Here is a 57671-nt window from a genome sequence, read left to right on the forward strand (position 1 = left end):
ATCGCTTCAATCCGGCGAACCGCCAGATTTATCGCACGAGCTTGAATCCAATGAATATTAATTTTGAGTCGGACTCTAAGGTCATAATCCTAGAACCAGCCTTCCCTGACACGAATTGTATCCCCTGGTTGAATCGGGGTGTTTTCGGTTGCCCGTCCGGTGATACCACGGCCATCCACTTGACGGGTCACGATCATATTCGATTGATCTGCGCGAAAAGTATAGCCCCCTGCTGTTGAAATTGCCGTCAGCACCGACATTCCGGGCCGATAGGGATATTCACCGGGACTCTTGACCTCTCCCAAAATGTAGAAGGGCCGGTATTTGGTGACCTGCACATTGATGCTGGGCGACCGCAATATTTCTTTTTCATACAAGATCCTGGCGATTTCGCTCTGCAACTCTCCCACGGTCTTTCCCTTGGCGGGCACGTTGTCGATAAGCGGCAATGAGACGTAACCCGTGTCGCTGACCAGATAATCATTGGTCAGCGCATCCATGCCATATGCGGTGATTCGGACCTCGTCACCGGCATCCAGACGATATTGTCCAGTCTCCACGCTGGGCAGCGACGGCAGGTTGGCCCCGCCCATGCAGCCGGAAAGAAGCCATGCCGATGCGAGCATCAGTATCCCGCCAGTTCGTATCAACTTCTTCATGTCGATCCTCCCGATGATTGCCTGAACAACCTGCGATACTAGTCAGAAGTCGTAATCAGGACGTGAATAATTACAGTCAGGGGTCCAGTCAATTTCTGGACGCCTCAAGCGGTCGATACCCCCATTTTCAAACGCTGGAGGTAATCAAGAAACGTGTCGAAATTGCTGAGGCCATCGCCATTGGCATCCAGCCAGCTGTCTATTTTGTCCGGATCGGCTCCGTTTCTGATCTCCCATTCATCGTCCATTCCATCGCCATCGGCATCGGGATAGGGTGAGTCATATTCGTCGTCTTCTCCAACCTCGATCGTTCCCGGTGTCTTCTTGAGGCGTCCGGTGCGGGACTTCACCTCCGATACAATCCGAGTGTCGAATGCATCTCTCGGGAATACGCCTGCCGCGTCAAGGACCCTATCATAAGCTTCGGTCGCGGGTGCAGGTTTCACGGTCAGCGGACAGGGCGGTTGGGCGACCCGGACCTTATCCAGGTCTGCAGCGAAATGCTGAAACATTCCATCAAACTTGTTGTCATGGACATAAATTTGCGCCGGACCCGTCGATCCTATGGTTACATGGTCGATGCCAATGGCCTGCTCCCTCGTGTTTGGTCCGGCACGCAAGACATTGCCAACCACCGCCACTGGCGAACCGCCATAGCTTTCCCATATCTCGGTAAATTGTGACTGGGCGTTATAGAGTACATTGTTAATGACCTCCACACAGGATCCTGGCGGGAAATTGACGTCTGGATTACGGTCGCCATTGTGGGCGCATAGGTTGCCGATGAAACTGATATGCTGCGGTCCTTTAGGATCACTGCCCAACAGGGCGCATTTGTCGTGTTTGGGCATGCCTTCAGCGAACAACGACCAACTGATGGTGATATTGTCGTTATCGCCATAAGGATTGACCAGTTCATCCGCGGCCCAACTACCGCTCACATGATCCAGAATGACGTCATGACTGTCTTCTATGGTAAAGGCATCGCTGGCACGCTGGTCAAATCCCGGTCGATCGATCCGGACGCGAATATTCCGGATGATGACATCATGCGTTTTTTTGACAACGACTGGAGTAAACCCGTCTACGCCGCCCGAATGCGCCAATGTGATGCCCTCCCCCGGCGCCGTCTGTCCGGCGATGGTGAGATAAGGGTTGCGGATAACCGGCGGCTTTCCGGTGAAGCGGATAAGCCCGCCAACTCGGAAAATGCAGGTTCTGGGACCATGCGCTTCGACACAGGCGCGATAGGAGCCGGGTCCGCTATCATCCAGCGTGGTGACGAATAACATGCGGCCGCCGCGGCCGCCTTTGCTTGCCGCACCATAACCGATAGCGCCGGGAAACGCAGTCGAAGGCGGACCTGCAGCCCGTTCGAGCACATCCTTTCGGACCGGCTGCGCCGAACAACTCACAGTTTGCACCAGCAACACCATGGCCAGCATCTTCCAGCCGCGTATCGACCAGCCCATCATGGAACGATTGGTCTTGTCGCAGAATCGTCAGCATCCTCGACCGGTTGTGTCGCCGATACGGATGGACGCGTCAGGATCAAGCCGAGAGGCAACATCAATGGCACCATCCAGAACCGCCCAAACATGTGCGGACTGGCCATGGTATATGCCAGAAAGACAAAAATCACGCCGCAGCACACTGCGGCCTCTGCGGGATGTCTGCGCAGGACGGGCAAGGGCAAGACGATCAATATCAAAACCATCATGATCCAGCCTATCAGGGCGGGCAACCCACCCTCGTTCCATACCAGCAGATACATGTTGTGAACCGGCTGGCCGGATGGATGAATCTCGCGAAATCGGCTGACCCCAACACCTGTAAACGTCGTGTCGTCAGCCATCTTCCATGCGTCAGCCATCAATCTGGCGCGATCAGTGAACGTTCCAGCTTCATCAAGCTGCCCCGTTTCATATGCGCCCGCCACACGCTTTTGAAACACTTCAGGCATTTGGTATCCGCCCAGATACAGCGCAGTCACGACCATCACGACCACCGCCACGATCCGGGGAGACGGACGCGTGCGCGAAACGACAAGAAAAATCGTCATGGCACATAGTGCCGATGTAAAGCCGGTGAACGATGCGCTCAGCGTTAGCGCCCATAGCAGGATGATCATTGAGGGAACCGACACGATAAGCGGAAACAAATGAGTTCGTATGGCATAGGCAAGAATCGGCAACGTCGATGCGATCAGCAGGCCGTTCCAGTTGGATTCACCCGCGAAGCTCCCCAACCGTCCATTTCCAGCCATGAACTCCGGACCCCACAGAGCATTGGCGTCGGTAAAACTCAGCGAGTAGACTGTGATCACGCCGACCACTTCGATCAGTGTGACCGACACAATGAAGACCTTGATCAGGGAAATGATGCGCTGACGGTCCTGCCCCATGATGACTATCGGCAACAACATATAGCTGAACAGATATTGGGACGCGACAATCACCCAGCGATCAAGGGCATTATGCATCAGGCTGCTGAAAAACAGGCCTGATATGAATAATGCCAATCCGCCAAACCAGAACGGACTCAGTTCTCGGAATGGCGACAGGTTGATGCGGCCGATAGCGATAAACATGATCGCCGCCAGCGCGAATAATATATCGCTGTATGAAAGATTCTGGCTGGCCACCCGCAAGACATGAAAGCTCGACAGGCATACCGCCAATGTCAGCACCATGACCGCCACCCGATTGATCGCGGACCGGTATGGCGCATCCCGATAACCGGGCGTCATAGACATGGTTGGAGAATTTCTTGCCATCATGAAGCCTGCTTTGAAACGCCAATCACCAGAAAGCCAAGACGGGTTACCGTCCAGTTTCCGTAGCGACCGGGATGTAGCTTAGTGGATCTGCGCCAGGATGAAGCCCTCCCAAACAGGGATAGACTTTAAATCCTGCCGCTATACTTTTGATGGATACCCCTATCCGGAATGGGTAGCGGCCTGACTGTTTGGAACGACCCTGCACAAGCAGGCTTAGGGCCAATATCGGCATAGAGTTTCAAATGCGCTCTGGCGCAGTTTTCCAGCGTGAAAGCGCCCGACTTCTCGCTCGAAGCCAAGGACATGGACACATAACGGGCTTCGTCCTCCAACACTGACAGCACCGCCTGTGATAATGCTTCAGGGTCTCCCGCCGGTGTCAGCAAGCCGTTGACGTTCGGTTCGACCAGTTCGGAGTTGCCTCCAACGTCGGTCGCTACAATTGGAAGAGCAGACATCACCGCTTCGATGAGCGCGATGGGCAGGCCTTCGAATTCAGAACTGTTCACCATAAGATCGGACTGGCGCATCAATTCCGGCACGTCGCTTCGGGTTCCGAGTAATTCGACACTCTCGGCAAGCTGCAATTCGTCCACCAAGGCTTGCAGTCTATCCATCAGGGAACCACCGCCTGCTATGCGCAATAGCGGCCTTCGCCCCGTGGCATTCAATTTTCGAACGACAGGTGAAAACGCCCGGATCAAAGTACCATAATCCTTTTGCGGCGTTAGGGCGCCGGCAGCAAAAATAACTGGATCGCGGGCCAGCTTGACGCGTGGCGCGGCGACCGAAAAATCGGCGGGAACACCGTTACGAATAAGGATAATGGGCTTGCGCACTGCCCCCTCAAGCAAGTCATGGCACGCCCCTCCGATCGCAATGTAGCGGTCTACCACCCGGTCGAAGGCCCTGAACAGCCATAACGGAAAATTGCACCGGATATTATGGTGGGTATAAACAGTGGGCCGCCGCACACCCGCCAGCAGCAACATCAGCAGCGCCTGCGCCGTATGAACATGGATTATGTCGGGGTCGATATCGCTGATGGATTTGCGCATGGCTATCGCGCCTGCCAACAGGTTACGCCGGTTAACCAGTTCAAGGGAGCGCGCTTCGCCACCACTTGATCTGATTCTCTGCTTGAGTGCCTCCTCATATGCTTCGGAATTGCCCACCGCCGCAGCATCGCACAGGGCAAGCATGGTCGAACCATGTCCGGCCTTCACAAACGCGCTGGTCAGATTGGCGGCGAGAACCTCTGCCCCGCCCGCCGCAAAAGACGTTATGATCGAACAGATACGCACAATTTTTGCCTCGATCCGCCCGCCATCATGCCGCCCGCCGCGCCGCCGGAAGCCAGTGCCGCAGGTCCCTGCCGATCAACGAAGCAAGCCGTTCGACATCGCCTGCGTAAAATTCTTCCATATAGGCCCGCGTCGATGCTGAAAGCGGCGGATAGCGGACAGGTTGTGCAATTGTGCGGCGCGCCGCTTCAAACAACGCATGGCCGCGCAAAGGCCTGACCGCGCCCTTTAATGGGCCAAGCAGTTTACGCATGGGCAGCGGCAACAGATGCGCAGACCCGTCGTTTATCCGCTCATGCTCCAGTTCCTGCGCAAAGTGGAATGGCGCACCGATATGGTCGCAGACCTCTTGCATGACCCATGCGGGCCTTTCGCGCACATCCTCGTAAAGCAGGACCTTGATCTGTTCGCGTGGGAAATGATCGAACCAGCGCCGAAGATGCTGATAATAAAGGCCATCGTCCAGAAAGCGCGGCAGAGTGGTCGTGGAGCGAATGAGATAGTCCTCCGGGCCGCCTGTGATGGTGCCGCGACGATACAACATTCGATAGTCGGAATAGGCCCGGTCGACGGGATTACGCAGTTGCACGACAAGGGCGATGTCGGGAACTGCCTCCGCGATGCGCCGGGCCGCATCGGGATGCGCAAGGTAATCCGCCGATTTTTCTCCTGGCAGTTGCCCAGGTGCAGCATCGCGGAAGAACTGGCCATACCAGTCGAAACCGCGATCATATTCGCTACTGAAGAAATGGGGCTCTGGGTCCGGCAGAAACACTGCCGGATTGTGTTGCAATTGATAACTGAGCCAGGTCGTCGCCCCCTTGACCGCGCCAAAGATGATGAACTTCGGAAGGGTTGTATCGTCACTCATGCTGCCCGTGCCTGCTGGCTCCAGTTTGAAAAGATCGACCGCAGTGCTTCGCCCAACCGACGCATATCCGCATCGCCGAGCGTGTGGTCGACTGGAAGCATCAGGCTGGTCTCGCCCAATGCCTTTGCAATTGGCAGTTGTCGGGCCGGACGGGCGGACGTGTTGCTGAATGCCTCCTCCCGATAGATTTCAGGGCAGGAACCGCTGGCACAAGGTAAACCCAACGTCGCCATTTCAGCGATCATATCATCCCGGTTGCGACCCGAGGGCAGGTGGTGTGGTTCGATGAAGGCATAATATTTGTAGCGGGCATGGCCAATATGATCCGGCGGCACGGCCAGTCGCACCATCGCTTCTCCTGAAAGCAGGGTGTCGAGTACATTGGCATTGCGCTGCCGTCGCACAAGCCAACCCGGCAATTTCCGAAGCTGCACGAGACCGATCGCCGCCTGCATTTCCGTCATGCGGTAATTGCTGCCAAAGCCGTCATGAATCCAGCGGAAGCTATTGCCCGGTGATGGATTGAGCACCTTGTGCGGATTCTTGCCATGGTCTTTCCATGACCATGCCCGTTCCCAGACGGTCCGGTCGCGCAACAGCAGCATGCCGCCCTCGCCACCAGTCGACATGATTTTGTCCGTACAAAAGGAAAAAGCGGCAGCATCGCCGAACGATCCCACCATACGTCCCCGGTACAGCGCTCCATGGGCCTGTGCGCAATCTTCGATCAGAAAGAGGTTGTGCTGCTCACAAACCTTCAGGAGCGCATCCATGTCGCAGGGCCATCCTGCCAGATGGACGCATAGTATAGCCCGCGTGCGCGACGTAATTCTGGCCCGGACGGAGTCGACCGCAATAGCCTGACTAACGGGATCTACGTCAGCAAAGACGGGCGTCGCGCCTACCGCGGCAACACAGCTTGCCGATGCGAAAAAGCTGCGCGCCGGCACAATCACTTCATCGCCCGGCCCAACGCCCAGCGCCCGCAACGCCAGTTCCAGCGCCAGCGTGCCATTGGCCAGCGCTATGGCATGGGGCACACCGCAAAAATCAGCAAAGGCCGCCTCGAACGCACGGCAACGATCGCCATGGACCAGCGCATTGACCCGTCCACTGCGCAGCACATCGGTGACGGCTGCGATTTCATCGTCTTCATATCGCGGCCAGCGCGACCGGGCCTCCCCGGCCTCACCTTCGGTCATGATTTGGCCGCCAGTCACTGTACCGCACCTTGAAAATGGCCCGACGAGCCCGATCTGGAATTGAATGCCTGCTTGATCGCCGAAATCGTCGCCGTGTGGGTGGACTCGTCCAGTTGCCCAAAAACCTGATCGTTCACCTGATCCAGGATGGCGCGTGACAGAGAACATATCGCTTCGTCGTTACCTGTCCGTGCAAGGGCGTCGAGCTGGTTGAACATCTCGTTCAATGTGGCAAGCGGCACCGGATTGGACCGCGCCTCGAAAATGCCGGGTAGCGCGGAAGGTAGCTGTTCCTCGCTCTGGTCGAACAGCTCCTCATAAAGCTTTTCGCCCGGACGCAGGCCAACAACCCTGATTTCGACGTCGATATCGGGTTCCAGCCCAGCCAGCCGGATCATCCGTTTGGCGATATCCATGATTTTGATCGGTTTGCCCATGTCCAGCACGAAAATGCGTCCGTGATCGACGCCCCCCCGCAAGGCGCGCGTGCTGCTTTGCAGGATAAGCTGCACGGCTTCCTGCACGGTCATGAAGTAGCGTTCAATATCGGGGTGGGTAACGGTGAGCGGTCCATGACGGCTTAACTGCCGCTGGAACAGGGGGATCAACGATCCGCTGGAGCCGAGTACATTGCCGAAACGCACCGTCATGAAACGTGCGCTTCCCGCCTCGCCCGCACCTTCAAGGTCAAGCGCCTGGGCATACAGCTCCCCCAGCCGCTTGGTCGTACCCATCATGCCAACGGGGTTAACCGCCTTGTCAGTTGATACCTGAACCATGGCGCGCGCACCATATTTCCGCACCGCATCGGCGACATTGCGCGTGCCAAGCACATTGGTCTGAACGCCGGCGCAGGGGTTGCCCTCCACCAATGGCACATGCTTGAGCGCAGCAGCATGGAACACCAGTTCAGGCCGGTGCTGTGCGAACAATTGCATGATTCGATCGCGCTGGCGAATACAGCAAAGCTCGGCAATGATCGAAATGTCGGGAAATTTCTCCCGAATTTCCATGTCGATGGCGTAAAGATTATATTCGGCATGATCGATCAAAACAATTTCATCAGGCCCAAAGGCGGCAAGCTGTCGAACCAGTTCGCTGCCGATCGTGCCGCCTGCGCCTGTCACCATGATTCGGCAACCATAGACAGTTTCCCGAACGATGGTCTTGTCGAGCTTTAATTCCTGCCGGTCCAGCAGGTCGGTCAAATTCAGGAACTGAAGATCGATCTTGCCCTTTCGCTGATGCTGAAGCCCCGCTGGATCAGGCGCGCGCGCCACGTCCAGTCCAAGTTGCTCCGCCTTGTTGACCAGCTTCACCATTTGCGGCCCGATGAGCATTGGGTCATTCTGATTGACGATCAGGCAATTGGGGCGGCGCCCTTGCTGATCGAGCATATCGACGATGTCTTCGAGCAATTCCGGCGAACCGAGCATCGGTACGCCACGCAGCCGCAGATTGGCATCGCGCCCGTCATGGGTCATGATGCCAATTATACTCATGTCGGCACTCGCATCCCGCTGCAGCGCGCCAATCAGCATATTGGCCCAGTCGGGATCACCGAGCAACAACGCCCGGCGAAGTCCTGCGGGGGCTGCTTTGCCAACAGGTAATATTTTGCCGCGCTTGCTGAACCGTGTTCTTGCCTCCCGGCTCACACGGCGGACGACGCGCATGCCGCCCAGAAGCACGATCAGCACGAACCACTGAATGACTGGTATAGAGGCCGGAAGCCAGGGCGCCCCGTCTATCAGCAACAACGTACCGAACGACATGGCAACCGCCAATGTTGCCGCCTCGGTCAGGAAAAACAGATCGCCGATGGACACATAGCGCCAGGCACGATGGTATAGTCCGGTCACATAAAAGGCGATCACTGACAATATAATGACCGTCGGCACTACGACCGGAAGCGCCTCGTTCAGCGCTGGAGGCAACGCACCCTGCAGGCGAAGATCAAAAGCCAGGAAAAAGGAAAGAGCAACCGCGCCCGCATCGAGCGAAATGATTCCGGCAAACCGTACAAGGCGCATAAGAGCGACTTTCCGGGCTGTCATCTCTGTCCGTTGGAGCATATTTTCCTCCTTGGGGGGCCTACCCGCGAAATTGAACAGGCGCCTTGCACCGACACACCGCAGCAGTTGGATTCACAGGATGTTTACGACAATGAAAGGAAGGCGTGACTTGCCCAAACAGCCACTATACCGAAGCCCCGTTTCGGCTCGCATGGCTATTCCAAATGATCCTTTGAGCATCGCTTGAAGCGATTCTTGGTCAACCCGCAGTGGAAATGATGCCCAGATGAGGAAATCCTGGACCGTGGCACTGCCCCTGCGCCCGCCACATGGCGGACAGACAAGCCGGATCACCACAAAGTATAGTGCCCTTATGCGCCAATGCCGCCACCGACTGGTCACACTAGACTTCATAAACAGGGACGGCCTGTCACGGCCATAGGGAGCCTGGCCGCAATGAAGATACTGATCCTTTCAAGTCTTGCCTATTCGCTCACTAATTTCCGTGGTCGCCTGCTATTTGCGATGTCCAGCGCCGGACATGAGGTGATCGCGTGCGCACCGGATGAAGATAGGGAGGTCAAGACCGCACTCGCCACAATGGGCATTGGCTTTCGTTGCACGCCCATGGGCCGCACCAGTTCCAACCCTTTCGGTGATCTGCGTACATTATGGGCCTATGTCCGGCTTATCCGGCAGGAACGGCCTGATGTCGTGCTCGCCTATACGCAAAAGCCGATCATCTATGGCGGGCTTGCCGCACGCCTGTGTGGCGTGAAGGGATTTCATGTCCTGATGAGTGGTCTTGGCTATGTGTTCGGCCCGGAGGCGGAACATCGTCGCCTGCTGCGCGCCATCGTCCGCAGGCTCTATCGCGCGGGTGTGCGTCGAGCAAAGACGATTTTCGTCTTTAACGGTGACGATCGCAACGAAATGATCCGGCAAGGCATAATCCATCATGACCAGCATGTCGTCCAGGTGCCGGGATCGGGCGTCGACATAGACTATTATGCGCACCAGCCGATGCCAGCCGGGCCGCCATGCTTCCTGATGATCGCCCGCTTGATGCGGGACAAGGGCGTGATGGAATATGTCGATGCCGCCCGGAAACTTAAGCAACGCTATCCCGAAACGCGTTTTCACCTGCTCGGGCGGATCGATACGGACAATCCGACAGGCTTTACGCCGGCACAGATCAATGGGTGGGCACGCGAGGGCATTGTCGAATATCACGAGGAGACCCGCGACGTCCGTCCTTTCCTGGCCATGTCTCACATATTCGTCCTGCCGTCCTATTATCGCGAGGGTTTACCCCGCACACTACTGGAAGCGCTGGCGACTGGCCGCCCGATCATTACAACAGACATGCCCGGCTGCCGTGAGCCAGTCATCGAAGGATATAACGGTTTTCTGGTTCCGCCGCGCAATTCCGGCGCACTGGCCAGCATGATGGAGCGGTTCCTCAGTGACCCGTCCCTGGCACCGGCTATGAGCGCGCGAGCGCGTCAGACAGCGGTAACGCATTATGACGTGGAAAAGGTCAATGCCTTGTTGCTCGACAGCATGCAGCTTGGCCCGGCACATCACCAGCGAGCACCCGTGCAGCCGCTTGGTACGCCACGCACCATCACTTCGACCGGACGGTTTTGAACGATGCGGCGCGGGATAGATATGCTTCTGGCCACCATTGCACTTGTGCTGCTTGCACCAGTGTTGCTGTTCTTCACCGTCGCGGTCGTCACTGCGATGGGAAGGCCTGTATTCTTTCGCCAAACCCGTGCGGGTCGGGGGGGCGTTTCATTCACGCTCGTCAAATTTCGCTCGATGCGCGAAACATGCGACGCCGCGGGAAAACTTCTTCCCGACGACAAGCGCATCACGGTCCTTGGCCGCCTGCTACGTCGCTCGCGGCTCGATGAGTTACCCGAGCTATGGAATATCATAAGAGGCGATATGGCCTTTATCGGTCCTCGTCCGCTGTTACCCGAAACAGTCGCGGCCATGGCTGAGGATGGCATCAAACGCGGCAAACTGCGACCCGGCCTGACCGGTTGGGCACAGGTCAACGGCAACAGTCTGCTTACCCCGGCCGATAAGCTGGCGCTCGACCTGTGGTATGTGGACCAGCGCAGCCTCGCAATCGACCTGAACATTTTGTTTCGCACGCTGGGCGTCATGATCGCGGGCGAACGGATTAACCCCATCAGTCTGGAGAAGGCCTATGCGTGCCATCGTCATAGGTGCGGTTGAAAGCAGCCTGGTCGCGCTGGAGGCGATTGCACGGACACCGGGTTGGTCCCTGCCGCTGGTGATCAGCCTTCCCCGCGATCTTGAAACGCGACACAGCGATTTTGTGGATTTGTCTGGTCCCGCCCGCGATGCCGGGGCGGAGTTTTTTATGACAAGCAACATCAATCGGCCCGAAACGCTGGATATCATCCGGGCGACGGATGCGGATTATGTGTTCGTTATTGGCTGGTCCCAGATTTGCGGGGCCGATTTTCTGGTGGCCACGGGCGACCGGCTTATCGGCTATCATCCCGCCCCCCTGCCCCGCATGCGCGGGCGCGGTGTCATTCCCTGGACGATCCTCGCCAACGAACCCATTACTGCCGGCACATTGTTCTGGATCGACGAAGGCGTGGATAGCGGTCCCATATTGGAACAGGTATTTTTTCACGTCAGTGCCGATGAAACCGCCGCCAGCCTTTATGCGCGCCATGTCGCCGTGCTGTCAGGCATGATGGATCGCGCCCTTGCTTCATTGGCGTCCGGTTCTCCGCCGCGCCTGCCTCAAGATGCGCGCTACGCAACATGGGCGGCGAGGCGCCGGCCAGAGGATGGCATTATCGACTGGACACAATCGGCCGCCGACATATGCCTATTGATTCGCGCAGTAGGGAAGCCTTATCCCGGCGCACGCAGCCATATTGCGGAGAAGCAGATGATCCTCTGGCATGCAGAGCCATGGGCTGGGGCTGAACAGCATTTGGCACTGCCCGGACAGGTGATTGAGCGTGACGACAGCAGCTTTGTGATTGCCTGCGGCGGTAAGACTGCGCTGCGCGTCATTGAATGGGATTATGACGGGGGCCGAATTCCGGCCATGCATGCCCGACTGGGTATCGGAAAGGAGCCGACATGCTCAGCACGATAAAGCGGGCGCTGGTCATTGCGCCACATCCTGATGATGAAGTCCTGGGCTGTGGCGGCACGATTAGCCGCCTGACCGACGGCGGAGCTCAAGTGGACGTGTGTATCGTGACACGTGCAGGAACCGACCGCTTCGCTCCAGGCGCCGCAGAAAAAAGCGTTGAAGAAGCCCATTCCGCTCATGCCGAACTGGGCGTCACTGGCTCCCATTTCCTGAAACTCCCTGCCGCTGAACTTGACCGGATAGCCCACGCCGACATGAATGCAGCATTCTGCAATCTTGTTTCAACCCTGAAACCTGACACGCTGTTCGTACCCTTTATCGGCGATGTCCACCTCGATCATCAATTGAGCTTCCTCTCGGCGATGGTCGCGGCACGGCCACGCGGACCAGATGCGCCTCAACGCATCTTTGCCTATGAAACCCTTTCCGAAACCAATTGGTATGCGCCTGGTGTGACGGCGGCATTCATCCCCAATGTCTTTGTCGATATCAGCGCTCATATCACACGCAAGATTCAAGCCTTCCGCTGTTACGCTTCACAAGTCAGGCCATTTCCGGATGAACGATCAATAAAGGCCATTGAGGCCCTGGCAACAATGCGCGGCGCCACCGTGTACCGCCAGGCCGCTGAGGCATTCATCGCTATCCGCCAAATTGAATGAATCTCGTGAGTATTAGAGAATCGACTCCAAGGCAAAAACCCGATTCCCCCGCCGGGCCGTACTACAAAAAAGTCGGGGACTTACACCATTAGTTGTATTTCTAACGTTATTGGCCAAAATTACCTGCCGCCTAAGATATTGATAGAAAAGAATATAGCATCAACAAATCCGTGCTCTGTACCAGAATGAGGCACGCCTTTATGGTTAAGCCGTTTGAATGTGCAAAAAGGGTAAAAAATGTTATAACCATAGCTTCCGGGTAACAACATCAACCCGGTCCATAATGGTTTCGGTAGTTGAATCCAGCAAAGTCGCTCAGCGGCTGGCAGGTAAATATTAGTCAAATCGGGTCGTCGCAACGCAACTCATCCACATGAAGGGGGAAGCTGTGAATCACGACATCCAAATCTCATTGCTTGGCAGAAACGAAATTGTACGCGAGGGTTTGAGACGCATCCTGATTGAAGAGCGTTTTCGCATATTATCCTCCGTCGATGACTCATGTCACCTGTCCGACCTGCCAACAGACCCGATGGGCAATGGTAGCCACATCATCATCATCGATACTGGCCCGGATAATTTCGGACTGGAGCAATGCCGCGAATTGCGACAACGTTTTCCTGATTCCTACATCGTTTTGCTCGCCGACAGCTTCAAATATGAAGAAGTGGCGGAAGCTTTTCGTTCAGGCGTCGATGGTTATATCGTCAAGGAAATTTCCTGTGATCCGCTGATCAGTTCGCTGCATCTGGTGTCGCTGGGAGAAAAGGTAATGCCATCACAGCTCGCCGGGGCTTTCGCCAATGGCGGCGCCACTTTCAAACGGAGCGACTGGCGGGCCAGCATCACGGACATCAATCTGTCGGAGCGCGAGGTCGAAATCCTGCGGTCATTGATTCTTGGTTATGCAAACAAGGTCATTTCGCGACGGCTTGAAATCAGTGAAGCCACAGTCAAGGTGCATGTGAAGGCGATACTCCGTAAATTGCGGGTATCCAACAGAACACAAGCCGCCATCTGGGCGGTGAAACATGGTCTTGAAGCGCATCTGGCAGCACAACCCAAAGACAAAACCATTCTCAATGATGATGATGGCGTTCGTCCGATCCTTACGGAGTGCGCCGCCTGATAATCAAAGCATGCGCAGACGAAGCAGTTGTGCGACCAGCCGCCATAAAGGTTGGTCGCCGCGCAGCGAGCGCGCTCCTCCGCGTGGACCGGACGACTGACGGATCTGCCTGCTATGGCAGGTCACAGCAACCAATTGGTGCGCCATGATGAATTTATTTGGCATGGAGCGGACAAGGGTTGGCCGTCACCTGATGTCAGCATCGCGCGATTCTGCCTTACATCTCCGTTTAATCAACATCGGCCACTTGCTCTCGGGTAATTTCCTGTCGGCATTTATTGCGTTGCTCAGCGTTGGCGTTGCGGCGCGGGCGCTGGGACCAGCCTCATATGGCATATTGACTCTGGTGATCAGCTATACCCGGCTGATCGAGCGGATCGTACGCTTCGAATCCTGGCAGCCGCTCATCAAATATGCCGCAGATCTGACAGGAGATAATGACAAGGAAGATCTGCGCAACCTTTATGCCTTCGGTTTGGCGCTGGACGTTTCGGCCGCGCTGGCAGCCGCTGTTTCGGCCGCGCTGCTGGCGGTGGTGGCGGGAGCCCTGTTCGGATTGAAGGCCGATTATATAGGGCTTGTTTTCATCTACTGTATCGCACTGGCCCTCAACATCACCGGCATGCCAGCCGCCGTACTGCGTCTTGCCGGGCGATTCCGCACCATCGCCTATACCCAGATCCTCGCCAATCTGATCCGCATCCCGCTATGCCTGGCTGGATTATGGTGGGGCGGTGACCTGCTTTACTTCGTCATTGTGTGGAGCGGCGCCCAAATTTTCGGCGTTGCCTTGTTCTTCATACTGGCCATGTTGGAACTGCGGCAACAGGGCATCCATAACCTGTTTCGTGCGCGCCTCCGCGGCATCGGCAAGAGATTTCCCGGAATCATGGGCTTCGCCTGGTCATCAAATCTTTCGATGACGCTGCGTGCCAGTGCTCAGGAATTCGATGTGTTGCTGGTAGGCGCCTTGGCCAGTCCTGCAGCGGCTGGCCTTTATTACATTGCCAAACGGATCGCCAAAGCAGCACAGCAATTAGGTGCGCAAGTGCAAACGGTGCTTTATCCCGACGTGGCCCGTCTGTGGGCCAAAAATGCATACAGGGCATTTCGCAAGGCAGTCTTGCAGGTACAACTCTTTTTGGCGTTGTTCGGCATATGTACGCTTATCGCGCTGGCACTGTTCGGCCACTGGCTGATCCGCATAGGCCTTGGCGAAGCCTACATGGCTGTGTGGCCGTTGCTCATGGTGCAACTCATTGCCGTCATTTTCACATTACACAGTGCGCCTTCACGTTCAGCGCTACTCGCCATGGGACGCCAGCATCAGGTGCTCCAGATCGTATTGGCCGGCACATTCGTCTTTCATGCTTCGGCTTTGCTGCTTATCCCCTCGATCGGCGCCATGGGAGCCAACATCGCCCATGTGCTTTTGGCGAGCATTTGCGCTGTTGCCATGGATTATGTCTGGCTGCTTGAAATTTCACGGCGCCAGCGTGCGCGTTCAAACCAACCTGCGAAGGTTGGCTAGCCTGACCCTATTACCTGTCCCGAAAGAAATGCGCCACGATCTGGGTGCGGTTCAACATTCCGGTTCTCTCCATGATCGCACGGATGTGTACCTTGACCGTGCTTTCGCTGATGGTAAGATTACCCGCAATTGCCTTGTTGGACAGGCCTTGGGCCAGCAGCAGCAGGACGTCCCGCTGCCGCGGTGTCAAGATGCCCTCGTGGACCCCTGCCTCATGCTCGTGGATTTGGGGCGACGTGGCTGGCTTGATATGTTTCCGCAGGTCGGTCAGAATCTCCCGGGGATAGACTATCATGCCTTCGCGCATGAGTTGCATGGCTCTTATAGTCGGAATGAGGCCAAGGTTCCCGGTTATATAGGCACCAACGCCTTGCTCGAATGCGGCGAGCATCTGATCGACATGTTCCGATCCGGAAAGAAGCATTATGCCCGTAGCCGGAAAGGCACGGATCACCGTTTGTAATTGAGCGCTGAATTCGGCTGATCCGAGATCCTGACCCGCGGCCTGCAGGATAATGACATCGGGCGGCCCGTCATCGAACCGTGCATACGCCAATTCCTTGCTATGCTGGCAGGCCATTATGGAAATATCTTTATTTTCGCTGAAACCGGCAACCAGACAGCTTCGACTGAGCGGCGAAGGATCGATGAGAAGAACCCGTAAAGCTTTCTCTCCCCCTCTCGCGGAATCATTTCCCGTGACGACTTCAGATACCTCCGTTCCAAAGATTGTCACTGTGGTCGCCTCTTCCGGATCATGGACCAGAGCCATGCCTTTCCAGCCTCTTTCCACCTGGTTATCCATTGATATTTGGCCGGGATCTCACCACGATAATAGACAGCAGCCTGCGTATAATATTCGATAGCGTCTCCATAGCCCCGGCGGGCATGTTCAACATAATCGACTTTGTTGAAGACAACGCCAGCCACATCATATTCTAGAATTTCCAACGCTGCCCGCGCTTGATCTATGGTGGTCCGGCCCCAATCAACGACCATCAATGCCGTGTCCGATATTCCCGAAATGCTGCGGGCATCGCAAACAGCCAGCGTTGCGGGCGAATTGACCACGATAAGGTCAAAGTGCTGGCGCAATTCATCGAATAACTGCTGCAACCGCGACATCGAAATCAACGATGCGGGATCGTCCACTGGGCCATGGGCGCTCAGCACGAACGGTTTGATGTTACGCTTGCCTTTGCCAGATGTCTCACTGTCATCATAAGCATGGGGCAACAACCGCCCGAAAGGCATGTCACTTTGCAAATATTCGACCAGGTCCGGACCATCCATCTGTTTCTGGATTTCCTGCAGCAAGCCGTCCCGCCGCAAATCAAGATCAATGATTACGGCGCGCTGACCTTTGGCTGCGGCTGCGGCGGTCAGGCTGAGCGCGACAGTTGACTTGCCGTCACCGGGCAGTGGCGATGTCACGACCACGACTTGCGCGCCCTCCCCCTTCCATCGCCGGGCAGTTTCGAAATACAGCGTTCTCGCCACTTCCGCGAAAAGCGAACGGGGGTCGCTGATGACCGGGCTCGCGTCCGGCGTCATGGTGATATTGGCGATGCGTGGGATCATTGCCAGCGTCGGGAGGCCGAAATGCCGCCGGATCTGTTTCCCTGAACGCAGCTTGTTGTCAAACATCTCGATAGAGAAGGCGATCAGGAAAGACAGAAAGAGAGAGCCTGAAAAGGCGGTTGCAAGAGTCTTTGTCGGCGTCGGGCTGACCGGCTCCGTAGGCAGCGGCGCCCGCGAGAGCAACGAAGACATCACGCCCGTTCCGGCAAGCGCCGCCGTTTCCGTTTTCAATCGCGAAACAAGCGATAGATAAAGTTCACGTGTCGTTTCGGCCTCGCGTTCCAAAGACATCAAGGTCACATTATCTTTGTTGTTTTGATATGCCTTGCTAGTGAGGCTGCCCAGAAAGCCACGTAACTGCGCTTCCCTGGCAGCGGCACCGGAAGCCTCGCTGTTCGCACGGGTCGCTTCTGCCGCAGCCTCTGTCGCTGCAGCTTGACTGACTCTGATGCGCTCCTTGGACATATTTGCCTGCATCTCGGAAAGTTGTGCGTCGACATTCGCTACATCAGGATGCCCCGAGCCATAGAAGGACGTAAGTTTCGCCTTTTCGCGCAGCAAATCGTCATATTGCCGCTGCTGCTGCTGTAAAAGGGCTGACGTCGCAGTGGCGGCGCTTTGCATCGCAGCTGCCCGGCTCACACCTGCCGATCGGGCGGTCAGTTCGGCCCGAACGCTTCCTGCAGACGCGGCCTCTGCGGCAACACGATTAATCTGCGCAAGATCATCGACTCCGGCCGATCCGGCCAACATCTGATGGCTGCTGCGGAAATCGGAAACCGCTTTCTCGGCCGTTGCCAGCTCCGATTTTACCCGATCAACTTCAGTACCTATTGCAGCGACCAGGTTGCGTTGTTTTTTGCGCTTCTCCACCGAGCGCGTGTCCTGCAGTGTATCGACATATTGGTTGGCAATCCGCGCAGCCAATGCTGGCGAAGGCGACCGGACGGTGATGTCTATGAACTCGGCGCGTGGCGCACGCGTGACGATCACCATGTCACGCATTTTATCAACCGCATCGGCAAGGCTTCGATCGCTTGGTTTCTCCGTACGAGGCAACAACTGATCGGGCGGCATGAATTCGGGATCGCTCAGCAGAAACAGGTCCTTGATCACAGCCTCCGCCATGACACGGGAAGCGTAAAGTCTGGCTTCCGTTTCCATCCGGGCTTCATTCTGCGCGGCATTTTCCAACTGACTATCGCCCGAGCCGCTTATTAACTCGACCCGGACGGTCGCTGTCGCCTGATAGATCGGTGTCGCCGTAAACACTGCCAGGGCAGTGACGAACATGACGCAACCGACCATCGCCAGAATCAGTATCCGATGCCGACGAAGAATACAGAGCAATTGCCGAGCACTCATATAATGCAGTTCGGAATGGTCTGAATCAGGTGACGGACGCGTCTGTTGCGCGGGATATGCCTGCACGTTGCTTTGGACAGCATTCATTGACGAATTTCCACTTCCATCCGGGCGTGTGAACCTGAGGCACCCCGTAGACCGGAGCCTGTTGGCTTGACGGTCGCGCACCACCCCTAGTTTGGTGGTGATCTTCCCGTTTTCCGGGTGCAGGAGCAAAAGATATTGGGGTGCAACACACAGGGCATAGTGGCTAACCCATAGGGACTAGTATCGTAGGCGCCCGGTGTGAAAACCGGCAGTGGAAGCTGAAAAGCAGGAATTTTACCCGGCAAAGGTGCAGGCACGAACCGGCATTCTTGTCAGAAAGCACGGCACCGGACGCGATGCAGGGGGTTCCGATTTCATCCAAGTCGAAACCACCCCGCTATCGCTGTAGCGAATGGCTAAACCGGTATGACAGGATTAACTGGCGCGACCATAGCGGACAGATCCGGCCTTGGACACAGGGCCGAGCCAGGAAACAAGCATGTTCAGTGCACGGTTGCAGCGAACAAAGGACAAGGATGCATGATAGACTGGTTGTCTGCACTCCCTCTCAAACGAGACAGGCGCGGTACTCAGGACCGGTCCGCCTTCACAGTCCGCCCCCGAACCGTACATATATTCCGTTGCCATGTTCAAACAGGCTTGCTGAACCAACTCAGCAATCCCTACATCGTCACTAACAAAGTGATCGGCATCGCGTGTTTTATTTTTTTTATGCACGGTCATTATTTGCCGATCTGTCCCCCTCCTCTTTTGACGCATCTCTATTCTCCACTTGTTGCAACCCTAAAGTTAATCGCAATTTTATTGTCTATTTCACTATGTTACCGGCTATTTTATATCTACCGACAGGCGGTCTAGTGGATCAACTCATCTAATTCCCGCCCTTTAAACCCTATAAGCTGATCCTGTCAGCAAGCTCAATACGCCTTGGCCAATTCTTACGGGGTAAGCCAACAATAGGGTACTTCAGACCTTTGCAGTATTCGATCATATCTATCCGTAACCTGCTTTTATTACGACGTTATATAGTCACGCTCGTGGCCCCTGGGAGCATCGATCGATACAAATTTGAAGCTGTACGGAAAATAACGGAACCCCCCTGACCTTATCCATTCGAATATGCTATCGGCGCGCCATGCTGAATTTGAATGGTATCACAGTTCGCTTGGGCGGACGCACTATCCTTGATCGCGCGACTGCCGCCCTGCCCCCGCGCAGCCGTGTTGGCCTGATCGGTCGTAACGGGGCTGGCAAATCGACTCTGATGAAGGTGATGATCGGCCTTCTCGATCCTGACGAGGGCGATACGGAGATGCCGCGCGGCACGAAAATCGGCTATATCGCACAAGAAGCACCGAGCGGTAATGCAACTCCGTTTGAAACCGTATTGGCCGCCGATACCGAGCGCGCGGCGCTGCTCGATGAAAGCGAGCATTGCCATGATCCGGATCGATTGGGCGAGATTCACGAACGATTGAACGCCATCGACGCCTATAGCGCTCCGGCACGGGCTGCTCGCATTCTCGTCGGCCTGGGCTTTGACGATGAAATGCAAGGTCGTCCGCTCGACAGCTATTCGGGTGGGTGGAAAATGCGCGTTGCCCTTGCCGCGCTGTTGTTTTCGGGGCCTGATCTGCTGCTGCTCGACGAACCTTCAAATCACCTCGATCTGGAAGCGACGCTATGGCTGGAGAGTTTCCTCAAAAATTATCGCGCGACTATTGTCATCATCAGTCATGAGCGCGACCTTCTGAACAATGTCGTCAATCATATCCTGCATCTGGAACAGGGCAAGGTTACGCTTTATCCGGGCGGTTATGACGCCTTTGAGCGACAGCGTTCCGAACGGTTGGCGCAACTGGAGGCAGCCCGCGAACGGCAGTCGGCCGAACGGGCAAAGTTGCAGGATTTCGTCGCTCGCAACAGTGCGCGGGCCAGTACCGCCAAACAGGCCCAATCGCGAGCCAAGGCATTGGCAAAGATGCAGCCTATTGCTGCCGCGCTGGAGGACCCAAGCCTGTCCTTCGTGTTTCCCAGTCCACCGGAAATGCGCCCGCCGCTCATTACCATCGACATGGCTTCGGTCGGCTATGATGAGCGGCCGATCCTGCAAAGGCTGAATCTGCGTATTGATCCCGATGATCGGATCGCATTGCTTGGCCGCAACGGCAATGGCAAGACGACGCTTGCCCGTCTGATCGCGGCGCAACTTGCCCCGATGGACGGTGCGGTCAACGCTTCGGCCAAGATGAAGGTAGGCTATTTCACCCAATATCAGGTCGAGGAACTGGAAACCGACGCCACCCCGCTTGAACATATGACACGGCAGATGAAAGGCATGACGCCCGGTGCGGTGCGTGCCCAACTTGGCCGCTTCGGCTTTTCCGGCGACCGGGCTATCCAAAAAGTCGGCAGCCTGTCAGGCGGCGAGCGAGCGCGGCTTGCTCTCGCGCTGATCACCCGCGACGCGCCCAATCTGTTGATCCTGGACGAACCGACCAATCACCTTGATGTCGATTCCCGTGAAGCGCTGGTGCAGGCGCTCAATGCCTATTCGGGCGCTGTAGTCGTCGTCAGCCATGATCGGCATATGATCGAACTGGTCGCCGATCGACTGGTTCTGGTCGATGGTGGCACGGCTACCGAATATAACGGCAGCCTTGCCGACTATACCGATCTGGTGCTGGGCAAGGGCGGCAACCAGGGCAGCGGCGGCGATGCGCCCAGCAAGCAGGACCGCAAGGCCGAAAAGCGTGCAGCAGCCCAGGAACGTGAACGCAACAAGGCGTTGCGCGATGCAGTGACCATCGCGGAAAAGGAAATGGCGGCCTTGACCGCGCACCGTTCCCGGATCGAACGGGCCATGTTCGATCCGTCCCTGGCCGACCCCCAGGAAAAGAATTGCACCATGTCAGAACTCATGAAACGTCGCGCCGATGTCGAGCGCGAGCTTGAAACAGCCGAGGCGCGCTGGCTGCAGGCGTCCGAGGCACTGGAGACCACCATAGCGGCGTAGAGCATCTGACTGCCTCTTTATCTTTCACTTGCTCTCTTTGCTGCATCGCACTATCAACCGCGCCGCGACAGGTTCCCGGAGATGGGATGAAAAGGGAACCCGGAAGTGGACATCATGTTCACAAGCCGGGGCTGCCCCCGCAACTGTAATCGGTGAGTCCGCTCCCCAAATGCCACTGGATCTGATCCGGGAAGGCGGGGAAACAGATAATGACCCGAGAGCCAGGAGACCTGCCTGACGCAGTCGTTCTTTCGTGCGGACGGGGTGTGCCGGGCGATCGAGGATTTCCTCGCGTGACGACGTTCGTTGGGTCGTGCGCGGGGAATCGATTTTCGTGCATAGCAAGCCTTCGTGCGGCCCTTTTTGTTGAAAAAGGGGGAAATATGCGCCTTTCAAAATATCTGATACTTGCCGCCACGGTCCTGACACCTGTTGCCGCTCATGCGGACGATGGTGACCAGATCGTCGTTACCGCAACCCGCGATGCGCGGCCTCTGTCGCAAATCGGCCAGTCCATTACGGTCGTCACGGAAGACAATATCATCATGCAGCAATCGGTTGCGGTGGTTGACCTGCTCGCCAAAGTGCCCGGCGTCAGCTTTACCCGCAATGGCGGTATTGGCGGCTTCTCCTCCATCTTTATCCGGGGTGCCGATAGCGAACAGACGGCGGCCCTGATAGACGGTGTCAAAATCAACGACCCAGCTTCACCGGGCGGCGGCTTCGACTTTGGCAACCTGCTGACCGGCAACATAGCCCGGATCGAGGTCGTGCGCGGGTCGCAATCGGTTCTGTGGGGTAGCCAGGCAATTGGCGGCGTCGTCAACATGATTACAAAAGAACCGAGTGACGAACTGGCCGCCAATGCCCGCGCCGAATATGGCTATCGCGATACAGCCCAGCTTGTGGGAAATGTTTCGGGCAAGTTTGGCCCTGTGGCCGGAAGCATCGGTGCCGGCTATTTCCGCACCGACGGGATTTCCAGTTTCGCCGGTGGCACCGAACAGGACGGTTATCGCAATTTTGGCGCGAATGCCAAATTCACGGTCACCTTGTCCGATGCATTGTCGGTGGACCTGCGCGGCTGGTATTCGGACGGCAAAAATGACCTCGATGGCTTTCCCGCGCCGTTCTACAGCTTTGCCGACACGAATGAATATTCGAAAACCAAGCAGTTCGTCGGCTATTCAGGCGTTAACCTGTCGCTCTTTGGGGGAGCTTTCCGCAATCGCTTTGCCTTTGCCTATACCGATGTGAAGCGCGCCAACTATGATCCGGACAGCAGTTCGGACGCAAATTTTACCGCCAAGGGAGAAAATGAGCGCTTCGAATATCAAGGCATAGCCGACATCAGTGACCGCGTGCAGGCAGTCTTTGGCGCGGAAACGGAAACATCCCGTTTCCGCACGGCTTCTTTCGGATTTCCGAGCAATGCTCGTACTAACATCGACAGCTTTTATGGACAGCTGAGCATGACGCCAATCAACGGCTTTACAGCAACTGCCGGCGTCCGCCGCGACGATCATCAGCGGTTCGGGGGTGAAACCACTTTCGCCGCGAATGCCGTCTACAGCCCTAACAGCGGCACGACAACGATACGTGCCAGCTATGGCGAAGGTTTCAAGGCGCCTTCGCTTTATCAACTTTTTGGCGATTACGGCAATGAGACGCTTACGCCCGAGACATCAAAAAGCTGGGACGCTGGCGTCACGCAGAAACTGCTCAATGGCGCAATCGAGCTGGCCGCGACATGGTTCCATAGAAACAGCCGTAACCAGATCGATTTCGTCTCCTGTTTTGGTAGTACGGACCTTATTTGCGACAATCGCCCTTTTGGCACCTATGATAATATCCGCCGCACCCGTGCAAAGGGTATTGAGATCGACCTTGCGCTCAACCCGGTGGAAGCCCTGCATATCGATGCAAACTATACCTGGATGGAAACCAAAAACCGCGATACCGGGCTGGATCTGGCGCGACGGCCACGGCACAGCCTCAACGCTTCGGTCGATTATCGCTGGCCCTTTGGCTTGTCGACCGGCGCCACCGTGACCCATGCCGGATCGCGGTTCGACAATGCCAGCAACAGCCGCATCTTACAGGGCTATGTCTTGGTCGATCTACGCGCCAGTATCCCGGTCAGGCCCAATGTTGAATTCTATGGCCGCGTCGAAAATCTGTTCGATGAACGTTATGCGACAGTGTTCAACTATGGCACTTCGGGTCGTGCGGCCTATGCAGGCGTGCGGTTGCGCTATTAAGCTATGAGCGCCGCCGCTCTCGGTTCTTTTTCGCAACTGTGGCGATAGAACGGTAGCGGCGGCGCACATATTGGTGACGGGAGTGCGGCCATGGGCGCCGTGATGTTGCAGGGCACGGGATCGGATGTTGGCAAGTCCGTGCTGGTGGCAGGGCTTTGCCGCCTGCTCGCCAATCGCGGTCTCAAGGTGCTGCCTTTCAAACCGCAGAACATGTCGAATAACGCCGCCGTCACGCCCGAAGGCGGCGAAATTGGCCGGGCGCAGGCTTTGCAGGCGCTTGCCTGTCGCGTACCGCCGCATGTCGATATGAATCCGGTACTTTTAAAGCCGCAGTCTGACCGCGTGGCCCAACTCATTGTCCATGGCCACATGCAGGGCCAGTCGGACTCTGAATATTACCGCAGCCATAAAGGCGAATTGCTGGATACGGTGCTTGGCTCCTACCAGCGCCTGCGCGCCGACGCGGACATCGTGATTGTCGAGGGCGCAGGCAGCCCGGCGGAAATCAACCTGCGCGAAGGCGACATCGCCAATATGGGTTTTGCGAGGGCCGCTGGCGTGCCGGTTGTGCTGGTCGGCGATATCGATCGGGGCGGCGTGATCGCTTCGATCGTTGGCACCCATATAGTGATCGATCCAGAAGACGCTGCAATGATTCGCGCTTTCCTGATCAACAAATTCCGCGGCGACGTGCGGTTGTTCGACGCAGGATATGACGCCATAGCAGAGCGCACCGGCTGGGAAGGTCTGGGTGTCGTGCCATGGATCGCCGCCGCCCGGAAATTGCCCGCCGAAGACGCTGTGGCGCTCGATCATTTGACGCACGGCAGCAGCGCCAGTGTGGAAATTGCCGTCCCCATGCTGTCGCGCATCGCCAATTTCGATGACTTCGATCCACTGGCACAGGAACCATCGGTGCGCCTGACGATGGTGCCGCCAGGTCAACCGATCCCGGCCAGCGCCGGACTGATCATCCTGCCGGGCACCAAGGCGACCATTGCCGATCTTGCCTTCCTTCGTGCCCAGGGCTGGGATGTGGACATTGCCGCGCATGTTCGTCGCGGCGGACATATACTAGGCATTTGCGGGGGATATCAGATGCTTGGACGGACTATTTCAGACCCTGAGGGAATAGAAGGCGGTTCGGGCAGCGTAACCGGTCTCGGTTATTTGCCGGTGGATACCGTGCTGGGCGGACACAAGATGTTGGCCAGCGTGGAAGGAACGGATATTCCTGCGGGACAGGCCTTTCACGGCTATGAAATGCATGTCGGGGTAACCACATCTGCAACTGCGCCACTGCTGCGGTTCAGCGATGGGCGCACCGATGGCGCAACCAGCCCCGATGGACGGATCGCCGGATGCTATGTCCATGGTCTGTTCGCATCTTCGGAACAGCGCAAGATGTGGCTTGGCAAACTTGGCGCTGCCTCCAATGGCCTCGACCATGCGATCATTGTGGATGCGGCTCTGGACGAGCTCGCGGCTGAATTGGACAAGGTTGTCGATATCGCCAGACTGTTATCCATCGCGCGGGAGGCACGACCTTGCCGAATGTAAAGCGCCACGCGCTTTCATGACGCAGTTGAAACCACAACAAAAGCAGGCAATAGCAGCACTCGTGCTCATGCGTCATTCCAACATCGCCGCCCTTGCTCTGGGCCTTTTCTCCGCAGTCGGATTTGCGCCATTGGGGCTATGGCCGGTCACGATCCTTTGCCTTGCACTGCTGATCGCGTTGGTTGGCAATGCCTCCCGCCTTGGCAGCGCGCTTGCTCGCGGTTGGTGGTTTGGTGCCGGGCAGTTTACCGTTGGGCTGAACTGGATCGCACACGCCTTTACCTTTCAGGACGCAATGCCCCATTGGTTCGGCTATGGCGCGGTGGTTCTGCTCTCATTGTATCTGGCGATTTACCCGGCCATGGCGGCCGGGCTAGCATGGAAATATGGACGGCAGGAAAAACGACAACTCGTCCTTTTGTTTGCCGTCGCCTGGATCGTGACGGAATGGCTGCGCGCCAATATGTTCACCGGCTTTGCCTGGAACCCGCTGGGCGTGGTCTGGATCGCCTCGCTTCCATTGGACAGCGCCCGCTGGATCGGCACATACGGACTTTCCGGCCTAACCATGCTCGTGGCAGGCACCCTGTATCTGAGCATCGCACCGGACTACAGGCGATATGCAGCCGTGAGCGCGCTTACCCTCGCCATTGCCATGAGTGCCGCTCACTTTCTGCGTCCCGCCGCACCACCACCCCGCACGGATGTGCCTATCCGTATCGTGCAACCCAATATAGGGCAGCAGGATAAACATGTTGCGGGGCAGGAGGAGAATAATTTCCGCAAGCTCGCCCAGCTTTCAGGCTTGCCTTCGGTAAAGCCGCGCCTCCTGTTCTGGCCCGAAGCCGCCATCCCCGCCATATTGGACATGGAGCCGGAGTGGCGCGACCGGCTTGCAGGACTATTGGGTCCCCGCCATCTGTTGATGACCGGCGGACTGAAACTATATTATCAGCTTGAGAATAAAGGCGTTTACCAGGCCAATACCCTGACAGCCGCCAATAACAGCCTGTGGGTGCTTACGCCGGATTCGCGCCTTGTCGCTCGCTATGACAAGGCGCATCTGGTACCCTTCGGTGAATATCTTCCCATGCGGTCGATCCTCAAGCCGCTGGGTCTTTCACGCCTTGTGCCGGGGGATGTGGATTTCTGGCCCGGACCTGGGCCGCAGACTTTGCCGCTTCCGGCGGCAGGCGACCGCCCAGCCCTGAAAATGGGTGTGCAAATCTGCTATGAGATCATTTTTTCGGGGCACGTGATGGAGGAAAAGGATCGCCCGGATTTTGTTTTCAATCCATCGAATGATGCCTGGTTTGGAAGCTGGGGACCACCGCAACATCTGGCACAGGCCCGATTGCGCGCCCTGGAGGAAGGCGTACCGATTTTGCGTTCGACCCCCACCGGTATTTCCGCCGTCGTAGCGGCCGATGGGACTCTGCTCGACAGCCTGCCCCATCAGCAGGCGGGCTATATCGATGCTTTTCTACCGGGAAAACTGCCGCCGACACCATTTTCGCAAGTGGGCAATATCGCCGGATTTCTCTTTGCATTGCTTATATTCTGCGTCGCCATTGCCATGCGCCGATGGAGCCGCTAAACGATATAAGGAATTCTTTATATAAGGGATGTTCCCCTTTCCGGTGGAATATCTGAAACCGCGGGAAATTACGGGAGTACCATGCGCAGTTCCTATCTCTTCACATCCGAATCCGTCTCCGAAGGCCACCCGGACAAGGTATCGGACCAGATCAGCGACGCCATTGTCGATCTGTTCCTGTCCAAGGACCCCGAAGCGCGCGTTGCATGTGAAACACTGACCACCACCAACCGGATCGTGTTGGCGGGCGAAGTGCGTTGTTCGGACCGTAACTTCATTACAGGCGATGGTGAACTGACCAACCAGGGCAAGGCCGAAATTGAAAAGGCCGCCCGGGCAACCGTAAAGCGCATCGGTTACGAACAGGAAGGTTTCCACTGGGAAACTGCGGAATTCTCAAACTATCTTCACGGCCAGTCCGCCCATATCGCGCAGGGCGTCGATGCCAGCGGTAACAAGGATGAGGGCGCGGGCGATCAGGGCATCATGTTCGGATACGCCTGTGACGAAACCCCCGGCCTGATGCCGGCAACGCTCTATTATTCGCACAAGATCCTGGAAAAAATGGCATCCGACCGTCACAACAAGGTTGTCGATTTCCTTGAGCCCGATGCCAAGAGCCAGGTGACGCTCGCGTTCGAAAATGGCAAGCCTGTCCGTGCGACGGCTCTTGTCGTTTCGACCCAGCATAGCGCCATCCTCAGCAATGGCGAAGGTCAGGCGATGTTACGGGACTATGCACTGGGCGTCATGACTGACCTTCTCCCCAAAGGCTGGATGCCTGCGAATGACAATATATACATAAACCCCACCGGCCTGTTCGAAATTGGCGGGCCGGATGGTGACGCAGGCCTGACCGGTCGCAAGATCATCGTCGACACCTATGGCGGCGCTGCGCCCCATGGTGGCGGCGCATTTTCCGGCAAGGACCCGACCAAAGTCGATCGTTCCGCCGCCTATGTCAGCCGGTATCTGGCAAAGAATGTGGTCGCGGCGGGCCTTGCCCAGCGCTGCACCATACAGCTATCCTACGCCATCGGCATTGCCGAACCATTGTCCCTTTATATCAACACCCACGGAACCGGCACGGTCGATGAGGCAAGGATAGAGGCAGTCCTGCCGGAACTCGTCCGCCTGACCCCGCGCGGTATCCGCACGCATCTGTCACTCAACAAGCCGATCTATCAACCAACCGCCGCTTATGGTCATTTCGGGCGGGTGGCGAATGGCGATTTTTTCACCTGGGAAAAGACCGATCTGGTCGATGCACTGAAGCAAGCCTTTTGATCAACGCATAGCTGGCCAACTGGCCGGGTCATGTCACCTGCGTTTCATGCTACGGGGAACAGCTTCTCTCTGCATATTGACGATATGCAAAGGCTCAAAAACTGGAATTCCCCCTAGCCCTCGCCTCCCCCTTTGGGTAGCAGGCAGGCATGTCCGATCCCGTTACTTTAAATCGCCTCTATGGCCGCCGTCAGGGTCACAAGCTCCGCGCCGGTCAGGCGCAACTGCTTGAAGAGTTGCTGCCACAGATCGAGGTGCCCGAAGACGGTCCGATTACATCGCATGCGTTGTTTGGCGATGATCGCCCGCTGCATTTCGAAATCGGCTTTGGATCAGGCGAACATCTCGCCTATCGCGCCGACCTTCTGCCCGATCATGGCTTTATCGGCTGCGAGCCATTTCTGAACGGAGTCGTGGGCGCGTTGCAGCATATTCGTGACGACCATCTGCCCAATATTCGCCTGCACATGGGCAATGCGCTGGACGTTCTCAGCCGCGTTCCCGATGGGACGTTGAGCTTCGTCTATCTGCTTCATCCCGACCCTTGGCCAAAGGCGCGCCACGCGAAGCGACGCATGATGAATCACGGCCCCATCGATATGATTGCAGCCAAGCTGAAGCCGGGCGGTGAATTTCGCTTCGGCACCGATCACCCGGTCTATTGTCGTTGGGCAATGATGATCATGAACCAACGCCGCGACTTCGACTGGCTGGTGGAAAGTCCAAAGAATTTTCTCACCCGCCCCGGCGGTTGGCCGGAAACGCGCTACGAGGCAAAGGCGCGGCGCAAAGGTCATGAAGTCTGGTATTTCCGATACCGCCGCAATGAAACCATTGCAGGAACGCGGACATGAAGCGCTGGTCGGCAAGGCGCGTTCGCGCGCTCATCCGGCATACTGGTCCAACCTCGCTCATCTTCCGTCGTCGGTTAGCCCTGATTGGCGGAGCGGTTATTGTCGGTCTCGTCGCTCTCGCCTTCGCATGGGCGGCCGATCTTGCCAGTGAGGCATTTGAGGAACTGGCGGCACATAGTCGCTACGCGCCGCTGCTCATTACCCCCATAGGCTTTGCCCTGATAGTCTGGATCACCCGGCGTTATGCCCCGTTGGCTGCGGGTTCGGGTATTCCGCAAATCATCGCAGCGACCAAGGATCCGGCCAACGCCCATCACAAGCTGGTGCATCTGCGGACGGCGGCGCTCAAATGCGTGTTGACTGTCACAGGGCTGCTTGTCGGGGCATCGGTCGGGCGCGAAGGGCCGACTGTGCAGATCAGCGCCGCGATCCTCGCCGCATCCCATCGCCTGTTGCGAGTTCCGCTGCGCGCCTCGGTCATGATCGCGGGCGGTGCCGCCGGGGTTGCTGCTGCTTTCAACACACCGCTTGCAGGCGTTACCTTCGCGATCGAGGAACTGGCGGCAGCCTATGAACAACGCATGACTCTGCTCGTAATCACTGCGGTCATCATTTCGGGGATGGTGACGCTCGGCCTATCCGGCAATTACGTTTATTTCGGGTTTGTGAACGCGCATCTCACCACCAGTTCGGCCATAAAGATTGCGCTCATTGCCGGTTTCCTGGGTGGACTCAGCGGCGGCCTTTTCGCCCGCCTGTTGCTTGCGGTGACCTATAGCCGCAATCGGCTGACTGATTTTCGGCGTGATCGCCCGATCCTGTTCGCCCTTTATTGTGGAGTGGTTGTTGCCATCATAGGTGTCCTCACCGGCATGACCTGGGGAACCAGCTATGCTGCGGCAAGCAGTATCATCACCGGTCTTGACGCGCCGTTATGGTTCGGTCCGGCCAAGTTCGTTTCCACAATCGTCACCAGTATTTCGGGCCTGCCCGGAGGCATATTTGCGCCCTCGCTGGCGACCGGGGCGGGGTTCGGCAATATATTGCACTGGCTGTTTCCAGATGAGCAGGCAAGCGCGGTGGTATTGCTTGGCATGGTGGCATATTTCACAGGTGTTGTTCGCGCGCCGTTGACCGCCGTCATCATCATCGCGGAAACTTCTGGTAGCCGGGGCTTCATGCTGCCCCTGCTTGGCGCGGCCCTGATTGCGGATGGCAGCGCTCAGCTTGTCTGTAGGGAACGACTATATCATGGTCTTGCCCGTGGTTTCATGGGCGCAAAATAGGCATCGGAAAGACGCTATCAGACCCTGCCCTGTCGCCGCCGATATCCCTCCCCCGGCGGCGTCAGTTCATAAAGCGTCAGTTCGCTTGTTTGGTCGTGTCGACCTTTTCCACCCACTCGGGGTAAAAGCTCGGTTCGCGGTTGGACCAGCCCGCAGCAGTCGCCGCCGCTTCGCTGATCGATTGCAACAGCAAACGCCGCTTTTCAGGATGCAGATGCGGCAGACTTGCTGCTGCACAAAATGCACCCGGCAGCCATGGCCTTGCCCCCGCCCCGATCAGCCGTTCGTACAGAAAGCGGTAGGAACTGAAACTTTCCAGCCTGTCCTGGCCCAGATCGAACGCCGACAGCGTCACCAATGGCGCCATAAACGGTTCAACCTGATCCAGGCCGCTATCATCAGGGACAAGTGACTTGATGAAGTCCAGCCGATCATACATGCGCGATTGCGCTCGGATGCTCGCTGCCTCCACAATGTCGCGTGACCAGATTGTCAAAGCGTCCTGCCGGTGTAGTCCCACATCCAGGGACCGTCTGATGTAACGCTGCGTACCGGCCGGAAAGCTCGCGAATTCGCGTATTTCCGATAGGGTTATTTCCCCGTCCGCAGGTCTTGCACTAATGCCCATGCTCTTGCCTCCGACACTATCATGTCTGACAACCGAACATGCGCCCCATATGGTTACCGAATGCTTAAGGATCTGTTCGGTCGACGTTCATATCCGACCAGATTTTTTTGTGCACCGCAACATAAAAATGGCCCGACGAGATCACTATAGCTGATAACGGCAAGGCATGAAGCTGTTTAAATTCATGGTTTCTCTTCTTTTTCATCCTCTTCGTCTTCCCAATCTTCCTTTCGGTAGCCGGACGAAGGCGCGGGTTGGCCGTCATCGCCCTTGCGCGCGGTGCTGGGCGGATCTGATGCATCCATCGATTCGATCAGACCTTCTTCCAACTCTTCCTCTTGGGTCATAAGCTCACCAGCCTTTTTGGGCCGGTTCTTGCTGTTTTTCTCTTGCATCAATGGGGTCCTTTCCGTGGCTGTGGAATCAACGATCCAGCCTACGTCCCTGTTCCCCTTGAATAGATCCGCTCGTCCATTCAGCATCCGTTTACGCATCACGGAAATGGAAAGTTCACCACATCCACCAACCTGTTGGTGACGTGCTTACGGCTATGATGGTCTCATCATCTCTTCCGGCACATGCTGGCCGGGAAGGCCCTTGGGACGCATTGGGAATGAAGTCCGGTGACATTCGGAACAACCGGAATAGTTCCAGATAGGGTATGGCGCGTCAAGGTTCCCCAGGTCAGGAACCTCGTGCGCGAGAAAGGCCGGGTTACGCTCTCATTCAAAGGGCGTAGCCCGGCCTTTAACCTGCATGCTATTTTTTTCGTTTAAATCCGGGCCGATAAGTCGTGATAACGGGTCGGAAATAACTTGGCACCTCATAGGGTTTCACCGCCCGCTCGGTCGATACTGCCAAAGCATTCTCCGGATCTATCTTTTCATGAAACTGCAGACCGAACGCGCCGTCTCTTACCCACATCACGGTGGCATCGATCGCTCCTATATTGGCAAGCAGGACCGCAACCTCTTCTCCCTTTATCAACACATCATCGCACTTTGCGCCGAGCCCGCCGGATGAAATGTTGCGAATCACGATGCTGGTGGAACCCAGACGCTCAGACATAATCTGGGCCTTGAGCAGGCGGCGGGTCCGCAACTCCCGTGTCTTTTCATGCGCCTTCATTGCTGAATATTCGCCATCCAGGCGGGCATAGGCCTTCTCACCTCACGCGTCCCCATCGCCCTTTATGAGGGCGTTAAACTTTAGACATATAACCTTAAATTCTCCCATACAACACCCCCAGCGCCCGCCAGCGCCCCTGCCCCGAGCCATCTTGCAGTCATGGCCCCTGTATCCCATATGCGGGACATGAACGAAAATGAACGAAACGGCCCGCCCGTCTGGCACGGCACAACCATCCTGTCGGTTCGCAAGAATGGAAAAGTCATTGTCGCTGGCGATGGCCAGGTATCCATGGGCCAGACGGTCATGAAACCCAATGCGAAGAAAGTACGCCGCCTGCACGATGGGTCGGTAATCGGTGGTTTCGCGGGTGCCACGGCCGACGCCTTCACATTGTTTGAGAGGCTGGAGGGCAAGCTGGAACGCCATGGTGGCCAGTTAATGCGCGCGGCGGTGGAATTGGCCAAAGACTGGCGCACGGACAAATATCTGCGCAATCTGGAAGCGATGATGGCCGTGGCGGACAAGGACATTACCTTGATCATCACGGGCAACGGTGATGTGCTGGAGCCTGTCGATGGCATTGCGGCGATCGGTTCAGGCGGCAATTTTGCCTTGGCCGCCGCGCGGGCTCTGATGGAATATGAATCGGATGCCGAAACATTGGCCCGCAAAGCCATGGCGGTCGCCGCGAATATCTGCGTCTATACCAATGACCAGCTGACAATCGAAACGTTGGAAAGCGCAAGCTGATTTCATTTGCCTCTTTATCCTGTCCTGTACCCTCATGACAGGTCGGAGAGCATCAACGTCCATCGTCCCGGACGAACAGATAAGGAAGACCATGAACGACGCCCTGACCCCGAAAGCCATTGTTGCGGCCCTTGATGAACATATCATAGGCCAGCAGGAGGCCAAGCGTGCGGTTGCCGTGGCTTTGCGTAACCGCTGGCGGCGGCAGCATTTGCCCGAAGCGCTACGGGATGAGGTTACGCCGAAAAACATTCTGATGATCGGCCCCACCGGATGCGGCAAGACCGAAATATCGCGCCGCCTGGCCAAGCTTGCCGACGCACCCTTTGTGAAAGTTGAAGCGACCAAATTTACCGAAGTCGGCTATGTTGGACGCGACGTCGAACAGATCGTCCGTGACCTGGTCGAAGAAGCCGTGCGCCTGGAACGCGACCGCCGTCGCGAAGCCGTAAGGGAGGCAGCGTCAGAGGCGGCAATGCAGCGCCTGCTCGATGCACTGACCGGCAAGGAGGCCAGCGAGGCGACCCGTCTGTCCTTTCGCAAGCGCATCGAAGAGAATGCGATGAACGATATTGAGGTGGAGGTCGAGGTGGAAGACAGCCCGACCATGCCGATGGAAATTCCCGGCATGGGTGGTCAGGTCGGCATGATCAACCTGTCTGACATGATGAGCAAGGCGTTCGGCCAATCCCAGAAAAAGCGCCGCAAGATGCGGGTTGCCGATGCCTGGGACAAGCTGGTCGAGGAGGAACAGGACAAGCGTCTGGACCAGGACGATGTCACGCGTACCGCCATCACGGATGCTGAACAGAACGGCATCGTATTTCTGGACGAAATCGACAAGATCGCGGTCAGCGATGTGCGCGGCGGATCAGTCAGCCGCGAAGGCGTGCAGCGCGACCTGTTGCCGCTCATTGAAGGGACGACCGTTTCCACCAAATATGGCCCCCTGAAGACCGACCACATCCTGTTCATTGCATCGGGCGCATTCCACATTGCAAAACCGAGCGATCTTCTGCCTGAATTACAGGGCCGCCTGCCCATCCGGGTCGAACTGAAAGCGCTCACCGAAGAGGACTTCGTTGCAATCCTGAGTGAAACCAAGGCCAGCTTGCCTGAACAATACAAAGCCTTGCTGGCGACAGAAGAGGTCATAGTCGACATCAACGCGGATGCCATTCGTGCCATCGCCAGAATCGCGGCGGAGGTAAATGGTCAGGTGGAAAACATTGGCGCCCGACGGTTGCAAACGGTGATGGAAAAACTGCTTGAAGACATCAGTTTCGACGCAGAAAACCGCAAGGGCGAAACCTTCACTGTCGACGCTGCCTACGTCGATACTCAACTGGCGGAAGTCGCCCGCGACACGGACCTGAGCAAATATGTGCTGTAAAATCGTGTTGCGTTGATTTTGTATTTGCGCTTCTTTTGCCACAATGACCTGACAGATGCGCCCCCTCGCCAACCCCTTTCTTGTCCTTGCCCGGTTTCGCTTCTAATGGGAGCGGGATGGATATTACGGGTCTTCGCATCGCGCTGTTCAGCGGCAACTATAATTATGTGCGCGACGGCGCCAACCAGGCTCTGAATCGGCTGGTCGGCTATTTGTTGCGCCAGGGTGCACAGGTGCGCGTCTATTCGCCAGTCATTGACAAACCGGCATTCCCGGCGACTGGCGATCTGGTCGGCACGCCATCACTCGCCTTTCCCGGACGCAGCGAATATCGCATCCCTTACCGTATGTCAGGCGCGGTCAGGCGTGATATCGAACGCTTTGCGCCCAATCTGATCCACGTGTCCAGTCCCGACCCGCTCGGCCATGCCGCCGTCAGCTTTGCCCGCAGAAATCGCCTGCCTGCGGTGGCGTCGGTCCACACCCGTTTTGAAACCTATCCGCGCTATTATGGCCTCGCCTTTCTGGAACCAGTGATTGAAGCCATGCTCCGCCGCTTCTATCGCCGCTGCGACGCAATCGTCGCGCCATCGGAGAGCATGGCGCAACTGCTACGCGACCAACGGATGAGCTATAATGTCGGCATCTGGTCACGCGGTATCGATCAGGACATCTTCAACCCCGGTCGCCGTGATATGGACTTGCGGCGCGGCCATGGCATTGCGGACGACGAACCGGTCATAGGTTTCATTGGACGGTTGGTCATGGAAAAGGGTCTGGACGTCTTTTCCGACAGCATCGATCGCCTGATCGCAGCTGGCGTTCGCCATCGGGTACTGGTCGTCGGTGACGGACCGGCACGCGAATGGTTTGCCAATCGCTTGCCTTCTGGCGTTTTCCTGGGTTTTCGGACCGGACCGGAGCTTGGGCGGGCGGTGGCATCGATGGACATGCTGTTCAATCCATCGGTCACCGAAACCTTCGGCAATGTCACATTGGAGGCGATGGCCTGCAATCTCCCCGTCGTCGCGGCCAAAGCTACAGGCAGCGAAAGCCTCGTGTGCGACGGCGTCACTGGCCGGTTGATCCGTCCCGGCGCCATCAGCCAGTTTGCCAGCGCGCTCCAGCTTTATTGCGAGGATGGCGAACATCGTGCCGCCGCAGGTGCCGCAGGCCGCCAACGCGCCGACCAACATGGCTGGGATCAGGTCAATCACGTACTGGCAGACACCTATTTGCGTGTCGTCCATCAACGCAGTGCAGGCTCTGGCCCGCCAGCACATAGTCCTGTACCCTAGATGTCATGACTGATCTGTTCGGCAGCGATGAAAGTATAGCGCCCGAACCAGCGGCCAAGCGATCCGAAGATGCGCCGCTGGCTGATCGTTTACGACCAAAGGACCTGTCCGAAGTTGTAGGGCAAGAACATCTGACCGGTCCCGAGGGCGCAATCGGCCGCATGGTTGCGGCGGGCCGGCTCAGTTCAATCATTTTCTGGGGGCCGCCCGGCACCGGCAAGACGACCATCTCCCGCTTACTCGCCAATGCGGTGGGCCTGCGGTTTGAAGCGATTTCGGCAGTGTTCTCCGGTGTCGCGGATCTGAAAAAAGTTTTTGCCGCCGCCCGCGAACACGTCCGCATAGGGCAAAAAACCTTGCTTTTTGTAGACGAAATTCACCGCTTCAACCGCGCCCAGCAGGACGGATTTCTGCCCTATGTCGAGGATGGTACGGTCACGTTGGTCGGCGCGACGACCGAAAATCCCAGCTTTGAACTTAATGCTGCGCTCCTTTCGCGCGCGCAGGTGCTTATTCTGCATCGCCTCGACAGTCACGCCCTGGAACAACTCCTTGACCGTGCCGAAGCGCTGACCGGACGTCCGTTACCCCTGACAGAGCAAGCCCGCGACGCCCTGATCGCCAGCGCGGACGGCGATGGCCGCTTCCTGCTCAATCAGGCCGAAACCCTCTATTCGGTGGACATCGAGGATCCGCTCGACCCCGCCGGTCTTTCCGCCCTGCTCCACCGCCGTGTCGCGGTCTATGACAAGGATCGGGAGGGACATTACAACCTCATCTCTGCTCTCCACAAATCGCTGCGCGGTTCCGACCCACAGGCCGCGCTCTACTATCTCGCCCGTATGCTGGTTGCGGGCGAACAGCCGCTCTATGTCCTGCGCCGCCTCGTCCGCTTCGCCAGCGAGGACATTGGCCTTGCCGACCCACAAGCCCTGATTCAATGCCTTGCCGCCAAGGACAGCTACGATTTCCTGGGTAGTCCGGAGGGTGAGCTCGCCATTGTTCAAGCCTGCCTTTATTGCGCCACCGCGCCCAAATCCAACGCCGCTTACAAGGCACAATCGGCAGCCTGGAAATCCGCGCGCGACACCGGATCGTTGATGCCCCCGCAGAATATCCTCAACGCCCCGACCAAGCTGATGAAAGACATCGGCTATGGCAAGGATTACACCTATGACCATAATGCGGAAGAGGGCTTTTCCGGGGATAATTACTGGCCCGAAGACATGGCGCCTGCCACATTCTATCGCCCCACCGACCGCGGCTTTGAAAAACGGATAGCGGAGCGGATTGCCTGGTGGGACGATCTGCGCAAGAAACGAAATGCCAACGAATAACCGTTTTTCCCACTTCGTCGCGATTGACTGGTCCGGGGCAAAGGGATCCAAGCACAAGGGAATTGCGGTCGCAATATGCACATCGGGCGCCGCCCCGCCGGAAATTGTCGCGCCGCCGGGAAAATATTGGTCCCGGCAAGCCATAGCCGACTGGGTCATTGCACAAGGCCGGACATCCCCAACCCTTTTCGGTTTCGACTTCAGCTTCGCGCCGCCCTGTGTCGAACGGAAAGCCTATCTTCCCGGCGACGCCACGCCGAAGGACGCACGTAGTTTCTGGGATTATGTTGACCGCATTTGCCAGGACGAGGATCTTGGCGCCGCCAGTTTGCTGGAACAGCATCATCGACGCCACTTTTATTTCGGCAAGGCGGATGGCGTGAAAGCCGACTATATGCATCTGCGCCGCTGCGAGGCCCATTATAATGCTGGCGGCGGGGGCAAGCCTTCCACCGTTTATGATGCCATTGGTGCGGCACAGGTCGCCAAGGCGAGCTTTGCCGGAATGCGATTGCTCCACCGCCTTGGGCAGCACCTGCCCGTCTGGCCATTTGATCCAGTACCCGATGCAGGTTCAGCCATTGTTGAAATCTATACCAGCATCGCCGCACGCGCGGCAGGCCGTCCCAAGGGCCGCTCCAAAATCCGTGAAGCGGCAATGCTGGACGCTGCCCTGGCGGCCTTCGGAAGCGCCCGCCACACGCCGCTCGCCAGCTATGACGACCACGCCACCGATGCAATTCTGACAGCCGCCTGGTTACGTCGCCATGCGCCCAATCCGCAATATTGGTCGCCTGAATCCATGACAGCCGAAATTGCGCGAACAGAGGGCTGGACCTTTGGGGTATTATGACTGTAAAGGGCGCAAACAGACCCTGTGCAGGCCGCTTTAGCTCAGCTGGTAGAGCAACTGATTTGTAATCAGTAGGTCATCCGTTCGAGTCGGATAAGCGGCACCATATTTTCAATGACTTAACTGATATTTCGGAGTTCTATTTAAGAGCTAGGTAGCGAATAAGTAGCCGCCAAACAGAATAAAACTCCGTTGTCATCGGCCCGTTGGTCTCAACCGTCCTTACTGGTCATCATATTCTAATTGGCCCACATCGCTAGCGTCATCTTGACGCTGTCAGCTCGATGAATGCAGCTCCTCAATCGCCATCCTCATCAATATCCGGATTGTCTCAGCCCGCGATGGCTTGGGCTCAGGTAGACCGTTTATCCAAGCATCAAGTGGATCAAGCAATTCAGAATGCAATCTAATACCGATAAGATTTCCCTGGCCCGTCGGTGCTGGACCACGTTTTTTCTTTATTTGTTTCTTTGCTATCAGAGTTTCTGGCCGTGAGCGAGGCCGGCGTCAGCTTACCCCTGTAAAAAGCTCCAACGGGTCTTATCTTGAATCAGTGCTGCGCGATAACGAAAAGCGGAGAGGTTATGATGGTGGATCAGGGCCTGCACAATAGGATCAGTGGCGAGGTCCCCGTCGCTTTGATTGACGCGCTGAAACGCCATGCCGAACCCCTCCCCTCGCCCGATCAGACAGAGGCGTTCGGAGCCTTTTTTGATCGCTTCGGCGATGCACGCGTTGTACTTCTTGGCGAAGCCACTCACGGCACCTCGGAATTCTATCGCGCGCGGGCCGCGATTACACGTCGGTTGATCGAGCATCGTGGCTTCACGATCGTGGCGGTCGAGGCCGACTGGCCCGATGCGGCGCAAATTGATGATTATGTCCGGCATCAGGCACCTCGTCCCCGGCGTGGGGACAGCTTTGTCCGCTTTCCCACCTGGATGTGGCGCAATGTCGAGGTGCTGGAGTTCGCGGACTGGCTGCGCGGTCACAACGCCGCACTGCCCGAAAACAGTCGCGCCTCTTTCCACGGCCTGGATGTCTACAGTCTCAGCGAGTCCATGCACGCTGTATTGGCCTATCTCGACACGGTGGACCCCGATGCGGCGACGGAGGCGCGTCATCGTTACGGCTGCCTGACGCCCTGGCAGGACGAACCCGCCCATTATGGCCGCGCGGTTGTTCATGGCGGCCGACCCGATTGCGAAGATCAGGCCGTCAATCAGCTCCGCGCGCTGCTCACGCATCGCCTTGAATATCTGGGGCAAGATGGTGAAGCCTGGTTCGATGCGATCCAGAATGCCCGCATCGTGCGGGCTGCGGAACGGTATTACCGGGCGATGTATCGCAGTTCAACCGAAAGCTGGAACCTGCGCGATCGTCATATGTTCGAGACGCTGCAAGCATTGCTGGCACATCGCGGTGACGGCGCCAAGGCCATTGTCTGGGCGCACAACAGCCATGTTGGCAACGCCGCCGCGACGGCCATGGGCTGGCAGGGCGAATTCAATATCGGCGAACTCTGCCGGACGGCCTATGGCGATGATGCTGTCCTTATCGGCTTCGGCACCAATACAGGAACTGTTGCTGCAGCAAGCGATTGGGGCGCGGACATGCAGGTCAAGACCGTGCGACCCGCAAGGCCTGACAGCTATGAAGAGGCTTTCCGGCGGACCGGCCTAGCGCGCTCGCTTACCCAATGGCGCACGCATGATCGCCGCGAATTGGCACATATACTGCGCACACCATTGCTTGAACGCGCCATCGGCGTTGTCTATCGGCCCGAGACCGAGCGCCTCAGCCATTATTTCGAGGCTGTGCTGGGCGAGCAGTTCGACGCATGGGTCTGGTTCGATCAGACCAGGGCAGTCACGCCGCTGGGCCACGAGCGACCACATGGCGCACCTGAAACCTGGCCGTTTGGATTATGACGATGCGCTCGGCCTCAAGTGATGATCCGATGCATCCGTTTGAGAAACCCGGCATGCCGGACCAGGGGATCGATCAAGCTGCCCGTTGGTTTGTCGCGCATTTCGATCAGGTCATATGAGGAGTTACCGTCATGATCCGCGGTCATCCCGAATTTCAGGACAGACGTGAGGCCGGCCAGCGTCTGGCGGCACGGCTCATGCATTTTGCCCGGGTCCATCCGGTTGTCCTTGCACTGCCACGGGGTGGCGTGCCAGTGGCTTTTGAGGTTGCTCAAGCGCTCGGCGCCGAACTCGATCTGCTGTTTGTACGCAAACTCGGCGCACCGGGCTATGAGGAATTAGGTATAGGCGCAGTGGTCGATGGCGCCGATCCCCAGCTTGTGCTCAATGAAGATATTGTTCGGCAACTCGCCCCCAGCCCCAATTACATCAAGTCCGAAATGCGCCGGCAACTCGCCGAGATCGAGCGGCGACGGCACATCTATCTTGGTGACGCAACGCCAATCGCGGTAACGGGTCGCACGGTGATTGTCGTCGATGACGGCATTGCAACCGGGGGCACCGTCAAAGCGGCGCTCAAGGGCTTGCGCAAAGTGCACCCGGCTCGTCTGGTGCTGGCCGTTCCCGTTGCCCCAGCCGAGGGACTGGCGGCCCTTGCTTCCGAATGCGATGAGATCGTCTCTCTGGCACAACCCTACCCCTTCCATGCTGTAGGGATGCATTATGCCGAGTTTGACCAGACCAGCGACGAAGAGGTTATCCGACTGGTCCGTGACGCCCGCAAGTTCGGTCACTCGATCACACCACCCAACACAGCCACCCGGCCATGAGCTCGACCGCCTTCACTTCAATCCAAGCATGATGGAGGCTGTCGGATCTCAAGTGCCTGTCGTCGCTGGCGCTCCTTGGCTCATCACTCCGTTGTGCGGCCGTCGAAATGCTCATGGCTGGCATTCGCTTCGGCGCATGTTCGGTGAACCGTTCCGTCGATATGTTCTGGCGGACCGTAGATCGTATAGAGCCGAAGCGGCGCGCTGCCCGTACTGATCACATTGTGTCGCGCGCCCTGAGGGACGATGACGCCATCGTCTGCCTTCACCTTGTTGCACACCCCATCGATCCAGATTTCGCCTTCACCGCCCTCAATGCGAAAGAACTGATCACGATCATCGTGGACTTCCTCGCCGATCTCATCGCCCGGATCGATGGACATGAGCACGAGCTGGAGGTTGTGTCCTGTATAGAGCACCCGGCGGAAATCATTGTTCTCCTCCGTCAGCCTTTCGATGTTGTCGACGAACCCTTTCATAATATGGACTCCTTGGACTTTCCGTTGCGGGGCGCTGCCGCGAGGCCACGCTGTTTGACAGGACCAACATACTATCCGGAAGCGCATTTACGGCACTACGTAATGTTACGGGCACGCCGGACGGCGCTGATCTGAAATCTCGCGAAACGAGAGTTTGGCTGGGGCGGCAGGATTCGAACCTGCGTATGGCGGCATCAAAAGCCGCTGCCTTACCGCTTGGCGACGCCCCAACTTTTCCGGCTGGCCAATCCGGCCCATCGAAGAGGCGCCCTTATACTCAAGACGCGCCTGCGGGAAAGGGCTTTTTACCCCTTTTCCATCAATAATGTTCGGGGCAGTAACTGAACCGGCGCAACCGTGCGGTGCCCTTAATCGTGCTGGAGACGCGGCGGAATTCCACAAGGCTGTTGCGTTGCAACATTCTACCGCCCATTAATGTCGTCATCTATTCCGAACGAGGCATGCAAGCCGAAATGACTGTTCAAACCCCCAACGCTTCACCACTGTTTTTACGTGAGGATGAAATCCGGCGGGGCGTCGAACTGTTGTACTTTGGCTATACCAACATGACGAGGGCGATCGATGACGCCCTTGCGACACAGGGGCTTGGGCGTGCGCATCATCGGGCGCTATATTTCATTTCCCGCCAACCGGACCTGACAGTCAGCGAATTGCTTAAACTGCTCGCTATTACGAAACAGTCATTGGGGCGAGTGCTGAATGACTTGATCGAGCGTGGATATATTGAAACCCGGCCGGGAATCCGCGACCGGCGGCAAAAACTTCTGCGCCTGACAGATCAGGGCGCGCAATTGGAAGCTTCGCTGTTTCGTGAACTGCGCAAAAAGATGTCAGCGGCCTATGCGCAGGCGGGACAGGGTTCCGTCACCGGGTTCTGGCGCGTGCTGGAGGGGCTGATCCCGCCGGAAGTTCATGGCATGGTGGCTGCGCTTCAGCGACGCGATTGACAGGCTTGCCAGCACCAGGCCGCTACACTTCCTTCTCCATTTCCTCCCCGCGATCACGAGCTGCGCGCAGTGTTTCGGTAAGAAGGTTCAGCAAATGTTCGTCCTTGTCCAGAACGTTCAAACCCTGTCGTGTCATCCCCCCGGGACTGGCGACTCGGTCGGCAAGCACACCGGGTGCAACATCGGCGCTGATGGCCAAAGTAGACGCGCCGCGAACGGTGGCGAGAGCCAGCCGGGCGGCCTGATCGGCAGGCAGGCCCAATCGCGCGGCCGCGCCGGCAAGCGCATCAATGAAACGAAAAACATAGGCTGGACCACAGCCTGACAGCGCCGTGACAAGGTTGAACTGCCCTTCGTCCGCGATCCATTCGGCAAGCCCAAGCGGCTGCATCAATGCCTGCACCTCATCGCGAACGGCGGCACTGGTGCGCTCATCCGCGTAAAGGGCGCACACGCCCTGCCCCACGCCGACGGGCGTATTGGGCATGACACGAACGATATTGTCGAAATGGGGAAAGTTGGCGCGCAGGGATTGCATGCCAGTACCGGCAAGAATCGAAACGAGACGGAAGTCCGAACCGTCGATCGATGTGATATGTCGTGCAACATCGCCAAGTTGATAAGGCTTCATACCCAGCAGGACCATGGTGCCGTCGGGCAAGCTTTCAGGCCATTGCGCCGTTACGCGCACACCATCAGCGACCGGTGCGGCGCTGGGCCTGTACACCGTTACCCGAGCCGGATCGAGGCCGCATTCAAGCCAGCGCGTGAGCATCGGGCCAGCCATGTTACCGCAACCGGCGAGAAAAAGCGTGTCGGGAAAATGATAGATTGCCATGCGTCTATTCAGGCCTCGCCCCGGGTTTCAATAAGCGATGCCGAAATCGCTTCCTGAGGATTCTTGCCACCCCACAGGACAAACTGAAACACCGGATAAAAACGTTCGCATTCATCCAATGCTGTTTCCACCAGGGTTTGCGCCTGTTCCAGACTTAGCGTCTCACCTGATCCAAGCAGAACGCCGTTGCGGAACAGGATCAGCCCGCTGTTCGACCAGAGTTCGAAATGCCCCAACCAGAGCTGTTCGTTGATGAGACCCAGCGTTTCGTAAATAGCGGGACGCTTTTCATCGGCCACGCGAATGTCGGGCAAAGCGAGAAGTTGCAGCACCTGATCCTGTTCGCGCCAGATAGCGCGCAATTCATATTGCGCCCAGCTGCCCTGGGTGGTGGCGACGATCTCATCTTCCCCTACATGTTCGAATGACCAGCCATGCGCTTCATAATAAGCGGCCAGCATATCAATCGGAGCCGCTTCGTCGCGTTCGCTTTCAAATTCGTCGCTTTGCATCATCAACTTTCTTCCTGCGAGATGCCGACAATAGCAGGGTCAGCAATCAATGCACAGTTCTGCGGCAGGGGAGCAGTCCGCAATGTGAGTAGATATGTGGATAAGCTGTGGATGAATCGAATGTTCGCTCTCAATCCAGCATCTTAAAATCTCATCACGCGGTCTTTTTTGGCGGTGTTTTCCTGGTGGCGGGTTTGCGAGGTGCGGCCTTGCCTTCCAATGCATCGAGACGTGCTTTCAGCACCTCGACCTCCTCGCGAGCCTTCGCAGCCATCTCTTTCACGGCTTCGAATTCATCGCGGCTGACAAAATCCAGCCCACCTATCCATTCCTTCGCGCGCTCACGCGTGGCGGCCTCTGCCTCTCGTCCCATGCCCGCGAGTGTACCGGCAGCTCCATTGATCAGCTTGGCAAGATCGTCGAAAATTCGGTTCTCAGTTTGCATGTCCAGCCTCAATAGCGCTTCAAGGAAAGAAGGTTCTATATCTGGGTACGCATGGCGGGTGCAACAAGTGTCTCGGCGGCAGGATTAAGCAGATCGATTTCATACGTCAGATACGCCGCGAAACCGAGCCAGAGCAGATATGGCAACAACAAGAGAGCTGCCGCCTTTCGGATCATCGCAAACAGAATGATGGTAAGAACGGTCAGACCCGCTATGCCAAGCACCAGATAGAATGCATTGGTCACCTGGTGCGCGGCAAAAAACAAAGGCGACCAGATCAAATTCAAAATCAGCTGAACCACGAACAATATGATAGCCAGCCCACGCATTGGTGCGCCGCGTGCATGCAGGATCATCGCTATTGCAAACCCAAGCAGCAGGTAAAGAATGGGCCAGACGGCACCAAACACCCATCCCGGCGGCATCAATTCAGGTTTGGCCAGCGATGCGAACCAGCGATTTCCATAACCGCTGCCCGCTATTCGGCCCGATGCGATCCCAAGAAACAGGATCAAAGGAACCGTAAACAGCGCCCACCGCAAATAGGACATCCGCAACTGCCCTTTAGAGGCTATCTGATTCATCGGCCGATTTCCCCCTATCGATTCGAATCACTCCGCAGGTTCCGGCGTGGCAAGCGCTGCGTCAAGTTCCCAGCATAGCTTGTGCGGCGAAACCCTGCGCCCCGCAAGCCGCGAATAAGGACGAGGAACAGGCTTCTGTCGCTCTTCGGCACAGCAATTGTATCAACGTCCCTTCGTGGCGGCGATCAGGAACTCCAGATTGCCTTCGGGCCCGGTAATCGGGCTTTGCACGACATCAACAACATCCCAGCCCTTTTCGGTTAACCAGTCGCGGACCTCAGCGCAAACGCGGCTATGAACAACCGGGTCGCGAACCACCCCACCCTTGCCGACTTCATCCCGGCCAGCCTCGAACTGCGGCTTGATGAGTGCAATCAGGCGAGCGGCAGGACTTGCAAAGGACATCGGTCTTTCCAGGACCTTGCACAATGATATGAAACTGGCATCACAAACGATCAGATCAATCGGTTCGATGATATGCTGCGTCGTCAAAATCCGCGCACTGGTTTGTTCATGCACCATGACCCGCGGGTCCTGTCGCAGCTTCCAGGCGAGTTGGTTGGTGCCGCTGTCCACTGCGTAAACGCGCGCAGCGCCCTTGGTCAGGAGAACATCGGTAAAGCCGCCGGTGGAACTGCCCACGTCCATCGCCACCGCGCCAGTCACATCCCAGCCGAAATGATCGATGGCATGGGCAAGCTTTATGCCGCCGCGCGATACCCAAGGGTGGTCGCGCCCACGCACGTCGATCGCCGCTTCCTCAGCCATTTGCTGCCCGGCCTTTTCAATCTTGCGATCACCCGAATAGACGAGACCGGCAAGAATCATCGCCTGGGCGCGCGTGCGGCTTTCCACGAGGCCGCGATCGACCAGCAACTGATCAGCTCTTTTTTTCGCCATGGCTCACTCCTTGGCCAGCGACACGAGCAGCGATGGCGAAAGGACCTGAGGCAGCACTCGCATCTCGCCGTCCGGCGCGTACCAGAGATAGAGCGGGACGCCTGATCGGCCGTGCCTTTCCAGAAAGCGGCTGATCTCTGGATCGGCATTGGTCCAGTCGCCAACCAAGGTTGCGACATTCGCCTTGCCAAATGCTGCCCGTACTTCTTCACGGTCAATGGCTGCGGCCTCATTGACCTTGCATGTAAGACACCAGTCGGCGGTGAAATAGAGGAAGACCGGGCGGCCCTCCGCGCGCAGGGCCGCAAGTCTGGTTTCGCTGAACGGTTCGCCGATAACCAGCTTCTGCTTCGGTTCAATAGCCGATCCGCTCTCCGTCGAAAGCAACATGATACCGCCCACCATGGCGACAACGATGGCAAGGCTGAGGAGAAACGCACCCCTGCGCCCATGCGCCTGCCGTGCACCGATCCACCAGAACAGCAAACCGGCAACGGCCGCCACGCCAAGACCAATGGTCATGCCCGCTATGCCCGACTGACGCCCCAACAGCCAGACCAACGCCAGCGCGGTAGCGAACATGGGCACTGCCAATATGCGCCGCAAAGTTCCCATCCATGGCCCAGGCCTGGGCAGGCGCCTGCGCAGGGCGGGAATGAAGGCGATCAGCAGGAAAGGCAAAGCCAGTCCAAGACCCAAACCGGCAAAAATTGCCAGCGCCAACAGCGCGGGCAATACCAGCGCTGCGCCCAATGCCGCTCCCATGAACGGCCCGGTGCAGGGCGTGGCGACAAAGGCTGCCAGCGCGCCGGTCCAGAAGGAGCCTGCGGCACCGCCTTTTTCTGCAAAGCTGCTACCGGCGTCGATACTACCCAATTCAAACAGTCCGGCAAAATTGAACGCAATAGCGGTAATCAGGACGAGCAGCAGCAGGATGATCCGCGGGTCCTGCAACTGAAAGGCCCAACCCACCGCAGCGCCGCCCGCGCGCAAGGCAAGCAACAGTCCGCCCAGCATCACGCATGTCAGGATCGCGCCTGCCATATAGGCAAGCGCATCCCGCCGAACCACGGCTTCATTGCCACCTGCTTTTGCCAGCTTCATAGCCTTGAGGCTCAGGATCGGGAATACGCATGGCATGATATTGAGCAACAGCCCGCCCAGAAGCGCACTGGCCAATGCCGCCGCAATCGCGCCAGCGCCAACGGCAGACCGCTCAACATCGGCGCTCGTCACCACCTCCTGAGCGACAGGCACGCCCGCCTGCGGAACTGGCCCCGGCACGGCGGTCAGCGTAAAGCCGCGATGTTCGCCAGTCTTGATCAGCCCACGCAATGCTTGGGGCGGCGATCCGCCAGCGTTGGTTTCGACAATCAGCCAATCGCCATTCCGCGTCACCGATTGCGGACTGGCATAAGCAATTGCGTTTTCGGTCAGGGGAAAGAAATAGGGTGCGGCGATCGCAGCCGTCTTTGGGAATGGAATCGCCAACCGGATGCGCTCGCCCGCAAGCGCAAATCGCCCTTCGGCAGCGAGTGGCCGTGGCAAATGCGCGCGAAACTTGTCAAACTCCGCACGTTTGTTTGCATCGACCCCACCGTCCCCAATGCGGAGATCAAGCGCCAGATCGTCGCCCTCTGGTACGCATATTTCCCGCGTGCAGGAAAGCCAGTCGGCACGCACCCTGACAGGCAGCACGTCGCCCGCACGCAGGGTTTGCGGCAGGTCCAGCGTCACCAGCAGCGCATAATCACCCTCATACACATAGTTCATCAGGCCAGAGAGAAGCAGCGTTTCTGGCACGGGATAGCGCAATGCGCCTACCTTCACACCCGGCGGCACATCCCATTTGAGCGTCATCCCCTTGCCCGCATCGCCGGGATTTTCCCAATAACCGTGCCAACCAGGATGCGGCTTCATGACAAAAGCAAGCGTTACCGACTGACCCGGCGCGGGTGCATCGCTTTCAGCGACCAACGTAGCGGGAACGTGCAGCATGCGTGACTGCGCAGAGGCTGAAATGGACGAAAACGTACATAGCGCCGCGATTGTCATCAGGAAGAAATGAAATATCCGCATTCGCTTGTTCATCCTGGTTTTTCGCGGCTAGCTATAGCCGCAAGAGCGGTCCATCCGCCAAGGAGTTATTCATGAAATTCGTCGCGACCGTTACCGCGCTGACATCTCTGACGCTAGCCCTTTCCCCTGCGCAGGCCAGCGACACGCCCTCGCCGGCCGTCCCACCCAAGCTGATCGTCGCCATATCTGTCGACCAGTTTTCTGCTGATTTGTTCGCGGAGTATCGCCAATATTTTCAGGGAGGCCTCAAGCGCCTGTCACAAGGCATTGTGTTTCCATCAGGATATCAGGGCCATGCGGCGACCGAAACCTGCCCCGGTCATTCCACCATTTTAACCGGCGATCGCCCGGCACGCACTGGCATCATCGCAAATCACTGGTACGATCTTTCTGCCAAGCGAGCCGACAAGCTGGTCTATTGCGCCGAAGACGAAAATGAACCGGGCACAGACAGCGATCATTATGTCCTATCCCCTGCCCATCTGCGCGTCCCAACGCTGGGGGATCGGATGAAAGCTGCCGATCCCGCCGCGCGCGTCGTTTCTGTATCCGGCAAAGACCGGGCCGCGCTGATGATGGGTGGGCGGCATACCGACCAGATGTGGTGGTGGGGCGGCAAGGGCTTTACCACTTTAAAGGGCCGCCCGACCGACCCGACGGTAGACAAGGTGAACGCGGTGGTGGCTGCGCGTCTCGCCACCGCACAGCCGGCCGCTGCCTTGCCGCCCATATGCGAGGCCCGTAATTATCCCGTCCGCGCCGGAGAGCAAACGGTTGGCACGGGTCGATTCGCCCGAGACTCTGGCGACCACAAGGCGTTTCGCGCCTCACCGGAACTCGACGCATCGACTCTCGCGCTGGCCGCTGCGCTACGTGAGAAGATGAAACTGGGGGAAGGCGCGCATACCGACCTGTTGGCGATCGGTGCCTCGGCCACGGATTATGTGGGGCATAGCTATGGCACGCAGGGTTCGGAAATGTGCGCCCAACTGATGTCGCTTGACCACGATCTGGGGGATTTCTTTACCAAGTTGGACAATGCCGGAATCGATTATGTCGTGGTGCTGACTGCAGACCATGGCGGTCAGGACCTGCCCGAACGGAACGATTTGAATGCCGCGCCGACAGCTGCCCGTATCAATACCAACCTCAATGCAAAAGTGTTGGGTCAAGCCATCGGCACCAAGCTGGGATTTTCTGGTCAGCTGCTCTACAGTGACGGCGCCAATGGGGACTATTATGTCGATCCCGGCCTTGGCCGCCCGCAACGCGCGGCGGTAATCGCAGAGGCCATAGGCATGTTGCAAAACCATCCGCAAGTCGCGGCGGTGTTCAGCCATGACAGCCTTGCCGCAATGGCTTTACCCAGCGGATCGCCCGACACATGGTCATTGGCCGAACGCGCGCGCGCATCTTTCGATGCCCAGAGATCGGGCGATTTTGTCGTCCTTTTGAAGCCGCGCGTGACGCCGATCCCTGTTCCGAAAAGGGGTTATGTGGCAACGCATGGCAGCCCATGGGATTATGACCGACGCGTGCCAATCCTGTTCTGGCGCAAGGGATTACAGGGTTTTGAGCAACCGTTGCCGGTCGAAACAATCGACATCATGCCAACGCTGGCTGCCATGATTGGCCTGGAACTTCACCCCAACGATGTGGACGGACGTTGCCTGGACCTGGACGTTGGCGAAAAAGACATATGCCCTCACATCCCGGCACCATGAAGGCCGCTGAACAGCCCTGGTGAACTTTCCATTGCCATTTCCAAACGTCTGGTAGTAGCCTTTCATGGCGAAGATCAAGTCAAACAAAGGAGTCGGCGGCTTTCGAATTTCAGGGATGACCCTGGCAGAAAGGTGGAATGCGCATAGCCATTGCGGACAAGAACCCGGTAGCAATCAACTTGCTGAAAGAGGTTACAGAAGGGATGGGGCACCATGTCACCATTTTCCAGTCCGCTGCGCCATTGATTACGCAACTACAGCGTGACACCTATGATCTTCTATTTCTCAACTGGACCATATCCGATGGATCGGGGCGTAGCGTTCTGAATTGGGTGCAGCAGAATGTGAAAGTGCCCCCCGCCATCATCATGGTGACAGACACTGCAAGCAAAAAGGATATTGCCGCCGCCCTGCATGCTGGCGCCGATGATTATATCGTAATGCCAGAAGACGATAACGTGGTCGAAGCCCGTATTGCTGCTCTGTTACGACGGTGCGTGAGTCGTGCCTCCGCCGATGGCCCCCCACAATTTTTTGGCCGCTATTGTTTCGACCGGCACAAGCAGACCGCTCTGCTGAATGGAGAGGAAATTCCCCTCACATCAAAAGAGTTTACGCTGGCTCTGCTCTTTTTCCACAATGAACAGCGCGCCTTGTCTCGCGCCTATATAATGAACGCTGTCTGGCATAGCGTCGCCGACCTGCCATCCCGTACGCTCGACATGCATGTTTCCCGCATCCGGTCCAAATTGCAGCTGAAGCCGGAAAACGGGTTCCGGCTGTTTACAGTCTTTGGTTATGGCTATCGGCTTGAACGGATGGAATAGGCGGCAGAGGGCCTGCAAATGGAAAACCGGCTGGTACGCGACCAGCCGGCTCCCTGTAACCACAATTCTTGCTGCCCACCGAATGCGGCAGCGCCAATCTCAATGCTTCTTGTCAGCCCAGATGTTGCGGTAGGACATGTAGGCAAGACCTGTTGCAACCAGCAGGAACAACAAGACGGCTAAACCAGTCCGATGACGGCTTTCAAGCTTGGGTTCCGCTGTCCAGGTCAGAAATGCTGCAACGTCCTTCGCCATCTGGTCGACCGTTGCCTTGGTCCCATCGGCATAGGTTACCTGCCCCTCGCTGGTCAGCGGAGGCGCCATGGCCAGGTTCAGGTTAGCGAAATAGGGATTATAGTGCAGACCTTCAGGTGTCTTGGCATCCGGGAACTCCTTGAGAAGTTCCGCTGGCTGCCCCTGATATCCTGTCAGCAGCGAATAGATATAGGCATTACCATGATGGCGAGCCTTGCTCATCAGCGACAGATCGGGTGGCACCGCATTGTTATTCGCGGCACGTGCAGCGACGTCGTTGGCAAACGGCATTGGAATATGATCGGCAGGAACAGGCTTACGTGTTGCTGCTTCGCCAGTGTCAGGATTAATCGATGGCGTTTCGATCGGCCAATTTGCCGCGATCGCCTTCACCTCTGCTTCATTATAGCCAAGACCTTCCAGATCACGGAAGGCGACGTAGCGCGCGGAGTGACAGGCCGCGCAGACTTCCTTGAATACCTGAAACCCGCGCTGCAACTGCTGGCGATCATAATGGCCAAGTGGGCCATCCGATGCGAATTCCACTTCCTTGGGCGCAAGGTGGAATTCATGTTCGACCGTAGGCATGGGAGGGTCGCTGACGTAATTCACCGCGCCGAAGATGAAGGAATAGAGCAACATGCCCGAAAAGAAGATGCCGACAAGAGCAGCGAGTACGCGAACCATTTTATCTATTCCCCTTATTCGGCCGACACTGCGGCAGTTTTGCCGCCTGCCGCCGCATGGTCTTTGCCAAGTACCGACTCAGTGATCGATCCGGGTAGTGGAAGCGGTTTCTCGATCTTGGAAATGATCGGCAGAATGATCAGGAAATGCGCAAAATAATAGGCTGAGGCAAGCTGACTGATCATCACGAAAGGCTCTTCCGCCGGCGCTCCCCCGCAATAACCCAGTATTAGCACGTCAATGACAAGCACCCAGAAGAACTGCTTGAACAATGGACGATAGCTGCCCGAACGAACCGGAGAGTTATCGAGCCAGGGCAGAACGAACAGCACCAACATCGAAGCGAACATCGCCATCACACCCATCAACTTCGCCGGAATGAACAGGAAGTCGAAAGTGAAGGCGCGCAGAATTGCGTAGAAAGGCCAGAAATACCATTCAGGAACAATATGCGCGGGCGTGGAGAGCGGGTTTGCCGCGATGTAATTGTCCGGGTGCCCCAAAGCATTCGGCAGGAAAAACAGCATGATGGCGAACAGGATCAGGAAGATACCAAGTCCGAAACCGTCCTTCGCTGTGTAATAGGGATGGAATGGCACGGTGTCCTGCGGCCCCTGAACGTCCACGCCGGTGGGATTGCTGGAACCTGGAATATGCAAAGCCCAGATGTGCAGGATAATGACGCCCGCAATCACAAAAGGCAGCAGATAGTGAAGCGAGAAGAAGCGGTTCAAAGCGGCGTCACCCGGTGCAAAGCCACCCAGCAACCAGGTCTGGATCGGATCACCCACCAATGGGATCGCACCGAAGAGTCCTGTAATAACCTTGGCGCCCCAAAAGCTCATCTGCCCCCAGGGAAGCACATAACCCATGAACGCAGTCGCCATCATCAAAATGAAGATCACAACGCCCAACAGCCAGACCATTTCGCGTGGCGCCTTGTAGGAGCCATAGAAAAGGCCGCGGAAAATGTGGAGATACACGACAATAAAGAAGAAGCTGGCGCCATTGGCATGGGCATAACGCAGCAACCAGCCCGAATTCACATCGCGCATGATATGTTCGACGCTATCAAAGGCGATCCCCGCACTGGCCGCGTAATGCATGGCCAATACGATGCCGGTAATCAGCTGAATGGTCAGGGCGACGCCCGCAAGCACGCCAAAGTTCCAGAAATAATTCAGGTTCCGGGGCACCGGATAGCCCGCACCAACGGCGTTATACACCAGGCGCGGCAGCGGCAGACGGGTATCGATCCACTGCATCAGCGGATTTTTCGGCGTATAATGTTCAGCCCAGGGAAAACTCATGATCTCTTACCTCAGCCTACCGTTACGACAGTGTCGGACGTGAATGTATATTCCGGCACTTCCAGATTCGTGGGCGCCGGACCTTTGCGGATGCGCGCAGCGGTATCGTAAGACGACCCGTGGCAGGGGCAAAAGTAACCGCCATATTCGCCCCGATTCTCACCCTCGCCCGCACCGAGCGGCACGCAACCCAGATGGGTGCACACGCCCATGGTGATGAGCCATTGCTTCTTGCCCTCGACGGTACGCTCTTCGAGCGTTTGCGGATCGCGCAGCTCCGACAACGGAACCGCATCGGCTTCGGCGATTTCCTTGGGTGTCAAATGCCGGACGAACAGCGGCTGGCTGCGGAAAATGGTTTTGATAGCTTGTCCCGGCTCAATCGCGCTGATGTCGACTTCCGTCGACGCCATGGCAAGCACGTCGGCGCTTGGATTCATCTGGTTTACCAGCGGTGGTATGACCGCGACGGCGCCGACCCCGGCGAAACTGACGGCTGCTATATTAATAAAGTCGCGGCGGCGGACGCCTGGCTCCCCAGGGGTTTCCACCGACTCACCATGATCAAGCGTTGTCATTCAACGGCCCTTGTCCCTTAACCCATTCCAAAAGGTGCGCAGTTCGCCTGATTGATAATCAGAATGACGCATACGCCCTTCCGCCAAAAAGACCCCCGGCGGTTCGCGCGCCTGATAGCCTTGGAAAGCCCCCTTTGCCAACAGTGAATTTGCCCGGACTATGACAATTCCAGCGACGCGTTTATGGGAACAGCATGCGATTAGCCCTCTACCAGCCCGATATTGCCGGAAATACCGGCACAATCATCCGCCTGTGTGCTTGCTTCGGCGTGGCCATAGACATCATCGAACCGTGCGGTTTTCCTTTTTCCGACAAGCAGTTGAAACGGTCTTCCATGGATTATGCCGCCCGCGCCGATGTCACTCGCCGGATTAATTTTGAAAACTTTGCCGATGCCATGAATCGGGGCGGCCACCGCATCATCCTGTTGACCAGCAAGGGCGATACGCGATTACCCGATACGGAATTCCGCGCCGACGACGTGCTGCTGCTGGGATCAGAGGGCGCGGGCGTACCCGATGATGTGCATGATCGAGCCGCTCTTTGCGTACGAATTCCCATGCAGGTCGAATTTCGCTCCTTGAATATTGCGGTCGCGGCGGGCATCGCCTTGAACGAAGCATTACGGCAAACAGGACAATATCCGGCATGATCACCTTGGACGAGCAGCAGCAGGCCGCACGTAACTGGTTCGAAAGTTTACGTGACAGAATTTGCGCGGAATTCGAAGCAATCGAGGCAGAAGCCGGCAGCGACGCTCGCTTCGACTATGCCGCATGGAACCGGGAGGCCGAAGGCATGGCCGCCGGAGAAGGCGGAGGCGGCGTGCGCGGTGTCATGAAAGGCAAGGTTTTCGAGAAAGTCGGCGTCAATGTATCCACCGTCGGCGGCGCCTTTGCTCCCGAATTCGCCGCGACGATTCATGGCGCAGGTGAAAATCCGGAATTTTTTGCAACAGGCATCAGTCTGGTTGCGCATATGGCCAACCCCCATGTGCCCGCCGTACATATGAACACGCGTTTCCTGATCACGACAAAGCGCTGGTTCGGCGGCGGAGCGGATCTTAATCCGCCAATCCCTCAGGACGACGATACCGCGGATTTTCATGACGCGTTCAAAAGCGCGTGCGATGCTCATGATCCCGAATATTATCCGCGCTTCAAACAATGGGCGGACGAATATTTCTTCATTCCGCATCGTGGCGTGCATCGCGGCGTCGGCGGAATTTTCTATGACCATCTGGAAGGCGATTTCGACGCCAATTTTGCATTCACACGCGATGTCGGCGAAGCATTTCTGGCGATATTCCCTGCGATCGTGCGGCGACGGATGGGAATGGCGTGGACCAGTGAAGATCGGCAGAAGCAGCTGGAGTGGCGCGGGCGCTATGCCGAGTTCAACCTGGTCTACGATCGCGGCACATCGTTCGGGCTGAAGACCGGCGGCAACGTCGATGCCATTCTGATGAGCCTGCCCCCGGTCGCGGCCTGGAGTTGAAACCTGTGTCCTTGCAGGATGTTCCGCCCCACCGCATTGCCACGGTCGTCACGACGCTGGAAATGCGGGAACGGCCCAAACCTGCCCCCCTGCCCGCGTCGCACTTGCGACTGGCGCGCTGGAAGCAGCCCGAAGCGGAGAAATACCGCACGCTGTTTCGCCGCATCGGTGAGCCTTGGTTGTGGTTTTCCCGGCTTGTCATGTCAAACGACACGCTGTTGCAAATCATCCATAGCGACGCGATTGAAATCCATGCGGTTATTGATCCACGCGGCATTGAGGTCGGCCTGATCGAACTCGATTTTGGCACGCCTCCGCATTGCGAACTCAGCTATTTTGGTTTGATACCCGAAATTGCCGGGCAAAAACACGGGCGCTGGATGATGGCCCAGGCGAATATGCTTGCCTGGCGCAAAGGGATTGAATGTTTCTGGGTCCATACTTGCACGCTCGACCATCCCTCCGCTTTGGGATTTTACCGAAAATCGGGTTTCATTCCTGTCAAACGGCAGATTGAAATATTCGACGATCCACGTCTGATCGGTCTTTTGCCACGCGATGCTGCACGACATATTCCGATGCTGCAGGCCGATCAGTCTCGCAACTGACGGTATATGCGACAGGTCATGATCAGATAATAAACCTGGATCACGGCATTGACGACCGCCACTGCAAGACCAGCGAGCAAGGCGGCAAGAGTGGAGCCGCCGATGAGACTGCCGGCAATGCCAAAGATCATCCGGGACACAAGCTGGCTGATCAGCATCAACACAATCAATCCTGCTATAAAGCCGGCAAGCTTCCAGAACTGCCCAACGGTTAACCGCCAGCTATGCCGAATGGCCTCAACAGAATTGACCGGCTGATCCAGCACCACTGCGTTGAGAAGCAGCAAGCGGACTATAGCGAACAGCGCAATCGGAACGCCGATCAGAATGAGAATCGACATTGCCGCACTCGTCCCGGTCACCGCGACAAGCCCACCACCGATGATCGAGAAAATGAGAACGAGCACCGAAAAGCCCAGAATCAGCAGCAGCCCCGAACCAATCAGCACAGGCATGCGCCTTATCGCCAGTTGAAGCGCCTCGGCAACACTGATGCCGGGGCGGAGTGACAGGGCGTAAATCGCAAGCGTGCCCAGCAATCCGATCAGGATCACGGCAACCATGGCCAGCAGAAAATATGGCGGAAGACCGGGTGCTGCATTCACCTCTTCCATCGTCGCCATATGACGCAGTCGCTCGGGCAGCAAAAGCTGCAGAATCACCGCTGGCAAGGCCAGGAACACGAGTGCCACCGGGAAAAGCAGGGTGCCTTCGCGTTTTACGAAGACAAGTGTTTCTTCCCACGCCGCACCGATTGAAAGTCTGGCCATTCGTTCCCCTGATCCATTATCGCTACCCAAAACGGGACGACGGCGAAATGCCGTTGGACCTTGATATGTCGCCTTGCCCAAGTCAAGGAAGGTGGATGACAAGGGATGACAATATCGAATGGCGTGTCAGCAACAGCCTTGTTCCCTATCCGGAAGCGCTGGCGGATATGGAGGCGCGAACCGCCGCCATCCGGGACGGAACCGCGCGTGAACGTATCTGGCTGCTCGAACATCCACCGCTTTATACTGCCGGTACCAGCGCGGTTCCGGCCGAATTGCTGGAACAGCGATTTCCGGTTTACGAGGCGGGACGCGGTGGCCGCTATACCTATCACGGCCCGGGTCAGCGTATCGGTTATGTTCAGATAGACCTTGGCGCGCGCGGTAAGGATGTGCGAAATTTCGTGCATAATCTGGAAGGCTGGATCATCGCGGCGCTGGCTGATTTCGGTGTCTCGGCGCGGCGGGCCGAAGGACGCATCGGCATCTGGACCGACGCCCCGGACGGGCGGGAAGCCAAGATAGGCGCCATCGGCGTTCGCGTCCGCCGTTGGGTGACGTTGCACGGCTTTTCGGTCAATATCGATCCCGACCTGTCGCATTTTTCAGGCATAATACCCTGCGGCATTGCCGAGTATCCAGTCACAAGCCTGGCGCAACTGGGCAAGACGACCACGCTTGACGCATTCGATGCAGCATTGCGCCGTCATTTTCCGCCATTCCTGTCCGCACTTGGTCGGTGCGCGGCCCGTACTTGAGCTATGCTTTACATGGCGCTAGGCTTTGCGCTTTATGTGATAACATTGCGGGTCGTGCCGCGAAAACCGGAGAAAAGATAAATGTCGCGTCCCTTGCCGTACCTGCGTTTCATGACCGCAAGCCTTGCCATTGCCCTGCTTTCCGCCTGCGGTGGCGGAAATGATGATCAAGGCGAACAAACCGTTGCCATGCGCGATATGGAAGTGGTGGACGGCACGGCAAGTGACGCTATGACCGATCTTGACGGTGTACAGACGGGAAGCATCGCAGTACCGCCGGTGGCAAATGGCGCCACCGCGGCAAAATCTGCAACCGAAACAGATATCAGCGCCGGGCCTGACAAGAAGACCAACGAAGATGTGACCGCGGATTAGTAAGGCGCATCGATAGCGATCACGCAATGACCAGAGGCCAATGATGAACATCAATCAAGCGACGCGAACTCTATGTATGGCCGCAGCGGGAGCGATGATCGCTTTGGCCACGCCGGCAAATGCGCAATTTTTCTGGAAGCCCGCTGATTTAAGCGGTCCAGTGGCAGAAGGAAATGAATCCGATATCGGCATATCACTTCCCGGGGCAGCACCAGCGGAATATCGTGCGGCGCTGTTGTGGAACCTGCGGGCCGGCCTGAATGTCGCCGCACTGCAATGCCAGTTCGAACCGACTTTGCTGACGCTTGGCAACTACAATGCCATGATTGCCCATCATCGTGCCGAACTGGCCAGCGCGTTTGACACATTGGCGGGCTATTTCAAGCGCTCGCAGGGCAAAGGCGGACAAAAGGCGCTGGATCAATATGGCACCCGTATTTACCTTGGCTTTTCAACGGTTCGCGCCCAGTTGAATTTTTGTCAGACAGCCGGTTCAATCGGGCGCGATGCCATTTTCCAAGCTCGCGGCAAACTTTACGAAGTCGCGCAAAAACGGATGCGGGAATTACGCAACAGCCTTGCACCCCATGGCGAACAGGCCTTTGGCAATCCCACCTATAACTACCGCCCCAATCTGCCCTCCTTTGATGACAAGTGCTGGAAAAAGACGAAGCTGCGTTCCGAATGCCGAAAGGAGTGGGACGAACGGCTGAAGCTTGCCGCAACAAGCAATGGCACAGCACAGCCGATCAGATGACGTCATCGTTCTGGCGTTATCGTCCTGCCGATAGCGCGTCCATCATGGGGCGGACCGGCGAAAGGTCGTAACCGGCTCTTGCTGCCGTTGCGCTCAATTTGTCGCAATTGTCGCCAACGCGTGCGCGGGTAAGCGCCCAAAGGAGCGTGCTGCGCGTTCCGGATCGGCAAAAGGCAAGCACCTTGCCTTGCGCTTCGCCCAACGCCTTTTCCATCGCGTCCAGTTGTCCGGCGGAAAATCCGGCGTGGGTGACCGGGATGGCAGCATAGGCCATACCCGCAGCCCGCGCCGCCGCTTCGATTTCTGCGCCTTCGGGCTGGTCAGGCGACTCGTGATCCGGACGATTGTTGATGACCAGTGTCACGCCCAATGCCTTTGCCTCCTCAACATCTGCCACGGAAATC

At 57.3% G+C, this 57671-nt stretch carries 53 protein-coding genes, 2 tRNA genes and 1 riboswitch (1 of these 56 running past the window's edge); of the genes, 30 read left to right on the forward strand and 25 right to left on the reverse strand.

The genetic code is table 11. The features are described from left to right. Positions 1-89: 89 nt before the first annotated feature. The 7 genes from L3X40_RS10105 to L3X40_RS10135 all read right to left on the reverse strand — a co-directional run bounded on the left by L3X40_RS10105 (position 90) and on the right by L3X40_RS10135 (position 8890). Positions 90-659, reverse strand: a complete 570-nt coding sequence (locus tag L3X40_RS10105; protein WP_237365523.1) for a polysaccharide biosynthesis/export family protein — start codon at positions 657-659, stop codon at positions 90-92. Positions 660-763: 104 nt separating this feature from the next. Beyond that, entirely contained in the window at positions 764-2134 is a 1371-nt protein-coding gene (locus L3X40_RS10110) for a pectate lyase family protein (RefSeq protein ID WP_237365524.1), read from the reverse strand. Next, the gene (locus L3X40_RS10115) at positions 2131-3414 is read right to left on the reverse strand and encodes an O-antigen ligase family protein (protein WP_237365525.1); all 1284 of its coding nucleotides are present in this window, start codon (positions 3412-3414) and stop codon (positions 2131-2133) included. The genes L3X40_RS10110 and L3X40_RS10115 overlap by 4 nt, the downstream gene beginning before the upstream one ends. Positions 3415-3563: 149 nt before the next feature. Continuing rightward, positions 3564-4742 carry a glycosyltransferase gene (locus L3X40_RS10120; RefSeq protein WP_237365526.1) on the reverse strand — a complete coding sequence of 393 codons (1179 nt, stop codon included), beginning with the start codon at positions 4740-4742 and terminating at the stop codon, positions 3564-3566. A 25-nt stretch (positions 4743-4767) separates the two neighbouring features. Next, entirely contained in the window at positions 4768-5613 is an 846-nt protein-coding gene (locus L3X40_RS10125; RefSeq protein ID WP_237365527.1) for a sulfotransferase, read from the reverse strand. Continuing rightward, positions 5610-6815: a DegT/DnrJ/EryC1/StrS family aminotransferase gene (locus L3X40_RS10130; RefSeq protein ID WP_237365528.1), complete on the reverse strand. Its 1206-nt coding sequence runs from the start codon at positions 6813-6815 to the stop codon at positions 5610-5612. Before L3X40_RS10130 ends, L3X40_RS10125 begins: the two co-directional genes overlap by 4 nt. Before the next feature lie 14 nt (positions 6816-6829). Next, positions 6830-8890 (reverse strand): polysaccharide biosynthesis protein, encoded by a 2061-nt coding sequence (locus L3X40_RS10135; protein WP_237365529.1) that lies wholly within the window; start codon positions 8888-8890, stop codon positions 6830-6832. 396 nt (positions 8891-9286) lie between these two features. On the opposite strand from L3X40_RS10135, the gene L3X40_RS10140 reads away from it, so the two are divergent. From L3X40_RS10140 to L3X40_RS10165, 6 genes are all read left to right on the forward strand, one after another. Beyond that, on the forward strand, positions 9287-10480 hold the full coding sequence (locus L3X40_RS10140) for a glycosyltransferase family 4 protein (RefSeq protein ID WP_237365530.1): 1194 nt from the start codon (positions 9287-9289) through the stop codon (positions 10478-10480). Positions 10481-10501: 21 nt separating this feature from the next. Beyond that, on the forward strand, positions 10502-11080 hold the full coding sequence (locus L3X40_RS10145) for a sugar transferase (RefSeq protein WP_237365531.1): 579 nt from the start codon (positions 10502-10504) through the stop codon (positions 11078-11080). Then, positions 11052-11987: a formyltransferase family protein gene (locus L3X40_RS10150; RefSeq protein ID WP_237365532.1), complete on the forward strand. Its 936-nt coding sequence runs from the start codon at positions 11052-11054 to the stop codon at positions 11985-11987. The genes L3X40_RS10145 and L3X40_RS10150 overlap by 29 nt, the downstream gene beginning before the upstream one ends. Next, positions 11972-12649: a PIG-L deacetylase family protein gene (locus L3X40_RS10155; protein WP_237365533.1), complete on the forward strand. Its 678-nt coding sequence runs from the start codon at positions 11972-11974 to the stop codon at positions 12647-12649. Before L3X40_RS10150 ends, L3X40_RS10155 begins: the two co-directional genes overlap by 16 nt. Positions 12650-13037: 388 nt before the next feature. Next, complete coding sequence (locus tag L3X40_RS10160; protein WP_237365534.1) at positions 13038-13778, forward strand: LuxR C-terminal-related transcriptional regulator; 741 nt, start codon at positions 13038-13040, stop codon at positions 13776-13778. A gap of 145 nt (positions 13779-13923) precedes the next feature. Further along, positions 13924-15309 carry a lipopolysaccharide biosynthesis protein gene (locus L3X40_RS10165; protein ID WP_237365535.1) on the forward strand — a complete coding sequence of 462 codons (1386 nt, stop codon included), beginning with the start codon at positions 13924-13926 and terminating at the stop codon, positions 15307-15309. A 10-nt stretch (positions 15310-15319) separates the two neighbouring features. On the opposite strand, the gene L3X40_RS10170 is transcribed toward L3X40_RS10165, so the two are convergent. Further along, positions 15320-15889: a response regulator transcription factor gene (locus L3X40_RS10170; RefSeq protein WP_237365536.1), complete on the reverse strand. Its 570-nt coding sequence runs from the start codon at positions 15887-15889 to the stop codon at positions 15320-15322. A 152-nt stretch (positions 15890-16041) separates the two neighbouring features. Continuing rightward, positions 16042-18342 (reverse strand): GumC family protein, encoded by a 2301-nt coding sequence (locus L3X40_RS10175; RefSeq protein WP_237365537.1) that lies wholly within the window; start codon positions 18340-18342, stop codon positions 16042-16044. 1096 nt (positions 18343-19438) lie between these two features. Here L3X40_RS10175 and L3X40_RS10180 point away from each other — a divergent pair. The 7 genes from L3X40_RS10180 to L3X40_RS10210 all read left to right on the forward strand — a co-directional run bounded on the left by L3X40_RS10180 (position 19439) and on the right by L3X40_RS10210 (position 30164). Then, entirely contained in the window at positions 19439-21319 is a 1881-nt protein-coding gene (locus tag L3X40_RS10180; RefSeq protein WP_237365538.1) for an ABC-F family ATP-binding cassette domain-containing protein, read from the forward strand. A 52-nt stretch (positions 21320-21371) separates the two neighbouring features. Beyond that, positions 21372-21571: riboswitch (cobalamin riboswitch) on the forward strand. A 131-nt stretch (positions 21572-21702) separates the two neighbouring features. Beyond that, the gene (locus tag L3X40_RS10185) at positions 21703-23580 is read left to right on the forward strand and encodes a TonB-dependent receptor plug domain-containing protein (protein ID WP_237365539.1); all 1878 of its coding nucleotides are present in this window, start codon (positions 21703-21705) and stop codon (positions 23578-23580) included. Between the two features lie 90 nt (positions 23581-23670). Then, complete coding sequence (locus tag L3X40_RS10190) at positions 23671-25140, forward strand: cobyric acid synthase (RefSeq protein ID WP_237365540.1); 1470 nt, start codon at positions 23671-23673, stop codon at positions 25138-25140. Positions 25141-25156: 16 nt separating this feature from the next. Then, positions 25157-26737, forward strand: coding sequence for an apolipoprotein N-acyltransferase (gene lnt / locus L3X40_RS10195; RefSeq protein ID WP_237365541.1), 1581 nt, complete (start codon positions 25157-25159; stop codon positions 26735-26737). Positions 26738-26818: 81 nt separating this feature from the next. After that, positions 26819-28024 (forward strand): methionine adenosyltransferase, encoded by a 1206-nt coding sequence (gene metK / locus L3X40_RS10200; protein ID WP_237365542.1) that lies wholly within the window; start codon positions 26819-26821, stop codon positions 28022-28024. 149 nt (positions 28025-28173) lie between these two features. Then, the gene (gene trmB, locus L3X40_RS10205; protein ID WP_237365543.1) at positions 28174-28878 is read left to right on the forward strand and encodes a tRNA (guanine(46)-N(7))-methyltransferase TrmB; all 705 of its coding nucleotides are present in this window, start codon (positions 28174-28176) and stop codon (positions 28876-28878) included. Next, positions 28875-30164, forward strand: a complete 1290-nt coding sequence (locus L3X40_RS10210; protein WP_237365544.1) for a chloride channel protein — start codon at positions 28875-28877, stop codon at positions 30162-30164. The genes trmB and L3X40_RS10210 overlap by 4 nt, the downstream gene beginning before the upstream one ends. A 76-nt stretch (positions 30165-30240) precedes the next feature. On the opposite strand, the gene L3X40_RS10215 is transcribed toward L3X40_RS10210, so the two are convergent. From L3X40_RS10215 to L3X40_RS10225, 3 genes are all read right to left on the reverse strand, one after another. Continuing rightward, on the reverse strand, positions 30241-30792 hold the full coding sequence (locus L3X40_RS10215) for a hypothetical protein (RefSeq protein WP_237365545.1): 552 nt from the start codon (positions 30790-30792) through the stop codon (positions 30241-30243). Positions 30793-30974: 182 nt separating this feature from the next. Then, entirely contained in the window at positions 30975-31187 is a 213-nt protein-coding gene (locus tag L3X40_RS10220; protein WP_237365546.1) for a hypothetical protein, read from the reverse strand. A 364-nt stretch (positions 31188-31551) separates the two neighbouring features. After that, on the reverse strand, positions 31552-31920 hold the full coding sequence (locus tag L3X40_RS10225) for a PilZ domain-containing protein (RefSeq protein ID WP_237365547.1): 369 nt from the start codon (positions 31918-31920) through the stop codon (positions 31552-31554). A 186-nt stretch (positions 31921-32106) separates the two neighbouring features. Here L3X40_RS10225 and hslV point away from each other — a divergent pair, with 186 nt between their 5' ends. The 8 genes from hslV to L3X40_RS10265 all read left to right on the forward strand — a co-directional run bounded on the left by hslV (position 32107) and on the right by L3X40_RS10265 (position 40315). After that, positions 32107-32673, forward strand: a complete 567-nt coding sequence (hslV, locus tag L3X40_RS10230; protein ID WP_237365548.1) for an ATP-dependent protease subunit HslV — start codon at positions 32107-32109, stop codon at positions 32671-32673. A gap of 91 nt (positions 32674-32764) precedes the next feature. After that, complete coding sequence (gene hslU, locus L3X40_RS10235; protein WP_237365549.1) at positions 32765-34066, forward strand: ATP-dependent protease ATPase subunit HslU; 1302 nt, start codon at positions 32765-32767, stop codon at positions 34064-34066. A 116-nt stretch (positions 34067-34182) separates the two neighbouring features. Then, positions 34183-35364: a glycosyltransferase family 4 protein gene (locus tag L3X40_RS10240; protein ID WP_237365550.1), complete on the forward strand. Its 1182-nt coding sequence runs from the start codon at positions 34183-34185 to the stop codon at positions 35362-35364. 5 nt (positions 35365-35369) lie between these two features. Further along, a complete protein-coding gene (locus L3X40_RS10245) occupies positions 35370-36701 on the forward strand; it encodes a replication-associated recombination protein A (RefSeq protein WP_237365551.1) in 1332 nt (443 codons plus the stop codon). Further along, positions 36688-37554: a hypothetical protein gene (locus L3X40_RS10250; protein ID WP_237365552.1), complete on the forward strand. Its 867-nt coding sequence runs from the start codon at positions 36688-36690 to the stop codon at positions 37552-37554. The genes L3X40_RS10245 and L3X40_RS10250 overlap by 14 nt, the downstream gene beginning before the upstream one ends. A 30-nt stretch (positions 37555-37584) precedes the next feature. Continuing rightward, positions 37585-37660, forward strand: a tRNA-Thr gene (locus L3X40_RS10255). A gap of 478 nt (positions 37661-38138) precedes the next feature. Next, positions 38139-39485, forward strand: a complete 1347-nt coding sequence (locus L3X40_RS10260) for an erythromycin esterase family protein (RefSeq protein WP_237365553.1) — start codon at positions 38139-38141, stop codon at positions 39483-39485. A gap of 131 nt (positions 39486-39616) precedes the next feature. Continuing rightward, positions 39617-40315, forward strand: a complete 699-nt coding sequence (locus L3X40_RS10265) for a phosphoribosyltransferase (RefSeq protein ID WP_237365554.1) — start codon at positions 39617-39619, stop codon at positions 40313-40315. A gap of 83 nt (positions 40316-40398) precedes the next feature. Here L3X40_RS10265 and L3X40_RS10270 read toward each other — a convergent pair whose 3' ends face one another. Both L3X40_RS10270 and L3X40_RS10275 read right to left on the reverse strand, forming a co-directional pair. Then, entirely contained in the window at positions 40399-40794 is a 396-nt protein-coding gene (locus L3X40_RS10270) for a cupin domain-containing protein (protein WP_237365555.1), read from the reverse strand. Positions 40795-40949: 155 nt separating this feature from the next. After that, positions 40950-41024, reverse strand: a tRNA-Gln gene (locus L3X40_RS10275). Positions 41025-41267: 243 nt separating this feature from the next. On the opposite strand from L3X40_RS10275, the gene L3X40_RS10280 reads away from it, so the two are divergent. Next, positions 41268-41762: a MarR family winged helix-turn-helix transcriptional regulator gene (locus L3X40_RS10280; protein ID WP_237365556.1), complete on the forward strand. Its 495-nt coding sequence runs from the start codon at positions 41268-41270 to the stop codon at positions 41760-41762. A gap of 22 nt (positions 41763-41784) precedes the next feature. Here L3X40_RS10280 and L3X40_RS10285 read toward each other — a convergent pair whose 3' ends face one another. From L3X40_RS10285 to L3X40_RS10310, 6 genes are all read right to left on the reverse strand, one after another. Further along, complete coding sequence (locus tag L3X40_RS10285) at positions 41785-42600, reverse strand: pyrroline-5-carboxylate reductase family protein (RefSeq protein ID WP_237365557.1); 816 nt, start codon at positions 42598-42600, stop codon at positions 41785-41787. Between the two features lie 8 nt (positions 42601-42608). Then, positions 42609-43115 (reverse strand): YbjN domain-containing protein, encoded by a 507-nt coding sequence (locus tag L3X40_RS10290; protein ID WP_237365558.1) that lies wholly within the window; start codon positions 43113-43115, stop codon positions 42609-42611. 151 nt (positions 43116-43266) lie between these two features. Next, positions 43267-43557 (reverse strand): accessory factor UbiK family protein, encoded by a 291-nt coding sequence (locus L3X40_RS10295; RefSeq protein WP_237365559.1) that lies wholly within the window; start codon positions 43555-43557, stop codon positions 43267-43269. A 35-nt stretch (positions 43558-43592) separates the two neighbouring features. After that, positions 43593-44141 (reverse strand): TspO/MBR family protein, encoded by a 549-nt coding sequence (locus L3X40_RS10300; RefSeq protein WP_237365560.1) that lies wholly within the window; start codon positions 44139-44141, stop codon positions 43593-43595. A 162-nt stretch (positions 44142-44303) separates the two neighbouring features. After that, positions 44304-45041 (reverse strand): TlyA family RNA methyltransferase, encoded by a 738-nt coding sequence (locus L3X40_RS10305; RefSeq protein WP_237365561.1) that lies wholly within the window; start codon positions 45039-45041, stop codon positions 44304-44306. Between the two features lie 3 nt (positions 45042-45044). Beyond that, complete coding sequence (locus L3X40_RS10310) at positions 45045-47120, reverse strand: protein-disulfide reductase DsbD family protein (RefSeq protein WP_237365562.1); 2076 nt, start codon at positions 47118-47120, stop codon at positions 45045-45047. A gap of 71 nt (positions 47121-47191) precedes the next feature. Between L3X40_RS10310 and L3X40_RS10315 the strand changes: the two genes are divergently transcribed. Both L3X40_RS10315 and L3X40_RS10320 read left to right on the forward strand, forming a co-directional pair. Next, complete coding sequence (locus tag L3X40_RS10315; protein WP_237365563.1) at positions 47192-48844, forward strand: alkaline phosphatase family protein; 1653 nt, start codon at positions 47192-47194, stop codon at positions 48842-48844. Positions 48845-48981: 137 nt separating this feature from the next. Next, positions 48982-49671 carry a response regulator transcription factor gene (locus tag L3X40_RS10320; RefSeq protein ID WP_237365564.1) on the forward strand — a complete coding sequence of 230 codons (690 nt, stop codon included), beginning with the start codon at positions 48982-48984 and terminating at the stop codon, positions 49669-49671. Between the two features lie 99 nt (positions 49672-49770). Here the strand turns inward: L3X40_RS10320 and L3X40_RS10325 are convergent, their stop codons facing one another. Genes L3X40_RS10325 through petA form a run of 3 tightly spaced genes read right to left on the reverse strand, consistent with a single transcriptional unit; the run spans position 49771 to position 52501 of the window. Continuing rightward, entirely contained in the window at positions 49771-50613 is an 843-nt protein-coding gene (locus L3X40_RS10325) for a cytochrome c1 (RefSeq protein ID WP_237365565.1), read from the reverse strand. Positions 50614-50627: 14 nt separating this feature from the next. Continuing rightward, complete coding sequence (locus L3X40_RS10330) at positions 50628-51923, reverse strand: cytochrome b (protein ID WP_237365566.1); 1296 nt, start codon at positions 51921-51923, stop codon at positions 50628-50630. An 11-nt stretch (positions 51924-51934) separates the two neighbouring features. Next, complete coding sequence (petA, locus tag L3X40_RS10335; protein WP_237365567.1) at positions 51935-52501, reverse strand: ubiquinol-cytochrome c reductase iron-sulfur subunit; 567 nt, start codon at positions 52499-52501, stop codon at positions 51935-51937. Positions 52502-52695: 194 nt separating this feature from the next. On the opposite strand from petA, the gene L3X40_RS10340 reads away from it, so the two are divergent. Genes L3X40_RS10340 through L3X40_RS10350 form a run of 3 tightly spaced genes read left to right on the forward strand, consistent with a single transcriptional unit; the run spans position 52696 to position 54607 of the window. Then, positions 52696-53154 (forward strand): tRNA (cytidine(34)-2'-O)-methyltransferase, encoded by a 459-nt coding sequence (locus L3X40_RS10340; protein WP_237365568.1) that lies wholly within the window; start codon positions 52696-52698, stop codon positions 53152-53154. Next, positions 53151-53999, forward strand: a complete 849-nt coding sequence (gene hemF, locus L3X40_RS10345; protein ID WP_237365569.1) for an oxygen-dependent coproporphyrinogen oxidase — start codon at positions 53151-53153, stop codon at positions 53997-53999. Before L3X40_RS10340 ends, hemF begins: the two co-directional genes overlap by 4 nt. A gap of 5 nt (positions 54000-54004) precedes the next feature. Next, a complete protein-coding gene (locus L3X40_RS10350; RefSeq protein ID WP_237365570.1) occupies positions 54005-54607 on the forward strand; it encodes a GNAT family N-acetyltransferase in 603 nt (200 codons plus the stop codon). Here the strand turns inward: L3X40_RS10350 and L3X40_RS10355 are convergent. Beyond that, positions 54592-55377 (reverse strand): hypothetical protein, encoded by a 786-nt coding sequence (locus tag L3X40_RS10355; RefSeq protein WP_237365571.1) that lies wholly within the window; start codon positions 55375-55377, stop codon positions 54592-54594. The genes L3X40_RS10350 and L3X40_RS10355 overlap by 16 nt on opposite strands. 95 nt (positions 55378-55472) lie before the next feature. Between L3X40_RS10355 and lipB the strand changes: the two genes are divergently transcribed. From lipB to L3X40_RS10370, 3 genes are all read left to right on the forward strand, one after another. Continuing rightward, on the forward strand, positions 55473-56135 hold the full coding sequence (gene lipB / locus L3X40_RS10360) for a lipoyl(octanoyl) transferase LipB (RefSeq protein ID WP_237365572.1): 663 nt from the start codon (positions 55473-55475) through the stop codon (positions 56133-56135). Between the two features lie 81 nt (positions 56136-56216). After that, the gene (locus tag L3X40_RS10365; protein WP_237365573.1) at positions 56217-56510 is read left to right on the forward strand and encodes a hypothetical protein; all 294 of its coding nucleotides are present in this window, start codon (positions 56217-56219) and stop codon (positions 56508-56510) included. 43 nt (positions 56511-56553) lie between these two features. Beyond that, positions 56554-57267 (forward strand): hypothetical protein, encoded by a 714-nt coding sequence (locus tag L3X40_RS10370; RefSeq protein ID WP_237365579.1) that lies wholly within the window; start codon positions 56554-56556, stop codon positions 57265-57267. Positions 57268-57283: 16 nt separating this feature from the next. Here the strand turns inward: L3X40_RS10370 and L3X40_RS10375 are convergent, their stop codons facing one another. Next, positions 57284-57671: the 3' portion of a TIGR01244 family sulfur transferase gene (locus L3X40_RS10375; RefSeq protein WP_237365574.1), read on the reverse strand. The gene runs 41 nt beyond the window's last position; 388 of the gene's 429 nt are visible here — the last part of the coding sequence; the start codon falls outside the window, past its right edge — the gene reads right to left on this strand; the stop codon is at positions 57284-57286.

The sequence above is a fragment of the Rhizorhapis sp. SPR117 genome (assembly GCF_021742065.1).

Coding starts and splice junctions, on each gene's coding strand:
- L3X40_RS10105 (WP_237365523.1), bottom strand. CDS start 659: ATGAAGAAGTTGATACGAACTGGCGGGATACTGATGCTCGCATCGGCA.
- L3X40_RS10110 (WP_237365524.1), bottom strand. CDS start 2,134: ATGATGGGCTGGTCGATACGCGGCTGGAAGATGCTGGCCATGGTGTTG.
- L3X40_RS10115 (WP_237365525.1), bottom strand. CDS start 3,414: ATGTCTATGACGCCCGGTTATCGGGATGCGCCATACCGGTCCGCGATC.
- L3X40_RS10125 (WP_237365527.1), bottom strand. CDS start 5,613: ATGAGTGACGATACAACCCTTCCGAAGTTCATCATCTTTGGCGCGGTC.
- L3X40_RS10130 (WP_237365528.1), bottom strand. CDS start 6,815: ATGACCGAAGGTGAGGCCGGGGAGGCCCGGTCGCGCTGGCCGCGATAT.
- L3X40_RS10135 (WP_237365529.1), bottom strand. CDS start 8,890: ATGCTCCAACGGACAGAGATGACAGCCCGGAAAGTCGCTCTTATGCGC.
- L3X40_RS10140 (WP_237365530.1), top strand. CDS start 9,287: ATGAAGATACTGATCCTTTCAAGTCTTGCCTATTCGCTCACTAATTTC.
- L3X40_RS10145 (WP_237365531.1), top strand. CDS start 10,502: ATGCTTCTGGCCACCATTGCACTTGTGCTGCTTGCACCAGTGTTGCTG.
- L3X40_RS10150 (WP_237365532.1), top strand. CDS start 11,052: ATGCGTGCCATCGTCATAGGTGCGGTTGAAAGCAGCCTGGTCGCGCTG.
- L3X40_RS10155 (WP_237365533.1), top strand. CDS start 11,972: ATGCTCAGCACGATAAAGCGGGCGCTGGTCATTGCGCCACATCCTGAT.
- L3X40_RS10165 (WP_237365535.1), top strand. CDS start 13,924: ATGATGAATTTATTTGGCATGGAGCGGACAAGGGTTGGCCGTCACCTG.
- L3X40_RS10170 (WP_237365536.1), bottom strand. CDS start 15,889: ATGGCCTGCCAGCATAGCAAGGAATTGGCGTATGCACGGTTCGATGAC.
- L3X40_RS10175 (WP_237365537.1), bottom strand. CDS start 18,342: ATGAATGCTGTCCAAAGCAACGTGCAGGCATATCCCGCGCAACAGACG.
- L3X40_RS10180 (WP_237365538.1), top strand. CDS start 19,439: ATGCTGAATTTGAATGGTATCACAGTTCGCTTGGGCGGACGCACTATC.
- L3X40_RS10185 (WP_237365539.1), top strand. CDS start 21,703: ATGCGCCTTTCAAAATATCTGATACTTGCCGCCACGGTCCTGACACCT.
- L3X40_RS10190 (WP_237365540.1), top strand. CDS start 23,671: ATGGGCGCCGTGATGTTGCAGGGCACGGGATCGGATGTTGGCAAGTCC.
- lnt (WP_237365541.1), top strand. CDS start 25,157: ATGACGCAGTTGAAACCACAACAAAAGCAGGCAATAGCAGCACTCGTG.
- metK (WP_237365542.1), top strand. CDS start 26,819: ATGCGCAGTTCCTATCTCTTCACATCCGAATCCGTCTCCGAAGGCCAC.
- trmB (WP_237365543.1), top strand. CDS start 28,174: ATGTCCGATCCCGTTACTTTAAATCGCCTCTATGGCCGCCGTCAGGGT.
- L3X40_RS10210 (WP_237365544.1), top strand. CDS start 28,875: ATGAAGCGCTGGTCGGCAAGGCGCGTTCGCGCGCTCATCCGGCATACT.
- L3X40_RS10215 (WP_237365545.1), bottom strand. CDS start 30,792: ATGGGCATTAGTGCAAGACCTGCGGACGGGGAAATAACCCTATCGGAA.
- L3X40_RS10220 (WP_237365546.1), bottom strand. CDS start 31,187: ATGCAAGAGAAAAACAGCAAGAACCGGCCCAAAAAGGCTGGTGAGCTT.
- L3X40_RS10225 (WP_237365547.1), bottom strand. CDS start 31,920: ATGAAGGCGCATGAAAAGACACGGGAGTTGCGGACCCGCCGCCTGCTC.
- hslV (WP_237365548.1), top strand. CDS start 32,107: ATGAACGAAAATGAACGAAACGGCCCGCCCGTCTGGCACGGCACAACC.
- hslU (WP_237365549.1), top strand. CDS start 32,765: ATGAACGACGCCCTGACCCCGAAAGCCATTGTTGCGGCCCTTGATGAA.
- L3X40_RS10240 (WP_237365550.1), top strand. CDS start 34,183: ATGGATATTACGGGTCTTCGCATCGCGCTGTTCAGCGGCAACTATAAT.
- L3X40_RS10245 (WP_237365551.1), top strand. CDS start 35,370: ATGACTGATCTGTTCGGCAGCGATGAAAGTATAGCGCCCGAACCAGCG.
- L3X40_RS10250 (WP_237365552.1), top strand. CDS start 36,688: ATGCCAACGAATAACCGTTTTTCCCACTTCGTCGCGATTGACTGGTCC.
- L3X40_RS10260 (WP_237365553.1), top strand. CDS start 38,139: ATGATGGTGGATCAGGGCCTGCACAATAGGATCAGTGGCGAGGTCCCC.
- L3X40_RS10265 (WP_237365554.1), top strand. CDS start 39,617: ATGATCCGCGGTCATCCCGAATTTCAGGACAGACGTGAGGCCGGCCAG.
- L3X40_RS10270 (WP_237365555.1), bottom strand. CDS start 40,794: ATGAAAGGGTTCGTCGACAACATCGAAAGGCTGACGGAGGAGAACAAT.
- L3X40_RS10280 (WP_237365556.1), top strand. CDS start 41,268: ATGACTGTTCAAACCCCCAACGCTTCACCACTGTTTTTACGTGAGGAT.
- L3X40_RS10285 (WP_237365557.1), bottom strand. CDS start 42,600: ATGGCAATCTATCATTTTCCCGACACGCTTTTTCTCGCCGGTTGCGGT.
- L3X40_RS10290 (WP_237365558.1), bottom strand. CDS start 43,115: ATGATGCAAAGCGACGAATTTGAAAGCGAACGCGACGAAGCGGCTCCG.
- L3X40_RS10295 (WP_237365559.1), bottom strand. CDS start 43,557: ATGCAAACTGAGAACCGAATTTTCGACGATCTTGCCAAGCTGATCAAT.
- L3X40_RS10300 (WP_237365560.1), bottom strand. CDS start 44,141: ATGAATCAGATAGCCTCTAAAGGGCAGTTGCGGATGTCCTATTTGCGG.
- L3X40_RS10305 (WP_237365561.1), bottom strand. CDS start 45,041: ATGGCGAAAAAAAGAGCTGATCAGTTGCTGGTCGATCGCGGCCTCGTG.
- L3X40_RS10310 (WP_237365562.1), bottom strand. CDS start 47,120: ATGCGGATATTTCATTTCTTCCTGATGACAATCGCGGCGCTATGTACG.
- L3X40_RS10315 (WP_237365563.1), top strand. CDS start 47,192: ATGAAATTCGTCGCGACCGTTACCGCGCTGACATCTCTGACGCTAGCC.
- L3X40_RS10320 (WP_237365564.1), top strand. CDS start 48,982: ATGCGCATAGCCATTGCGGACAAGAACCCGGTAGCAATCAACTTGCTG.
- L3X40_RS10325 (WP_237365565.1), bottom strand. CDS start 50,613: ATGGTTCGCGTACTCGCTGCTCTTGTCGGCATCTTCTTTTCGGGCATG.
- L3X40_RS10330 (WP_237365566.1), bottom strand. CDS start 51,923: ATGAGTTTTCCCTGGGCTGAACATTATACGCCGAAAAATCCGCTGATG.
- petA (WP_237365567.1), bottom strand. CDS start 52,501: ATGACAACGCTTGATCATGGTGAGTCGGTGGAAACCCCTGGGGAGCCA.
- L3X40_RS10340 (WP_237365568.1), top strand. CDS start 52,696: ATGCGATTAGCCCTCTACCAGCCCGATATTGCCGGAAATACCGGCACA.
- hemF (WP_237365569.1), top strand. CDS start 53,151: ATGATCACCTTGGACGAGCAGCAGCAGGCCGCACGTAACTGGTTCGAA.
- L3X40_RS10355 (WP_237365571.1), bottom strand. CDS start 55,377: ATGGCCAGACTTTCAATCGGTGCGGCGTGGGAAGAAACACTTGTCTTC.
- lipB (WP_237365572.1), top strand. CDS start 55,473: ATGACAAGGGATGACAATATCGAATGGCGTGTCAGCAACAGCCTTGTT.
- L3X40_RS10365 (WP_237365573.1), top strand. CDS start 56,217: ATGTCGCGTCCCTTGCCGTACCTGCGTTTCATGACCGCAAGCCTTGCC.
- L3X40_RS10370 (WP_237365579.1), top strand. CDS start 56,554: ATGAACATCAATCAAGCGACGCGAACTCTATGTATGGCCGCAGCGGGA.